The sequence below is a fragment of the Streptomyces sp. NPDC007088 genome, from assembly GCF_042869355.1.
Classification (GTDB): domain Bacteria; phylum Actinomycetota; class Actinomycetes; order Streptomycetales; family Streptomycetaceae; genus Streptomyces.
In genome coordinates this window covers 168,981-226,651 of the sequence record NZ_JBIAFO010000008.1, presented here as the reverse complement: position 1 = coordinate 226,651, position 57,671 = coordinate 168,981, and the positions used below count along the sequence as shown (strand labels likewise).

Sequence of the window (57,671 nt, the reverse complement as noted above, 5' to 3'; positions counted from 1 at the left end):
ACGGGAGAACCGCCCGCAATGCTTGAACCGACCGAACCCACGACCGCCACATCCGCGAACGGCGAGGACTCCTCGCCCAGCGACACACTGCCGCCGCGCCGCAGGCGCCGCGCCGCCTCCCGCCCCGCGGGCCCGCCCGTGACGGGCGCCGCCGAGCAGGCCGAGCCCGCCCCCACGGCCGGGGCGAAGGACGACACCGCCGCCCCCGCCGCCGAGGAGGCCGCTGTGGCCCGCCCGCGCCGCCGTGCGACCCGTAAGGCCACGGCACCGGCTGGCTCCCCGCAGCCCGCCGAGCCGGCCGCCGCCGTCGAGACGGCGCCCGAGGCCGCCGCCCCGCAGGCCGAGGCGCCCGCCGCCGAGGAGGCCGCCCCGGCCCGCCCGCGCCGCCGTGCGACCCGTAAGGCCACGGCACCGGCAGGCTCCCCGCAGCCCGCCGAGCCGGCCGCCGCCGAGAGCACCGCCCCGGCCGCCCAGGAGACGCCCGCCGAGTCCGGCGCGGCCGACACCGAGCCGGCCCCCGCGCCGCGCGCCCGGCGCCGCGCCACGCGCAGGGCCACCGCCCCCACCGGCAGCCCCGAGCCCGCCGAGGTGACCGAGGCCGTGGAGAGCGCCGAAGAGGTGGCCGCACCCGAGGCCCCCGCCGCGCCCGCCGCCGAGGAGCCCGCCGCCCCGCGCGCCGCCCGCCGCGGCGCGCGCCGCAAGGCGGAGCCCGTCACGACGGAGACCGTCGAGGAGAGCGCCGCGGCCGAGCGGCCCGAGCCGGCCGCCTCGGGTACCTCCGGTGCCACAGCCGCCTCCGGTGCCTCCGGTACGGAGGAGGGCGGGCAGCGCCGCGCCCGCCGCCGCCCCGCGCGCAAGGTCACCTTCTCCGAGCCGCAGCCCGGCAGCCGGCGCGCCGCCGCCGAGGACGCCGAGGCCGACCGCAAGACCGCCCGCCCCGCCGTGCCGGTCTTCCGCGCCCCCGTCTTCACCGAGCCCATGTTCCAGACGCCGGAGCGCGCCGCCATCGCGGCCGCCGCCGGGTACGCCGAGGCCGACGAGGAGCTCCAGGACGAGCCGGCGCAGCCGCAGGAGACCGCCGAGTCCGGTTCGCGCGGCCGCAAGCGCCGCCGTGGCGGGGAACCGCAGCAGGCCCCCGCCGCCGAGTCCCGCCAGGAGCGCAGGAAGCGCGGTACGGCCCAGGAGGCCCCGGCCCGTACCGAGGACGAGGACACGCGGCCCGCGCCCGAGGCCCCGCGCCCCGCCGCCCCGGCCCCCGAGACCACGGACGAGACCACCGACTCCGCCGTCACCGACTCGGCCGACCACGGGGACGGCGAGCACGAGGACGCGGGCGAGCGCCCGAGCAGGCGCCGTCGCCGGGGCGGCCGTCGCCGTCGCCGGGGCGAGTCCGCCGAGCAGGACCAGTACGGCGAGCGGTACGAGGGCGACGCCGAGCAGGGCGACACCGAGGACACGGACGAGTCCGCCCAGGACTCCGAGGACACCCAGGACACCCAGGGCTCCGCCACCCCCGCCCCCGCGCCCTCCGGGTCCGGTGAGCGCCGCCGCGAGCGCGAGGCGGACACCGCGCGGGCCGGGGAGGACGAGGAGCCCGCCGGACAGGAGGCGGACGACCACTCCGCCGAGCGCGCCGAGGACGACTACTCCGGCTCCTCCAGCAGCCGCAGGCGGCGCCGTCGCAGGCGCCGCGCGGGCGACGCGAGCGCCGACCACGACTCCCGCCCCGGGGCCGACGACCCCGAGCGCACCGTGGTCAAGGTCCGCGAGCCCAAGGAACGCCGCAGGGAGACCGACCCCAGCGACGAGGTGCAGTCCATCAAGGGCTCCACCCGCCTGGAGGCCAAGAAGCAGCGCCGCCGCGAGGGCCGCGAGCAGGGCCGGCGCCGCGTGCCGATCATCAGCGAGGCGGAGTTCCTCGCGCGCCGCGAGGCCGTCGAGCGCGTCATGGTGGTCCGCGAGAACGGCGAGCGCACCCAGATCGGCGTGCTGGAGGACGACGTCCTCGTCGAGCACTACGTCAACAAGGAGCAGTCGACCTCGTACGTCGGCAACGTCTACCTCGGCAAGGTGCAGAACGTCCTGCCCTCGATGGAGGCCGCCTTCATCGACATCGGCAAGGGCCGCAACGCCGTGCTCTACGCCGGTGAGGTCAACTTCGAGGCGCTCGGCCTCTCGGGCGGCCCGCGCCGCATCGAGACCGCCCTCAAGTCCGGCCAGCCGGTCCTGGTCCAGGTCACCAAGGACCCCATCGGCCACAAGGGCGCCCGCCTCACCAGCCAGGTCTCCCTCCCGGGCCGCTACCTCGTGTACGTGCCCGAGGGCTCGATGACCGGGATCAGCCGCAAGCTGCCCGACACCGAGCGGGCCCGTCTCAAGACCATCCTCAAGAAGATCGTCCCCGAGGACGCGGGCGTCATCGTGCGCACCGCCGCCGAGGGCGCGAGCGAGGAGGAGCTGCGCCGCGACGTCGAACGTCTCCAGGGGCAGTGGGAGGAGATCCAGAAGAAGGCCAAGGGCGGCAACGCGCCGACGCTGCTCTACGGCGAGCCCGACATGACCGTCCGGGTCGTGCGGGACATCTTCAACGAGGACTTCTCCAAGGTCGTCGTCAGCGGCGACACCGCGTGGCAGACCATCCACGGCTACGTCTCGCACGTCGCCCCCGACCTCGTCGACCGGCTCTCGAAGTGGACCTCCGAGGTCGACGTCTTCGCGACGTACCGCATCGACGAGCAGCTCGCCAAGGCCCTCGACCGCAAGGTGTGGCTGCCCTCCGGCGGCTCCCTCGTGATCGACAAGACCGAGGCCATGATCGTGGTCGACGTCAACACCGGCAAGTTCACCGGCCAGGGCGGCAACCTGGAGGAGACCGTCACCAGGAACAACCTGGAGGCGGCCGAGGAGATCGTGCGCCAGCTGCGGCTGCGCGACCTCGGTGGCATCGTCGTCATCGACTTCATCGACATGGTCCTGGAGTCCAACCGCGACCTCGTGCTGCGCCGCCTCCTGGAGTGCCTGGGCCGCGACCGCACCAAGCATCAGGTCGCCGAGGTCACCTCGCTCGGCCTCGTGCAGATGACCCGTAAGCGGGTCGGCCAGGGGCTCCTGGAGTCCTTCTCCGAGACCTGCGTGCACTGCAACGGGCGCGGCGTCATCGTCCACCTCGACCAGCCCACCGCGGCCGGTGGCGGCGGGAACGGCAAGCGCGCCAAGAAGAAGGGCAAGGGCGACGCGGGCCACGAGCACGAGCACGCCGTGACCGCCGAGCCGGCCCACGAGCACCAGCACGAGCCGCAGGCCGAGACGGAGGCCGAGGTGGCCGCCGAGGCCGCCGAGCCCACCGCGCTCCCCTCCCCGCAGTTCACGCCCGACGAGGAGCTGTACAGCAGCGCCGCCGAGGCCGAGGCCGCCGCGGGACGCGGTGGCCGACGCGACCGCTCCCGGCGCCGCGCCTCCCGCAGGGCCTCCGCGCCCGCCGGGGCGCCGCGCGGCGGCGAGGAGCAGGCCGCGCAGGACGCGGTCGGCACCTACGACCCCGAGGCGCTGAAGGACGGGGCCGACGGCGGGGCGGAGGCGAAGGCCGCGACGGTCGTCGAGCCCACCCCCGCGCCGCTCGCCGAACCGGTCGTCGAACCTGAGGTCGAGGCGGCGCCCGAGGCCGGGGAGGCGCCCGTCGCCGAGTCCGCCGCCCCGCAGGGCCGTACCCGGCGCCGCGCCACCCGGAAGGCCACGGCCCCGGCCGGTGCGCCCAAGGAGTCCGCGGAGCCGGTCGAGGTGGTCGTCGCCGTCCAGGAGACCGAGCCCGCCCCGGCCCCCGAGCCGGAGCCCGCCGCCGCGTCCAGGCCCGAGCCCGCCCCGGCCCGTGCCCGGCGCCGCGTCGTGCGCGAGGTGGCCGCCCCGGTGTCCACCGCCGCCGACGAGGCCGCCGTCGTGGTCGTCGCCGCCCCCAGGGCGCAGAGCGAGGCGGAGCCCGCCGAGAGCCCCGCGGAGGAGAGCGCCGAGCCCGCGAAGAAGACCGCCCGCAAGACGGCGGCCAAGAAGGCGACGACGGCGAAGAAGGCGGCCACCGCCAAGAAGGCCCCGGCCAAGAAGGCGCCCGCGAAGAAGGCGGGTGCCAAGAAGGCGACGGCCAAGAAGACCGCCGCCGAGGAGCCCGCCGCGGCGCCGGAAGCCGAGGCCCCCGCCGCGCAGGAGCCGGCCGCTGAGGAGGCGCCCGCCAAGAAGGCCCCGGCCCGCAAGGCGGCGGCGAAGAAGACCGCCGCCAAGAAGGCCGCCCCCGCGAAGACCGCCGCCAAGAAGACGACGGCCAAGCGGACCACGAAGCGGACGGCGGCGGCGGAGCAGTCCGCCACCGGCGTCTCCGCGCAGGCCCCGGAGACCTCCGGAGCCGAGGACTCCCCGGAGTCCTGACGGCCCCGGGGGCAGACGCCCCCGGCCGTCGTGTTCCCCGATCACCGGGGTGACGGGGCCCGGTTTGACCCTTCGGACCGGGCCCCGTAGCCTTGACCCTCGGCGTCTGTACGCCACCTTCTGAGCACCCCACCTCCTGGTGGGAGGCGCATCGCCGCCTCATCACCCGGGGAGGCCGCTCACCGTCCTTCCGGTTGACCGGGGGCCTTTCACGGCCTTCGACGGAGCGGCTGGCATCAGAAGTCCCGTTCGAGCACAGAGAGTGAGATCCGCGTGTACGCCATCGTGCGCAGCGGTGGTCGCCAGCACAAGGTTGCTGTCGACGACATCGTTGAGGTTGACAAGATTTCCACTGCCAAGGTAGGCGACACGGTCGAGCTCTCGACCCTGCTGCTCGTCGACGGCGACGCCGTCACCAGCGACCCGTGGGTGCTGGCCGGCCTGAAGGTCACGGCCGAGGTCGTGGACCACCACAAGGGCGCGAAGATCGACATCCTGCGCTACAAGAACAAGACCGGCTACCGCCGTCGTCAGGGCCACCGCCAGCAGTACACGGCGGTCAAGGTCACGGCGATCCCCACGGCTGCGAAGTAAGGGACTGAGGAGACATGGCACACAAGAAGGGCGCATCGTCCACTCGGAACGGTCGCGACTCCAACGCTCAGCGGCTCGGCGTGAAGCGCTTCGGCGGTCAGGTCGTCAACGCCGGTGAGATCATCGTCCGCCAGCGCGGCACCCACTTCCACCCGGGCTCCGGCGTCGGCCGCGGCGGCGACGACACCCTGTTCGCGCTGAACGCGGGCGCCGTGCAGTTCGGCACCCACCGTGGGCGCAACGTCGTGAACATCGTCCCGGTCGCCTGATCCAGGCACCGCACACGGTTTTCCCGCGAGGGCGGACTCCTTTCCCCTACGGCACAGCCCGTACGGGAAGCGGGTCCGCCCTTCGTGTGTTGGGACCTGTGAGAGCGCGCGCGTGCGCGCAGCGGTGGAACGGGCCGTGCACCGGCCCCCGCCGCACCCTGTCGTGAGAAAGCCGTACGGGACGTTCCGTACGCGAGAACCGCAGTAACTGGAGGCACCCACCATGACCACCTTCGTGGACCGCGTCGAACTGCACGTCGCCGCGGGTAACGGAGGCCACGGCTGTGCCTCCGTCCACCGGGAGAAGTTCAAGCCGCTCGGCGGCCCGGACGGCGGCAACGGCGGGAGGGGCGGCGACGTCGTCCTCGTCGTCGAGCAGTCCGTGACCACGCTCCTGGACTATCACCACAGCCCGCACCGCAAGGCCACCAACGGCAAGCCCGGTGAGGGCGGCAACCGCTCCGGCAAGGACGGCTCGGACCTCGTCCTGCCCGTCCCCGACGGCACCGTCGTCCTCGACCGGGCCGGGAACGTCCTCGCCGACCTCGTCGGCCAGGGCACGACCTACGTCGCGGCGCAGGGCGGTCGCGGGGGCCTGGGCAACGCGGCGCTGGCCTCGGCCCGCCGCAAGGCGCCCGGTTTCGCGCTGCTCGGTGAGCCCGGGGACCTCGGCGAGATCGTCCTGGAGCTCAAGACGGTCGCCGACGTGGCGCTCGTCGGGTTCCCGAGCGCGGGGAAGTCCTCCCTCATCTCCGTCATGTCGGCCGCCAAGCCGAAGATCGCGGACTACCCCTTCACGACCCTCGTCCCCAACCTGGGCGTGGTCACCGCCGGTTCGACCGTCTACACCGTCGCCGACGTCCCCGGCCTCATCCCCGGCGCGAGCCAGGGCAAGGGCCTGGGCCTGGAGTTCCTGCGGCACGTCGAGCGCTGCTCGGTGCTCGTGCACGTCCTGGACACCGCGACCCTGGAGTCGGACCGCGACCCGCTCTCCGACCTCGACATGATCGAGGAGGAGCTGAAGCAGTACGGCGGCCTCAACCGGCGTCCGCGCGTCGTCGTCCTCAACAAGGTCGACATCCCGGACGGCAAGGAGCTGGCCGAGATGGTCCGCCCCGACCTGGAGGCCCGCGGTTTCCGGGTCTTCGAGGTGTCGGCCGTCGCCCACACGGGCCTGCGGGAGCTGTCCTTCGCGCTCGCCGAGGTCATCGCGAAGGCCCGCGCCGCCAAGCCCGACCAGGAGGCGACCCGCGTCGTCATCCGCCCCAAGGCGGTCGACGACAGCGGCTTCACCGTCACCTACGACGAGGCCGAGGAGGTCTACCGGGTGCGCGGCGAGAAGCCGGAGCGCTGGGTGCACCAGACCGACTTCAACAACGACGAGGCCGTCGGCTACCTCGCCGACCGGCTCAGCCGCCTCGGTGTCGAGGAGGCGCTGATGAAGGCCGGCGCCCGAGCCGGGGACGGCGTGGCCATCGGCCCCGAGGAGAACGCCGTGGTCTTCGACTGGGAGCCCACCATGCTGGCCGGCGCCGAGATGCTCGGCCGCCGAGGTGAGGACCACCGCCTGGAGGCCCCCCGCCCGGCCGCCTCCCGCCGCCGCGACCGCGAGGCCGAACGCGACGAGGCCCAGCGGGAGTACGACGGCTTCAAGCCGTTCTGAGCCCGGCGCGCCGGCGCCGCCCCGCGCGGGGCGGCGCCCACCGGCGGCGAAGGGGCGCCCCCGGTCCGTTTCCCACGGACCGGGGGCGCCCCTTCTTCCTGTCCCGTCTTCCTGTCCCGGTCAGGCCATCAGGGTCACGGGGGCCGGGGGCAGCTCCGAGGGGGCGGGCGCCGGCAGGCGCTCCTCGAAGGGCACGAAGGGCAGCAGCTCCTCCTCGCCGAGGAAGACGCGGCGCACCACGCGCTCGGCGGCCCGCCCGTCGTCGTACTCGCAGAAACGGCGCCGGAAGACGTCCCGCTTCGCGGCTGCCGCGGCGCCCTTCCACTCGCCCGAGGTGAAGGCGCGCACCAGTTGCTCCTCCGTGACCGCGACGCTGCCGGGCGCCTCCTCCAGCAGGTTGAAGTAGGTGCCGCGCACCGTCGAGTAGATCTCCCAGTCGTCCGCGAAGATGACGATGGGGCGGTCCAGGTTCGCGTAGTCGAACATCGCCGAGGAGTAGTCGGTGATCAGCGCGTCCGAGGCCAGGTACAGCGTCTCCACCGTCGGGTACGCGGACACGTCCACGATCCTGCCGGAGGAGCGCAGTGCGGCGAGGCCGGGGGAGCGGTCGTAGAAGTAGTGCCCGCGCATGAGGAGCACGGTGTCCTCGCCGAGCTGCTCGCTGACGCGCGCCAGGTCGAGCCGCGGCGCGAACCCCGGGGCGTACTCGCGGTGGGTGGGCATGTAGAGCAGGGCCCGGGTGCCCTCGGCGAGACCGAGCGCGGCGCGGGCCGCGCGCACCTCCTCCGCACCCGCGTTGACCAGTACGTCGTTGCGCGGGTAACCCGTCTCCAGGGAGACGTAGTTGCAGGGGTAGACCCGCTCCCAGATCGCCGTGGAGAAGGAGTTGGCGGAGAGGCTGTAGTCCCAGCGGTCCGAGCGCGCGAGCATCTTCTTGAAGCTCATCGTGGTGGAGGCGGGGTACTTGCGCTGGTCCAGGCCCATGCTCTTGAGCGGGGTGCCGTGGTGCGTCTGGAGGTGGATCTGTCCCTCGCGCTTGATCACCGCGTCGCTGAAGTTGACGTTGTTGACGAAGTACTTGGCGCGCACGGTCGTGTTCCAGAACTCGCGCGAACCGATCGCCACCGCCTCGGTGCCCGGCGGGAGCTGCTCCATGCGGTCGGCGTGGACGGCCCAGACCTGCTGTATCTCCGGCGCCAGGCGGGCCAGTTCGGCGGCTATCGCGGCCGGGTTGCAGGAGACGCCACGGCTCCAGTACGCCGAGAACAGGGCGAGGTTCTCGTCGACCTTCGCGCGGCGCACCTGGGAGCGGTAGATCAGGTTCTGCGCCTTGCGCTTGGACTTGTTGACGGTCTTGCGGGTGCGGCTGCGCAGCGCGCGCTTGGTGCGGGAGGCGGCGCCGCTGCTCGTCATCAGGGCGTAGGCGTCTCGCTCGATCAGCGCGTACTTGTGGCCCCTGTTCCCCTCGGGGCGCAGGAAGTTGTCCGGGACATAGGCTCGGTAGTGGGCCGAGGCGCGGTGGAAGAACTCGGCGCGCGCCTCGACCGGCAGCCGCTCGGGCTTCTCCAGGATCGTCAGGTAGTGGTCGACCATCTTGCGGAACAGCGGGCCGCGCCAGGTCTGCAGCTCGGGTCGGTTGTCGAGGAAGTCGAAGATGCGGCCGTACTGGTCGAAGGCGTCGAAGTGCTTACGGCTACGGGTCGCGAGGATGTTGCCGCCCTCGCGGCGCTGGCGGTACTGGACACAGACCCGGTCGAGCACGGCGATCGACTCGGCCGCGATCATGGAGCAGTAGGTCCAGGGAGCGTCCTCGTAGTACCCGGGCGGGAAGAGGAAGCCCTCGCTCTCGACGAAGTCCCTGCGGTACGCCTTGTTCCACACGATCTGCAGGAGGTTCAGCAGCTCGGGGCGCTCGTTCAGCGCGAAGGAGGCGGGCCCCTCCTCGTCCAGCAGGTGCGCGACGGTGTTGCGCAGCACCTTGCCCCACCAGTAGGTGCGCTCGTAGTCGTAGATCAGCACCTGGGGGTTGTCCGCGGCCTTGATCCGGGCGGCGATGGCGCTGAGCGAGCCGGGCGTGAGGGTGTCGTCGCTGTCGAGGAAGAGGAGGTACTCGCCGGTGGCCTGCGCGAGCGCGGCGTTGCGGGCACGGCCCAGGCCGACGTTCTCCGGCAGGTGCAGTACCCGCACCCGGGAGTCCTGCTCGGCGTAACTGTCGAGGATGCGCCCGCAGTTGTCGGGTGAGCAGTCGTCGACCGCTATCAGTTCGAAGTCATCGAAGTCCTGCGCGAGGACCGAATCCAGGCACTCCGCCAGATAGCTCTGGACCTTGAAGACGGGGACTACCAGGGTGAAGTACGGCAATGTTCCAACCTGTTCGATCACAGAGGGCGAAAATGCGAACTGATGACTGCTCGTTTACGGTCAGTTGCCGAGGGCAAACGCAATCGTTCAGTTGAGGTTCATCAGAAAGATTAGCGCTGTCTCGCTGGGAGAGTCAGTGGCGGTTTTGGGTGAGTGGGAGACAAAAGCAGCGCTTAGTGATCGAAAAGGGCAATAGGGCAAGCAGTTGTGACACGTGTTTCGTCTCACGTCCGTGCCGCGCAACCGCCGGGCTCCGCTGCTCGTCTGTCGCCTGGTCCGCGCGGGGACCCGCACAGCAAGGCCCTGCCCCACGACGAGGCCCTGCCCCCCCCGGTCCGGGGGGGGCAGGGCCTCGTCGTGCCGGAGGCTCCGGAAGCGTCCTCAGTCGCCGGTGCGCTCCATCATGTCGCCGGCGTCCGCCGTCTCCCTGCCGTCGACCGTCTCCATGCCGTCCATCGCCTCGACCTCCTCGGCGTGCGCCGAGGAGGGGGGCTGGGACGGGATGAGGGTCGAGGACCGGTCGGCGCCGCGGGCGAGGGCGCGGGCCTCGCGGGCCTCGGCCACCGCGGCGAGGGCGTCGACGGCGCGGCCGAAACGGACCTGGGAGCTGGGCTCGTCCGGGCCGAGCAGCCGCTCCTTGAGCGCGGCACGGGCCGGGGCCAGCCGGTCGGGCTCCGGGGCGCGCACGGCCGCGAGCAGCGCGGGCAGCTCCCGCGCCTGCGGGGTCAGCACGGTGGCCGCCGAGACGGTCGGGAACTCGCGGAGGAACTCCTCCTCCGTCAGTCCCGAGGTGTTCGCCACCGCGTACGGCTTCCCGCTGGCCAGGTAGTCGGACACGACGCTGGACACGTCGCTGATCAGCAGGTCCGCCTGGTTGAAGCAGGAGTACAGCGAGGGCCGCGGGCCCGTGACGATCTGGTGGCGGCCCTCGGGCAGCGAGGCCCAGTACGCGGCCTCCCACTCCTCCGTGGCCCGGCTGACGGCCAGGCTGCGCCCCTCGCGCGGGGTGCCCTGGACGAGCATCCGCTCCAGTTCGTCCGCGCCCCGGCGGTAGTCCGCCGCGGTCAGCCGGTCCAGCTCGGCGCTGAGCCGGTCCAGCTCGGCCGAGGCCGTCCCCGACGGGCCCTGCGCGGCTCCCGCCCGCTCGATCATGGTCTGGATGCGCTGGTCGGCGGCGCCCGCGCGCGGGTCCACCGAGCCGGTCATCGGGTGCGGCTTGTAGAGGAGCCGGACCCCGGGGTCGGCGAGCAGTTCGCGGACGATGTTCTCGCCCGCCTCGATGACCGAGGTGTTGCCCGGGTTGCCGTCCCAGCCCTCCCAGGTGGGGGCGTACAGCACCGTCGTGACGGCGCCGGGGGCGCCCTTCGCCCGGTCGATGCCCCGGAGCTGCGGCCGGCCGATCTCCACGATGTCCCGGTCGTCGACGCCGACGTCGGCGAGGGCGTACCGCTCGCGGGCCGCGGGACCGGCGACCCACACCTCGTCGTACGCCTTCGCGTACGGGTTGCAGCTCGACAGCTTGTCGCTCTCGCCGTGGTTGACGAAGGCGTGCTTGATGGACGGGATGCGCAGGACCTGGGAGGTCTTGCCCGAGTTCGCCGGGTGCAGCAGCGTGTTGAGCGTCGAGTGCTCCAGGCGCATGAGGTGGGCGACCTTCGGCAGGCACAGGATCGGCAGGTCCGTCGCGCCGATCTTCTGCACCATGAACCGCTCGCGCAGCACGATCAGCGGACGGCCCTCCAGACCGGCCAGCGGTTCGAGCCACATGTTCGCCTGGTACGCGGAGGAGGCGCCGCCCGAGAAGTACATGCCGGTGGTCGGCCGGTAGTCCGCGAGCCAGTTGTCGAGCCAGGCGAGGGCCTGCTCGTCGCCCAGCGCCCGACGCGAGGGCAGCAGGTGCACGAACAGGCGCGCGATGCCCGCCAGCGAGAGCAGCAGGGACACCGCGATGCCCGCGACCCCGGCGGCCGGCGCGTCCGCCCCGGCCATGACGGTCAGCCCGACCGTGGCCGGCAGGCCGAAGCCGAGCAGCCGGTGCCCGGGACGGCGCAGCAGCAGGGCCGGGGGGGCCGGCGTCAGCCGCAGGCCGCTCGTGTCGATGTTGCGGGTCGCGAAGGGCAGCGTCCTGGACCGGCGCACCAGGATCGCCCCGGCCTGCGAGACGGAGTGCAGCGCGTAGACGAGCAGGAGACCGCACACCACCGCCAGGTAGTAGCCGTCCTGGGCGATGTCGTCGATCCGCACCAGCCCCACGACCAGCAGCAGATCGCGCAGGACCTGGCGCAGGGTGACGTCGGCCCGCAGCCGGGTGAGCGTGGCCAGGGCGGGCTTCTGCCAGCGGTGCATGATCAGCTCGACGGCCAGCCCGGCCGCGGCCGACACGACCAGCAGGGTGGTCCGCGGCAGCAGCGCGCCCAACGCCAGAGCGACGAAGGACAGGGCCAGGACCCCGGTAGTCAGGAGTCGACCGGCCTGACTGCGGAGGTGGCGGTAGGTGGGGGGCACTACTCAGTCTCCAAGGACTCGGATCGGCAGGGATGTCAGAGGGGCAGGAGGGGAACACTCCGCGCGAGGGCGGCCGACAGGGACAACGGTAAGACCGCTTCCCAGGTACCGGCTGTGAGGGAGTCGACATCGCCGCTGTGGGGGAAGCTGCCGAAGGCGACCGGGGGCCTGTCTGCCCGCGGAGAGTGCCCGCATACCTGTGGACAAGGTCACTCCACCATTCCACGCGCTTCCCGTCACCTGGCTCGACGGCACGAGAATGGCATGAGTGGGAAAGGGTTACTGCTGACGGGGCATGAGTATCGCACGTAGTGTCCAGCCCCCTACAGCAGGTCGATCGCCTGTTCACGCCGCCCCCGGACCCTTGTCCAGCAGTCGAAATACCCCGGGGCCCCACGCCGCCGCTCCCGTAGATTGCGGGACACACGGCAGGAAAGACTGCGGGACGCACGGCAGGACAGTACGAGCGCGGAACGGCGCGACAGCGCGGCGGCGCGACGGACGAGCGGAACAGGGGAAGAGCGCGTGTCAGCGGGAAGGCGAGGAGCGGCGGCAGGTCAGGGGACACCGGGGCCGGAAGGCACGGGGGACGAACGGGGAGAGGGCGCCGCGGCGGACCGGGCGCCGACAGCCTCCTCCTCGTCCCTCCCCCCGGGCACGGTCGCGTCTCCCTCTTCCTCTGCTTCCTCTGCTTCCTCCGCGCGCACGGTCGCGCGGCAGCGCGTGGCCGAGGCCCGCAGGATCGTCGTCAAGGTCGGCTCCTCCTCCCTCACCACCGCCTCCGGCGGACTCGACGCCGACCGGGTGGACGCCCTCGTGGACGCGCTCGCCGCCGCCCGCGCCCCCGGCACCCGCGAGGTGGTCCTCGTCTCCTCCGGAGCCATCGCGGCCGGCCTCGCCCCCCTCGGACTGCGCGCCCGCCCGCGCGACCTCGCCCGCCAGCAGGCCGCCGCGAGCGTCGGACAGGGGCTGCTGGTCGCCCGGTACACCGCCTCCTTCGCCCGCTACGGCGTGCGGGTCGGGCAGGTGCTGCTCACCACCGCCGACACGAGCCGCCGCTCCCACTACCGCAACGCCTACCGCACCCTCGACCAGCTCCTGACCATGGGCGCCCTGCCGGTCGTCAACGAGAACGACACGGTCGCCACCGACGAGATCCGCTTCGGGGACAACGACCGGCTCGCCGCCCTCGTCGCCCACCTCGTCCACGCCGACCTCCTCGTCCTGCTCTCCGACGTCGACGGCCTCTACGACGGCGACCCCGCGCGGCCCGGCAGCAACCGGGTCGAGCAGGTGCGCACCCGCGCCGACCTGGCCGGGATCGAGATCGGCAGCACCGGCAAGGCCGGGGTCGGCACCGGGGGCATGGTCACCAAGGTCGAGGCCGCGCGGATCGCCGCGGCGGCCGGCATCCCCGTCGTCCTGACCTCGGCCGTCCGCGCCGCCGAGGCCCTCGCGGGCCGGGACACCGGCACCTACTTCCACCCCACCGGACGCCGCTTCGCCGACCGGCTGCTGTGGTTGCAGCACGCCTCCACCCCGCAGGGGGCGCTCAGCCTCGACGAGGGCGCGGTACGGGCCGTCGAGTACCGCAGCGCCTCGCTGCTGCCCGCCGGCATCGTCGGCGTCGAGGGCCGGTTCAGCGCGGGGGACCCCGTCGAACTGCGCGACCCCAGCGGCCGCCCCGTCGCCCGGGGGCTCGTCAACTACGACGCCGAGGAACTGCCCCGGCTGCTCGGCCGCTCCACCCGGGAACTCGCGAAGGAACTCGGCCCCGAGTACGAACGCGAGGTCGTCCACCGCGACGACCTCGTCCTGCTGCACCGGCCCTGAGCCCCGGCCGGACCGAGTGCCGGGAGGACCGCGCACCCCGGGGCGCGACGCGTACAGATGCGGGCGGGGGCTCGCACCGGGGGAGTGAAGGGGGCGCGGGACCGTACCGAACGGCCGAAAGCGCGCACCCCGCGCGAGGGACCTTCCGGGAAACGACCCCACGGCGCCGCCCGGCCTGTTCCACTGTGTTACGGCGGCCCTTCGTGTCCCGGTACCCGGAGGCCCCGCCGAGGTCCGGCGCAGGGACCGGGCCGAGGACGCCGGTACGAGGGAGGCCGTGGTGGCACGAGCGCACCCCGGGGCGCGGCCCCGGGCACTCACGAGTGTCAGGAGCACCGACATCCGCCGGCGTGAACGCGCCACGACCGAGACGGACGGGGACCACGCCGTCCGCCCCCAGCCCGAACGGCTCCCGCGGCTGTGGCACGTGACGCTCAGCGTCTCCGGCGAGAAGGCGCCGCTCGCCGACCTGCGGCGCGCCCTGGAACAACTCGCCCACGATCATCCCTTCCTCCTCACCAGCAGGTACGCCGCCGACCACGCCGAGATCCGGTACTGGGAGGAGGCCCGCGACCTGCACGACGCCGCCGCCGTCGCCCTGCGGCTGTGGGGAGAGCACCGGCTGACCGCCAGGCTGCCGCCCTGGGAGATCGTCGGCCTGGAGGTCGTCGACCGCGAGACCTACCACCACCGGGTCGCCGAGAACGCCGGGCCGCTGCCGGCCGCGCCGGTGGGCGTCCACCCGTTCTGAGCGGCGCGCGGGCGCGGGGACCGCGTGCCCGGGGCACGGGCGTGCCCGCACCCTTCGAAGGCCGACGCGCCGGGCCGTCCCCCACGCGCGGGCGGCCCGGCCCCGGGCCGTCCCCCGTGCGTGTCTCGGCCCCCGGAACATCGGCCGGGGGCCGGGCGCGCGCCGCTACGCTTCCCCCATGACCTCCCTCTCCCCGTACGACACGATGTCTCCCGTCGCCCAGGCCGCCTACCGCGCGCGGGCCGCGGCCACCGAGATCGCCGCGCTGCCGCGGTCGGTGAAGGACGACGTACTGCTCGCCATGGCGGACGCCCTGGAGGTTCGGGCCGCCGAGATCGTCGAGGCCAACGCGCTGGACGTCGCCCTCGCCCGGGAGAAGGGCACCGCCGAGTCCGTCGTCGACCGGCTGAGCCTGACCCCGGAGCGGGTCCGCGCCATCGCCTCCGACGTACGGGAGGTCATCGCACTGCCCGACCCGGTCGGCGAGGTCGTGCGCGGGTCGACGCTGCCCAACGGGATCGACCTGCGCCAGGTCCGCGTCCCGCTCGGTGTCGTCGGCATCATCTACGAGGCCCGCCCCAACGTCACCGTCGACGCCGCGGCGCTGTGCCTGAAGTCGGGCAACGCCGTCCTGCTGCGCGGTTCCTCCTCGGCCCGCGAGTCGAACGCGGCCCTCGTCCGGGTGCTGCGGGACGCGATCGGCGGCGCCGGACTGCCCGCGGACGCCGTCCAGCTCGTCCCCGGCGACAGCCACGAGTCGGTGACCGAACTCATGCGCGCCCGGGGCCAGGTGGACGTGCTGATCCCGCGCGGCGGCGCCGCGCTGATCCGCAACGTCGTGGAGAACTCCACCGTGCCCGTCATCGAGACCGGCACCGGGAACTGCCACGTGTACGTCGACGCGGACGCCGATGTCGACATGGCCGTCGAGATCCTCGTCAACTCCAAGGCGAGCCGCCCCAGCGTGTGCAACGCGGCCGAAACCCTCCTGGTGCACCAGGACATCGCGCCCGCCTTCCTGCCGAAGGCCCTCGCCGCCCTCGCCGAGGCAGGGGTCACGGTGCACGGGGACGAACGGGTCCTCGCCCACGCCGAGGGCTCCGGCGCCGCCGTCCTCCCCGCGACCCCCGAGGACTGGGAGACCGAGTACCTGTCGTACGACATCGCCGCGGGCGTCGTGGACAGCCTGGACCGGGCCGTCGCGCACATCCGGCTGTGGTCCTCCGGGCACACCGAGGCCATCGTCACGGACTCGCAGGCCGCCGCGCGCCGCTTCACCCAGTTGGTCGACTCGACCACGGTCGCGGTCAACGCCTCGACCCGCTTCACCGACGGCGGGCAGTTCGGTTTCGGCGCCGAGATCGGCATCTCCACCCAGAAACTGCACGCGCGCGGACCGATGGGCCTGCCGGAGCTGACCTCGACCAAGTACATCGTCACCGGCGACGGCCACGTGCGCTGACCGGCGCGTACCGGGGCCGGGGCGGGCCGCGGGCGGGCGGGCCCCGCGGCGCTGGCCGTGGTGGGCGGCGCGCACCGGCCGGCCCCGTACCGTCCCCCCGGCCGTCCTCCCGGCGCTCCTCCCGGCCGTTCCCCGGAAGGAGCGGGCTCCCCTCTTCTGGCCCAGGCACCCGCTGTCGGGGGAATTTCCCGACCGTCTGCCCAAACCGCCCGCCCGGGTCTACTCTGGACGCGTGCCGGAGGACGTGGGGGGCATGCCGTTTCCGGACGGCAGAGAGCCCGACGACGACCGCGACCACGGACGAGCGGACGAGGAGTTCGCCGCCGTGGTCTTCGACGAGGACTTCGTACGGGGCGCCCGTATCCACGAGCCCTCCGCCGTGGAGCGCCTGCTCGCCGCAGCCGAGGCCCGCGCCGAGGCGGAGGCCAAGGCCCGCGCCCGGGGCCGCGCGGCAGACGGGGAGTACGAGGGGGAGGGGCCCGGATTCGGCCCGTCCGGTGAGGGCCGCGACCACGACCCGTACGCCGCCTACGACGTGGGCGAGGAGTACGACGAGTACCGCGACGGAGCCCACCGGCGCTTCGGCGGGCACAACGGCCGCATCCGCTGGCACCGGCCGGTCGCCTGGATGCTCGCCCTGCTGCTCGGGGTGGGCATGGTCGCCCTCGCCGTCTCCGCCCTCTACCGGGGAGCCTCGGACCCGAAGAACCCCGGTGTGCGGCCCTCCGCCCCGACCGGCGTCGAGCAGGGGGCCGAACAGAGCGCCCTCTCCTCCGCGGAGACCCCCTCCGCCTCACCCGGCCTCTCCCGCCCCGTGGTCTCCGCCGCGCCCCGCACGCCCTGAGCCCGCCCGGAGCGTCCGGCCGGAACCGGACCCCCACCGCCGCGTTTACCGCCACCCGCGGGGACCTACTCTGAAGGTATGGCAGGGGCAGCGGAACCCCCCGAGGGCATACCCCCCGAGGGCTTCGGGAGCGAGGAAGAGTACCGGTCCGTCGTCTTCGACGAATCGTTCGTCAACGCTGCCCGGCTCCAGGAGTTCTCCGCCAACGAGCGCCTGCGCGAGCACGCCCCCGCCGTACGCCGCCGCGCCGGCCGGGGACTCAACCGCCAGCTGGTCGTGCTCGTCGTCCTCATCGCCCTCGCCTTCGGCACCGCCGTGTTCATGGGCGTGCGCACGGGCGAGGTCACCGCGAACTCCCCCTCCGCCCGGCGCGCGGAACCGCTGCGCATGACCGTCATCCCCCTCGTCCCGCAGGACACCGTCCCGGGCGTGGCCGACGTGAAGAGCCTCTACGCCCACAGCCCCGCCGCCTCCTTCGGGGTGGGGGCGGCCGGTATCGCGCTGCCGACCCCGCGCGCCACCGAGCACTACACCCAGGTCCAGGTCCAGTCGGCGCTGACCATCGCCAAGGACTACCTGATCCGCTCCTCGCTCGACCCGCGGGTCCTGTCCGGCGGCAGCGGCCGCGAGGTGCGCACGCTGCTGGACTCCCGTCAGCTCGACCAGTTCGACCACAGCCTCGAACGCCCCCGCGCGGACGGCCGGCACGCGGCGACCGGCTGGCTGACCCGGCTCGACCCCGGCCAGGCGGTCCTCGCCGACCCGCACGTCCCGGCCCGCGTCCAGGGCACCGTGCGCTTCGAGGAACGGGGCGGGATGCTCGAAGTCACCTCGGACCACACCTTCGCCTACGCCGTCCGGCCCGCCGGGGCCGAGGGGCGGAAGGCCGGTGCGGGGAAAACCGGCGCAGAAGAAGCCAGTGCGGGGAAAACCGGCGCGAGGGAGAAGCGTTCGGCGGCCGATGACGGCCTGGCCTCCCTGCTCACCGTGCGGCGGGAGATGCACTTCCGCTTCGACCCGACCGACCTGCGCGCTCACCGCACCGAGCTGCTGGTCTCCTCGGTCCAGGCCGGACCACTGGACTGCGCCGCCGACTCCGCGAGCCGGCTCCGCCCGGTCCTGGCCGGGCACAAGGCCACGAGCGGCGGCCCCTCGGAGGGCACCAACCCCTACGCCCCGGACGGCTCCACCGCCCTGTGCGGGACGCTCTCCGACAGTGCGCAGCCGGTCCTGTCGGGAGCCCACCGGGCAGGGTGACCGCGGCGGGCCACCGGAGGCCGGAAAGCCCTCGGAGGCCGGCGGGTCACCGTAGGCCAGAGAACCACCGGAGGCCGGCGGGTCCGGGCGGGCCGCTCGGACCTCTTCCGCCTCAGCCGTCCGTCGCGTCGCCCCAGGAACCGTCGCGACCGTCCTCGCCGCGTCCGCCCGGGGCCTCGCCGCCCTCCGAGGAGGCGCGGCGGCCGCCGAACCCGCCGAAGCGGTCCCGGACCTTCCCGCCCAGATCGCCCGCCCCGCCCGCGAGGTCGGAGACCAGCTTCATGAGCGGGTCCTTGCTCGTGCGGACGTCCTCCGCGTAACTGCTCGCCGACTGCCGGAAGGACTCACCGACCGAGGCCGTGCGGTCCTCGTCCCGGCGCGGGTAGTGCCCGTCCATGATCCGCTGGTAGTCGCGGGTCGCGGACCAGCGCTTCAGCTCCGCGGCCCGCACCGTCGTGAAGGGGTGCGAGCGCGGCAGCACGTTGAGGATCTTCAGCACCGAGTCCCGCAGGTCACCGCCCGCCTCGTACTCCTCGGCCTGCTTGAGGAACGCCTCGGTGTTCATCTCGTGCAGGTGGTTGCCGCCGGCGATCTTCATGAGCCCGCGCATCGAGGCGTCGAGGTCCTGACCCGCCAACAGGCCGGCCCGGTCCGCCGACAGCTCGGACTTGCGGAACCACTCGCGCAGCGCGGTGACGAGCGCCATGATCGCGATGTTGCCGAGCGGAATCCACGCGACCTTGAGCGCCATCGTGGTCAGGAACAGCAGGATCGTGCGGTAGACGGAGTGGCCCGACAGCGCGTGCCCCACCTCGTGCCCCACGACGGCCCGCATCTCCTCCTCGTCCAGCAGCTCGACGAGGCCCGTGGTCACCACGATGACCGGCTCGTCCATCCCCACGCACATCGCGTTCGGCCGCGGGTCCTGGCTCACGTACATCGGCGGGACCTTCTCCAGGTCCAGGACGCGGCAGGCGTCCGTGAGCATCAGGTGCAGATGCGCGAACTGCTCCTCGCTCACCCGCACCGAGTCCGACAGGAACAGCAACCGCAGACTGCGCTCCGGCAGCAGACCGCTCAGCGCCTTGAAGACGGTGTCGAAACCGGTCAGCCGCCGCAGCGCCACCAGGGCCGAACGGTCCGCCGGATGTTCGTAGGCCCGGGGCGAGATCCCCGGGAAGGCGCGGCGTTCGCGCGCGGGTACTCGGGTGTGCTGGCTGTCCGTCATCGCGGTCCCCCTGGTCGCGTCGTACCGGCCGCCCCCGAAAGCGCCGCACGCCCCGGGAGTCCCCCCACCCTAGACGGCGCCGCCGACAGCCGAGAGGCATCGAACAGGACAGCCCGTTCCCGGGTACCGGACGCGGGGCGCGAGGGCGGGGGAACCGGGTCATGGAAAGGGAAAGTGGGGCGGGGCGAACGGAGTGATCCATCCGCCGCGGTCTACCGTGGGTGCGCAGCACACCGAAGGAGTCACCCCCATGGCGTACACAGGGCACAGCGACACCGCGTTCCTGGCGGCGGTCTCGGACCAACCGGGGCCCGGCAACTTCCTGCGCATCCTGCTCGTGGTCATGATCCTGGGCGCCGTGTTCATGGCCTGGCTCCTGCTCCACGGCTACCGCAGGCCGCCCGGCGGCACCCAAGCACCCACACCCGACGAGGCGCCCCGCACCGGCACCGACGCCCCGGGCGGCGAGGACGGCTCCGTCCCCGGACAGGCGGCCGCGCGCTCCGCCGCCGCCCGGACGGACCCCGGGACGACGGCCGGGCCGGGCGACTGAGCCCGCGGCCGGACCGGCCGGGGCGCGTACGCCCGCCGCTCCCGCGCCCGGCCGGTCATCCGTCCGCGGCCGCCGGGCACAGCGGTCCCCACGCGCCCGACCCGTGACGGGACGTCGGCATTCGGCCGACGCGCGCGGCAGGACACCTGAGTCGGCGTGAGCAGCCGTGAGGCCCCCGCTTACGATGGGCCCACACGTTACTGCCCGCCCCCACCACCGGATAGGTCCTGCCGACGATGAGCCTCCACAGCACCGCTGCCCAGCTGGTCACCCTCGCCGCCGAGGGGGGCGAACACGGCGGCAACCACGAAAGCCTCAGCCCGTACGTCACCGGCGGCGGCGCGTTCATCGCGCTGCTCCTGCTGCTGTGGATCACCACCCGCTTCAACCGCGACCGCTGAACCGCGTGGCGGGGGCCGCCGGACCGGGACAGTAGGCTCTGCACGCATGGGAGAGCAGGACATGCCCACTGGCCCGGTCAGCAGTCCGGCAGGCGGCACGATCAGCACCGTGAAACGCCGGCTCGGCGTCATGGGCGGCACCTTCGACCCGATCCACCACGGCCACTTGGTGGCCGCGAGCGAGGTCGCGTCGCAGTTCGGCCTGGACGAGGTCGTCTTCGTCCCCACCGGCCAGCCCTGGCAGAAGAGCCACAAGAAGGTCACCCCCGCCGAGGACCGCTACCTCATGACGGTCATCGCGACGGCGGAGAACCCGCAGTTCTCGGTCAGCCGGATCGACATCGACCGCGGCGGACCGACGTACACCAACGACACCCTGCGTGACCTGCGCAAGCTCAACCCCGGTACGGAACTGTTCTTCATCACCGGGGCCGACGCCCTGGGACAGATCCTGACCTGGCGGGACGCCGAGGAGTTGTTCTCCCTCGCCCACTTCATCGGCGTGACCCGGCCCGGCCACCAGCTCACCGACGCGGGGCTCCCGGAGGGCGGCGTCTCCCTCGTGGAGGTCCCGGCGCTGGCCATTTCCTCCACGGACTGCCGGGCGCGAGTCGCCAGGGGCGCTCCGGTCTGGTATCTGGTGCCGGACGGCGTGGTGCGTTACATCGACAAGCGAGAGCTGTACCGCGGCGAGTAGCCGAGAGGGGCACCGGTGAACGACCGAGACAACCCGTACCCGCCGTACGACGGCGGGGACCACGGGGCCGACAGCTACGAGATCGTCGGCTACGACGAGTACGGCCGCCCGGTCTACCAGCAGGTCCCGCCCCCCGCACAGTCCCAGACGGGCCTGCGGGACCGGCCCCCGCAGTACGGCGGACACGAGGGGTACCAGGGGTACGAAGGACAGGGCGGCTACGAGCCCTACGCCACCGGGCAGCAGCCCCAGGTACCCCGCCAGCAGGACTCCTCCTACGGCTCCGCGTACGACCCGTACGAGGCGGGGCAGGGCGGCGCGCACAGCCCGCAGGGGCCGGGCGGCGGCTACGACACCGGCTACGACGCGTACGGCAACCCCTACGGGACGCCGTACGGACAGCAGGTCCCGGCACAGGGCGCACCGCCCTACGGGGACACCTCGCGCGAGACGCCCTACGCGGACGGTTCCCGCGAGGCCCCCTACGGGAGCGGTCCCGAGGCCCCGTACGGCCGGGGGGACGACGCCGGCGCGGCCGGGGCCCGGCACGGGGACCCGATCGCGCCACTTTCCGCAGTGTCCACCGGGGGCGCGTCAGGGACACGTGAACCGGAAACCGGGACGGCCGGGGGCGCCGCGGCGTCCGCCTCCGCCCCGGCACGACGGGGGCGGAGCGGTTCCGCCGCGGACACCGGCGAGGAGGCGCCCGACTACCGCACCGAGATGTTCTCCTTCATCGAGGAGCCCACGGAGCAGTCCGAGGACGTCATCGACTGGCTCAAGTTCACCGAGAGCCGCACCGAACGCCGCGAGGAGGCCAGGCGCAGGGGCCGCAGCCGGGTCATAGCCCTGGTCGTCGCGCTCGCGCTCGTCGTGGTGGGGGGCGTGGGCTACCTCTGGTACGCCGGGAAGCTTCCCGGCACGTCGAGCCGGTCCGGGGGCGCCGCCGACGCGAGGGGCCCGCAGAAGCGCGACGTGATCGTCGTCCACCTGCACAACACGAAGAAGAGCGGTACCTCGACCATGCTGCTGGTCGACAACACCACGACGAAGCACGGAACGGCCGTCCTGCTGCCCAACGACCTCGCGCTCAGCGACGAGGACGGCAGTCCGACGACGCTCGGCAAGTCCGTGGCCGACGACGGCTCCAGCGGCACCGGCGAGGCGCTCGACGGACTCCTCGGCACGGACATCCAGGGCACCTGGCGGCTGGACACCCCGTACCTCAACAACCTCGTGGAACTCGTCGGATCGATCGAGGTCGACACCGACACCGACGTCCCGGACACCAAGAAGGGCGCCGAGCCGCTCGTCCACAAGGGGCGGGCGCAGAGCCTGAGCGGGTCGATGGCCGTCGCGTACGCCACCTACCGGGCGCCGGGCGAACCGGAGAGCGCCCAGCTCAAGCGCTTCGGGGACGTCATGCGCGGCGTGCTGCGCAAGCTGTCCAGCGACCCCAAGTCGGCCACGGTCACGGTCCAGTCGCTGGCCCAGATCCTCGACCCCTCCCTCACCGACAAGGACCTCGGCACCTTCCTCGCCAAGCTCTCCGAACTCGCCAAGGGCGGTGACTACAGCTCCAAGGTGCTGCCGGTGCGTGACGACGGCTCCCTCAGCGAGTCCACGACCGAGGACATCGTCAAGGACGTGCTCGGCGGCACCGTGAAGCCCGCCCCCGACGGAGCCTCGGACAGCATCCGGGTCGGCGTGAAGAACGCGACCGGCGACAAGTCGGCCGCCCAGAAGGCCCGGGTCGCCCTGCTCAACGGCGGCTACACCTTCCTCGACGGCAGCACGAGCGACACGGTCGCCGCCTCACGGGTGGTCTACGCCGACGCCAAGAGCAAGGAACAGGCCGTGGAGGTCGCACGGACCCTGGGCCTGCCGGACTCCGCCGTAAGCCAGGGGAAGGTCACCAACGGCGACGTGTCCGTGGTCCTCGGCTCCGACTACAAGCCCAAGGAGGGCTGAGCCGGGCCCGAGCCGGGGAGCGAGAGCGGACGGAGCGCGAGCGGGCGAGCGGGCGAGCGCGGCCGGAGTGCGGAGCGGGCGCGGGCGGAGTGTGGAGCGGGCGGGGCGCGGAGCGGGTCGGGGACTCGGGGGACACCTGCCGGGTCGGCAGAGTCGGCAGAGGGGACTCGGCGACTCGGGGACACCTGCTGGGTCGCACGGGGCCGTACGTGACGGGGGCCGTACGTGACGGGGGCGGGGCCTCACCGGATGTCTCCGGTGAGGCCCCGCTGAATCCGGTGGGCCCGCCCCTTCGCCCCGCCCGGCGACCGGGAAAGGGACCGGTGCCGCCGGGGTGACCTGCCCCCCCGGCCCACCGTCCGGCCCGCCCGCCGCGACCCCGCGCCGAAACGGGCGGGAAGCGCACGTCCGGAGCGTGAGACCCTGGGAGGGACTGTCCTCCTACCCGAAAGCTGTGCAGTGACCGCCACGGACCGCTCCACCGAGCTGATCAAGGCCGCCGCCCAGGCCGCCGCCGACAAGCTCGCCCACGACATCATCGCTTACGACGTCAGCGACGTGCTGTCGATCACGGACGCCTTTCTGCTGGCCTCCGCCCCCAACGACCGCCAGGTCAAGTCGATCGTCGACGCCATCGAGGAGCGTCTCTCCAAGGAGCTCGGCGCCAAGCCGGTCCGCCGCGAGGGCGACCGCGACGCCCGCTGGATTCTGCTCGACTACGTCGACATCGTCGTGCACGTGCAGCACGCCGAGGAGCGGGTCTTCTACGCGCTCGAACGGCTCTGGAAGGACTGCCCCGAGATCGACCTGCCCGCCGAGGCGAAGGCCACGCGCGGCAAGGCCGCCGAGTACGCCGCCCAGCGCTCCGCCGCCGAAGAGGCGTCCGAGGACTACCCCGAGTACCAGAACTTCGACGGAGTGGAGCTGGACGGAGGGGTGCGGTGACCGCAGCCACCGAGTCGAGGGGCCGCCGGATCATCCTCTGGCGGCACGGCCAGACCGCCTGGAACCTGGAGCGCCGCTTCCAGGGCGACACCGACGTCCCCCTCACCGTGACCGGCGTCTCTCAGGCGCGCCGCGCGGCCCGGCTGCTCGCCTCGCTCAACCCGGACGCGATCGTCGCCTCCGACCTGGGCCGGGCCGTCGCCACCGCCGAGGAACTGGCCGCCGTGACCGGCCTGACCGTCACCCACGACAAAGGGCTTCGCGAGACCTACGCGGGTGACTGGCAGGGGCTGACCCACGACGAGATCATCGCCCGCCACGGCGACCAGTACGCGGCGTGGAAGCGCGGCGAACCGGTCCGCAGGGGCGGTGGCGAACTGGAGACCGAGGTCGCCGACCGGGCCGCCCCCGTCGTCCTTCGGCACGCCGAGAAGCTTCCGCAGGACGGCACCCTCGTGGTCGTCAGCCACGGCGGCACCATCCGCACCACGATCGGCCGGCTCATCGGTCTCGACCCCTTCCACTGGGAGGGCCTCGGCGGCCTCTCGAACTGCTGCTGGTCGATCCTGGGCGAGGGCGCCCGCGGCTGGCGCCTGCTGGAACACAACGCCGGCACCCTGCCCGAGCCCGTCCTCGGCGACGACACCTGACCTTGGCCGACGCCTGACCTCGGTCACGAGCCGGTCGGTGCCCCCGGTCCGGGTCCGGTCCCGCAGTGGTCGGTGCCGGTGACGGACGCCGCGGCACCGGATTTCACTTTCCGGCAGGTCACAGGCTAAAGTTCTTCTTGTTCGGCCCGCAGGACGGGAAGAACACGCGGGGCTATAGCTCAGTTGGTAGAGCGCCTGCATGGCATGCAGGAGGTCAGGAGTTCAATTCTCCTTAGCTCCACAGTGATTGACGATCCAGCCTCATCCGACAGTGTCGGGTGGGGCTGTTTCGTTTTCCCGCAGGATGCAGCCTGCGCCGTTGGCCGTCGCTCGTTGCCCGTCGGTTCTCCTCCGTCCTCCGCTCGCTGTCGGTGGGTGCGGCGTCCGGTCGGTGTGTCGCGTCAAGATCCTTCTCCTTGGGCAAGTCGGGGGATGTATCCCTCCTCTCATGGGTAGTGTCCGGAGGCCGGAGGGGCCCGACACTCCCATACCGTGTCCTGACTGGTATTTCATCGTCGCTGCCCCGGCCGTGGTGGCCGTGGCAGAATCGGACGGCCGGGTAGGGGGACGGGCCTGACGGGAGGAGCGCGGAATGCCTGTGCACGTCTACGGGAAGCCGCGAGGTATTCCCGACGCCGGGGCGCGCACGCTCGACCCGACCCTCCTTCGTTCCACCCGCACCGCCGGCCGCGTCTCTGGCCGGTGTTGAGGGATGGGCGCTCATCGCAGGACCTGTGACTGGTGCGGCAGCGGCACCCCCATCGTCCGTGACATGGAACCCGTCAGCAGTCGCTACCAGTACTGGTGCGAGGACTGCGCCCGCGCCCTGATCATCACCGGCGATCCGATCGAGACCTACCGTGAGCTCGAGGGTGAGCCGATCTACGGCCGGCTGCTCGACGAGCACTGCACGCTCAAGCGTTTCTACTCCTTCGCTTCGGCTTGAGGCCGCTGTCCGGTCGGCTTGAGGCCGCTGTCCGGTCGGCTTGAGGCCGCCGTCCGGCGTCCGCTGCCCGGCCTCCCCTTCCGCTGCCCGCGCCTCGTGTCCGTGCCCGGGGCGGTCGGACTCCCACCGCTCAAACAGGACAAAGGACCCGTCGGGGGAATCGATTTGGAGGACGGCGGGAGGACCCGCTAATGTTCTCGATGTCGCCACGGGAAACGGCACAAACCGGAACCCCGAGGCAGTGCACGAAGTCCGTGGAGCAAGTGCGCGGTACAGGTGCGCGGGGCTATAGCTCAGTTGGTAGAGCGCCTGCATGGCATGCAGGAGGTCAGGAGTTCAATTCTCCTTAGCTCCACACAATCCCTTCTTCGAGGGAATCAAGCGGGCCACCCGGTAGGGGGCCCGCTTTTTCGTCGCGGTCGACCCGCGTTGTCGCGGTCGCGGGGGCCGACCCGCTTCGGACGTGCGGGGCCGTGGCTCCCCGGGCCCGTGGGCCCCGGGTCCCCCGCCCCCTCCCGGAGTCGCTTGGGCCCGGCCCGGCCGCCGAGGGACATCCGGGGGGAGTGTGCGGGGCTGCCCCGCCGCCAAGGGGCCTCCCTGGTTCGTCCGGGTCACCGTGAGCGACCAGCACCCCGCCACGCCCTGTCCGGGAGCCGGTACTCCCGTGCGGCGGCTGCATTCCCTGCGGTACCCTGACGCCATGCGTGCCGTACGCCTTCTGCTTAGCGAGCCGCGCTGAACACTGCCGGTCACCGGAGTCTCCCGAGAACTCCACGACAGAGACCGGTATCGGCGCGGCGTCCCCTCCTGTGCGAGGGGATTTTTCATTTCCCGGGGCAGATGCGATCGATGGAGTTTTGAGAACCCATGAGTCAGACCATTTCCTCCGCAGCCGCCGGGGCGGCCGGCTCCGCCGCCGAGACGACCGCCCCGCACCGCTACACGGCTGCCCTGGCCGCGGACATCGAGGCACGCTGGCAGGACTTCTGGGACGCGAACGGCACCTACGAGGCCCCGAACCCCTCCGGTGACCTGGCGGGCGACGCCGAGCTGGCGGCCCGCCCCAAGAAGTACGTGATGGACATGTTCCCGTACCCCTCCGGGGCGGGGCTGCACGTCGGCCACCCGCTGGGATACATCGCCACCGACGTCCACGCGCGCTACCAGCGCATGACGGGGCACAACGTCCTGCACACCCTCGGGTTCGACGCCTTCGGGCTGCCGGCCGAGCAGTACGCCGTGCAGACCGGCACGCACCCCAGGACCTCCACCGAGGCCAACATGGCCAACATGCGCAAGCAGCTGCGCCGACTGGGCCTCGGACACGACCAGCGCAGGTCGGTCGCCACGATCGACCCGGAGTTCTACCGCTGGACCCAATGGATCTTCGTGCAGATCTTCAACTCCTGGTACGACCCGGAGGCGGACCGCGCCCGGCCGATCGACGAACTCGTCGCACAGTTCGCCTCCGGCGAGCGCCCCACCCCCGACGGTCGCGCCTGGGCCGAGCTGGACGCGACCGAGCGCGCCGACCTGCTGAGCGAGTACCGGCTGGCCTACGCCTCCGACGCCCCCGTCAACTGGGCTCCGGGGCTCGGCACCGTCCTGGCCAACGAGGAGGTGACCGCGGACGGCCGCTCCGAGCGCGGCAACTTCCCCGTCTTCAAGGCCAAGCTGCGGCAGTGGAACATGCGGATCACCGCCTACGCGGACCGCCTGCTGAACGACCTGGACGGGCTGGACTGGCCCGAGGCGATCAAGCTGCAGCAGCGGAACTGGATCGGCCGTTCCGAGGGTGCCCGCGTCGACTTCCCCGTGCACTCCGCTGCGGGCACCGGCGGCGAGTCCGCGGGGGCCGAGCACATCACGGTGTTCACCACCCGCCAGGACACCCTGTTCGGCGCCACCTACATGGTGCTGGCGCCCGAGCACGAACTGGTCGCCTCGATCGTGCCGGCCGCCTGGCCGGAAGGAACCCGGGACGCGTGGACGGGCGGACACGCCACCCCCGCCGAGGCCGTCGCCGCCTACCGGGCCCAGGCCGCCGCCAAGTCCGACGTCGAGCGGCAGGCCGAGGCGAAGGACAAGACCGGTGTCTTCACCGGCGCCTTCGCGACCAACCCGGTGTCCGGCGAGCCCGTGCCCGTGTTCATCGCCGACTACGTCCTGATGGGCTACGGCACCGGGGCGATCATGGCCGTGCCCGCGCACGACAGCCGTGACTTCGCCTTCGCCCGCGCCTTCGAGCTGCCGATGCGCTGCGTCGTCGAGCCCACCGACGGACGCGGCACCGACCCGGCGGAATGGGACGAGGCGTTCAGCTCGTACGAAGCGAAGCTGGTCAACTCCGCCAACGAGCTGATCTCCCTGGACGGCCTGGGCGTGGCCGAGGCCAAGGCGCGGATCACGCCCTGGCTGACCGAACGCGGTATCGGCCGCGGGACCGTCAACTACCGGCTGCGTGACTGGCTGTTCAGCCGGCAGCGCTACTGGGGCGAGCCCTTCCCGATCGTCTACGACGAGGACGGCGTCGCCCACTCCCTGCCCGAGTCGATGCTGCCGCTGGAGCTGCCGGAGGTCGAGGACTACTCCCCGCGCACCTTCGACCCGGACGACGCCGACACCGAGCCCGAGACGCCGCTCTCCCGCAACGAGGACTGGGTCAACGTGACCCTGGACCTGGGCGACGGACCGCGCGCGTACCGCCGCGAGACCAACACGATGCCCAACTGGGCCGGCTCCTGCTGGTACGAGCTGCGCTACCTCGACCCGCGCAACGACCAGAAGCTGGTCGACCCCGACGTGGAGCGCTACTGGATGGGTCCCCGCGAGGGCGTCCCGACGGGGGGCGTCGACCTCTACGTCGGTGGCGCCGAGCACGCGGTGCTGCACCTGCTGTACGCCCGTTTCTGGTCGAAGGTGCTCTTCGACCTGGGGTACATCTCCTCCGCCGAGCCCTTCCACAAACTGTTCAACCAGGGCATGATCCAGGCCTTCGTCTACCGGGACAGCCGTGGCATCGCGGTGCCGGCCGCCGAGGTGGAGGAGCGCGACGGCGCGTTCTACTACCAGGGAGAGAAGGTCTCGCGCGTCCTCGGCAAGATGGGCAAGTCGCTGAAGAACGCCGTCACCCCGGACGAGATCTGTGCCGAGTACGGGGCGGACACCCTGCGGCTCTACGAGATGGCGATGGGCCCGCTGGACGTCTCGCGCCCCTGGGACACCCGTGCCGTGGTCGGTCAGTTCCGGCTGATCCAGCGGCTGTGGCGCAATGTCGTCGACGAGGCCACGGGGCAGGTCACCGTGGTGGACGCCGAGCCGGACGAGGACACGCTGCGCGCGCTGCACAAGGCGATCGACGGGGTGCGGCACGACCTGGACGGCCTGCGCTTCAACACGGCCATCGCCAAGATCACCGAGCTGAACAACCACCTGACCAAGTCCGGTGGGGCGGTCCCGCGTTCCGTCGCCGAGGCCCTGGTGCTGATGATCGCTCCGCTGGCTCCGCACGTGGCGGAGGAGCTGTGGCACCTGCTGGGGCACACCGAGTCCGTCGTGCACCGCGACTTCCCGGTCGCGGACCCGGCGTACGTCGTCGACGAGACGGTGACCTGCGTCGTGCAGATCAAGGGCAAGGTGAAGGCGCGACTGGAGGTGTCTCCCTCGATCACGCAGGAGGAGCTGGAGAAGGCCGCGCTGGGCGACGAACGGGTGGTCGCGGCCCTCGCGGGCGCGGGGGTACGGAAGGTGATCGTGCGCGCGCCGAAGCTGGTCAACATCGTCCCGGCCTGAGCCGGGAAGGCGCCGTCGACTCCGGCGATGGTCACTCTGTGTAGTCATGAAGGAATCGTTACACAGAGTCACCGAACATGTCCAGAGGGAATTTCCCGCAGGCGTGTGGTCCGGGTTCCGGGGGAACCCGGACCACACGCCGGGCGTTTACGGTGGAGGGGCGGCTGGTGAAGCCGTCCGACTGGAGGAGCAACGATGGAAGCCGTGCTCGTCGTCGTCGCGTTGGTCTTCGTGCTGTGCGTGGTGGCCGGTCTCTACGCGGCCGTGCGCGTCGCGCGCACGGCGAAGAGGAGTGTGGACCGCACGGTCTCCCAGGCCAGGCGGACCGTCGAGGACACCACGCTCAAGGCCAGGTCCTTCGCCCAGCCGGGCGCCGTCGGGGAACTCGCCGCGCTGCGTCTTTCCCTGCGCTCCTCGATGCGCTCGACGCAGGAGGCGCTCGCGGCCGAGGCCGCGCGGGACGGCGGCCTCGCGGAAGCCCAGTCCCTCTTCGAGCGGTTGAGCACGCACGGCCGTCAGCTGGACGACGAACTCAGGCGGCTGGAACGGGACCCCGACAAGGCGGGGCTCGCGATGAAGCTGGCCCCACTGCGGGAGCGCACGGAGCAGATCGTCCACTCGGCCGAAGCCCTGCGCTGGGCGGCCCGGGACCGGGCCCACCGGTTCTCCGCGGACGACCTGGACGATCTGCGGCAACAGATCGACCTGGAGGCCGGTGCCCTGCGGCACTGGACCTCCGCCGGCGATCCGGGCGGGCCGGTCACCGCGCCCCCGCCCGGAGCGGGCCCGTCGGGCGCGAGCCCCGACGCGGTCCCCTCGCCCGCCCTCGACACGAGCGTGCCGAGGAGTCACGGCGCCTGGGACCGGCTCCTCAAAGATCCCCAGCGCGAGAAGCGGCGGAGGAGCTGACCGCCGCACCGCGTCCGGACCCCTCCCGGCACCTCCCGACCGGCGAGTGCGGGCGGATGGGGCCGACCCACCGACCGACCGCCCGGACAGGTAATCTCCAGCCCATGTCACGCCATGTCGCGATCGTCACCGATTCCACGGCCTATCTGCCGCAGCGGACGGTGGAGCGACACGGAATCACCTCCGTCCCCCTCACCGTCGTCCTCGACGGCCGGGCCTGGGAGGAGGGCACCGAGATCTCCGCGCGCTCCCTGGCGCAGGCGCTCCGCAAGCACCAGCCCGTGACCACCTCCCGGCCCAGCCCCGCCGCGTTCGCGCAGACGTACGCCCGGCTCGCCGAGGCCGGGGCGAGCGCGATCGTCTCCCTGCATCTGACCTCGGAGTTCTCCGGGACCTACGACGCGGCCGTACAGGCGGCACAGGACGCGCCGGTGCCGGTGCGGGTGGTGGACACCGGCATGGTCGCGATGGCCCTCGGCTTCTGCGCCGTCGCCGCCGCCGAAGTGGTGGAGGGGGGCGGGACGGCGGAGGAGGCCGTGGCCGCCGCCGAGAAGCGCGCGGCCGACACCTCCGCCTACTTCTACGTGGACACGCTGGACTATCTGCGCCGGGGCGGCAGGATCGGCGCCGCCCAAGCGCTTCTCGGCTCGGCGTTCGCCGTGAAACCCCTGCTGCAACTGGTGGACGGGCGCATCGAGCTGAGGGAGAAGGTGCGGACCGCCTCGCGTGCGGTGGCCCGGCTCGAAGAGATCGTCGCCGAACGGGCCGGTTCGGGACCCGTCGACATCGCCGTCCACCACCTCGACGCCGCCGACCGTGCGCGGACCCTCGCCGACAACCTGAGAAGGCGCGTGTCCGGGCTCGCGGAACTCCAGGTCAGCGAGGTGGGAGCGGTGATCGGGGCGCACACCGGGCCGGGGCTGCTGGGCGCGGTCGTCTCGCCGCGCTGAGGCCGCACGGCGTGGATGGTCGCCAGTTCTCTCACTCCTGAGAGTGACGGAGTTATGCACAACTGGCGAGTAATCCACAGGAACAGCCGCTTCTCAGCGAGAAATCCGGAGAGTCCTTACCGTCCGTGACATGGGACGTGACACGGGACGGGTAACGCTTGAAGAGACGAGGCCGGCGCGTGACTCCACGCGAGCCGCCGCCGGCACCGTGCGCCTGGGGGCCGCGCGGGCAGACACGCGGACCAGGCGTCGGCGGTTACGCGAGCAGGACGGGGAGGCGTTGCGGCTCCGGCTCGAAGGACTCCTGCCCGGCAGGAGCATGAGTCATGGCTGCGCGCCTTCTGACGAGGCGGTCGGTCCGGTCGCCCATGCTCTGGGGTACACGGAGCGTCCGGAGCACGCGGAGCACACAGCGCGTCCGGAGCACGCGGAGCACGCGGGGCGTCCGGAGTACACGGAGCGTCCAGCGAGCGCGGGGGAGAGCCTTCGTACCTATACGGAGGGGGAGAGGGCGCGGTCCCCGGTGGCCGCACCGGCCGTGCTGTCCCTACGCTCGCGGTGGGCCGGGGCTGTGCGGGACCGTCTGCCGCTGTGGGTGAGGACCCGGTGCGCGGTGGAGCGCAGGAGCGTGCTCGCTCTGTCGGCCGTTCTCCTCGTGGCTGCGGGACTGGCGGGCCTGCACCTCTGGTCGAGCAGACCAGGGGTGGTCGACGTACCACGGGATGTGGCCGATACCGCCGGGGAAGGGCGGGGGCGCACGGTGCTGCTCCCCTCGGAGGAGACCGGCGGGGCGGCGAAGCCGCCGCGGGCGGCGACGGAGCCCGGGGCGGGTTCCCCGGGACCGGTGCCGGTGCCCGGACAGGGCGGGCAGGTCCTGGTGGTCGACGTCGGCGGCGAGGTGCTCCGTCCCGGGGTGCGGCGGCTCCCGTCCGGTTCGCGTGTCCAGGACGCCCTGGAGGCGGCGGGCGGCGTCGAGAAGGGAGCCGATCTGGCGGGGCTGAACAGGGCGCGGCCTCTCGTGGACGGCGAACTGGTGTGGGTGGGTACTCCGCCGCCGGGTGCGGTCTCGGCGGGCGCGGGGACGCCGGGGGCCGGGGTAGGGAGCGTGGGCGGCGGTGCGGCCGGGCCGGGCGGCGCGGCCCCGGCGGGCGCCGGTCCCGTTTCGCTCAACGCCGCCTCGGTGGAACAGCTCGACGCCCTGCCGGGAGTGGGGCCGGTGCTGGCGCGGCGCATCCTCGACTACCGCACGGAGCACGGCGCGTTCCGCGCGGTGGACGAACTGCGGGAGGTGAGCGGAATCGGCGAGCGCCGGTTCGAGGACCTCAGGGATCAGGTGCGGCTGTGACGGCCACGCGAGAGGCGGTACGCCGGGCGACGTCTGCGGCCGGCCACGACCGGCCGCAGGTGCACGCGCGCTCCGGGCATCGGCTCGGTGCGGCCCACCCGCGTCAGGAGGGCCCGGTCGATCTGCGGCTGGTGATCCCGGCTCTGGTGACCTGGGCGACGGCGGCCCTCGGCCTCGGCCTGCCGGCCGGTTGGACGGTGACCGGCGCGGCGGTGTGCGCGGGGACCGGGATTCTTCTCCTGTGGCGCTCCGGGCGCCGCACGTGCGCCGCGCCACCGGGAGTCCGGGCCGACCAGGCGGAACGGGAGCGCCGCCGACGGGTGTCCGGAGGGGCGGTTCTGATCGCGGCGGTGCTGTTGTGTGCCGCGGCTGCCGCGGCCTCTGCGGCGGCCCGCCGGGCGCAGGTGGAGAACGGGCCCGTGCCACGCATGGCACAGGAGCGCGTGGTGGCGGAGGCCGAGTTGGAAATCGACGGGGATCCGCGGCTGATCCGGGCCTCGGTGCGCGGGGGCCGGACCGTACCCGAACAGATCCTGGTCGACGTGCACGTGGTGCGCACCGCCGGTCACGACGGCCGGGAGGTGACGCTGCGGACACCGGCGCTGCTCGTGCTCCGCCTTCCGGAGGAGGGCACGGGTGAGGAGGGCGGGGACAGGAGCGGAAGGAACCGGGACGTCGGGAAAGGCGGGGAGAGCGGGCGAAGGAGCGGGGACACCGCCCACGAGGCGGATGCCGCGTCGGCGCGGGCGGCCTGGCTGGGGCTGCTTCCCTCGACGCGGGTGAGCGCGCGGGTCCGGTGGGAGCCGCCGTGGGCGCGGGACGGACCCGCCGCGGCGGTGGCGAGGGCCGAGGCGGGTGAGGGACCACGAGTGGTCGCCGGGCCGAGCCGCGTACAGCGGCTCGCCGGTAACCTGCGCCGGGGACTGCGGGAGGCCACGGACGGACTGAGCCCGGACGCCGGAGCGCTGCTCCCCGGGCTGGTCGTCGGGGACACCTCCCGAGTGACCCCCGAACTCCAGGAGGCGTTCCGGGACACGGATCTGACCCACCTCATGGCGGTCAGCGGGTCGAACTTCACCCTGCTGCTCGCGGTGCTGCTCGGTCCGCCGGGTCTCGCACGCCGGGCCGAGCGGGGCGGGCTGGCACCCCGGCTGGGACTGTCCCTGCGGGCGACAGCCGTGGCCGGCGGGGCGCTGACCATCTGTTTCGTGACCGTGTGCCGGCCGGAGCCGAGCGTGGTGCGCGCCGCGGCGTGCGGGGCGGTGGCCCTGGTGGCGCTCGGGACGGGGCGGCGCCGTTCGATGCTGCCCGCGCTGGCGGCGACTGTCCTGCTGCTGGTGCTGTGGGACCCATGGCTGGCCAGGAGCTACGGCTTCCTGCTGTCGGTCCTCGCCACGGGGGCGCTGCTGACGGTGGCGCCGGGATGGAGTGCGGCGCTGCGGCGGCGCGGGCTTCCGGCACGGCTGGCCGAGGGAATCGCCGCGGCGGCCGCCGCCCAGGCGGTGTGCGCCCCGGTCGTGGCCGTACTCGCCGCGCGCGTGAGCCTGGTGGCGGTGCCGTGCAACCTGCTGGCCGAGGTGGCGGTGGGACCGGCCACGGTACTCGGGTTCGCCACACTCGCCGCCGCACCGGTCGCCCTGCCGGTGGCGCGGACCCTCGCATGGTGCGCGGGGCTGCCGGCGGAGTGGATCGCCCGGGTGGCGCGGACGGGGGCGGGGCTGCCGGGCTCCGGGATCGAGTGGCCGGGAGGCTGGGCGGGGGGAGGGCTGCTCGCCCTGGTCACGGTCCTCGCGATCCTGGTGGGCCGACGCAGAGCGTTCCAACGGCCGTGGGTGGTCTGCGCCTGTGTACTCGTACTCGTCCTCGCGGTGTGGCGGCCGGTGCCGTTGACGCGGGCGGTGGTGGGCTGGCCGCCCGCAGGATGGCGGTTCGCGATGTGCGACGTGGGGCAGGGCGACGCGACCGTGCTCGCGACCGGCCCCGGCACGGGCGTCGTGGTGGACGCGGGGCCGGACGCGCGCCGGGTGGACCGTTGCCTGCGGTCCCTCGGGGTCACAGGGGTGCCGCTCGTGCTGCTCACCCATTTCCACGCCGACCACGTGGCCGGGCTCGCCGGTGTGCTGCGCGGCAGAGCGGTGGGCGCGGTGCAGACGACGGGACTGCGGGAGCCCCGGCACCAGGCGGAGTTCGTCGAGCGGACGGCGGCGAGGGCCGGGGTGCGCGTCATCGGCGTGCGACAGGGCGAACTGCGCAGGTCAGGGCCGGTGAGCTGGCAGGTGCTGTGGCCGCCGGCCGAGGGGACGGGCGCGGCGGGGGAGGGCCCCAACGACGCCAGTGTCGTACTGCTCGTGCGTACGGCGGGGTTGAGCCTGTTGCTCGCGGGGGACTTGGAGCCGGCGGCGCAGCGGGCGCTGGTCCGGGGGCCCGGCGGGGTACCACGGGTCGACGTGCTCAAGGTCGCGCATCACGGGTCCGCCTACCAGGAACCGGAGTTGCTGCGGAGGACCGCTCCCCGGCTGGCCCTGATCTCGGTCGGCTCCGACAACAGCTACGGGCATCCCGCGCCACGCACTGTGCGGACGCTGAGCCGCGCCGGGGCGCTCGTGCTCCGCACCGACCGGCACGGCTCGATCGCCGTCACGGGTGGGATACGACCGCCGGGAGCCGGTCTCCGGCGGGAGGCCGCGCTGGGAGTGGTCACGGAGCGGGGCGTGGCCGGGCGTTGAGCGGGCGGGAGGTCCGGTGTGCTCCGGGTCCCGCGTCCGGCGGTCTCCCGGACGCGGGACCTTTCGAGGGCCGTCGGGAGCGGGAGCGCGGTGGTCGCGGACGCAAAGGGGGGCCAGCGGACACGACCGTGGCCCGTGCGGGACGGCGTGACCGCCGGTAACGGGTTTGAGCTGCGGAAACGCCAAGCGGAATGGAAAATTCAGGCAACTTCGCCCAGGCCGGAAGGTTCCGCTGATTCCGCTGGTGGGGGCTCTGTTTGCTCGAAAGCCGCAAGGGTGGTCGAATGCCTAATCGTCAAGGAGTCGGCGGCGAAGTGCAGGGGTGTCCAGGGGATGTTCGGCCTAGGGACGAAGAATCGTACGAACAGCGCGCGGCGCAACGGGCCGCTCGCGGGACTCGAACCCCCGGCCGGGGCCGGGATCATCAGTTGCCGGGCTGTGGACCCGGTGAGCGGCCCCCTGACGTCGGCGGAGTTCACCGTCACTGACGCGCGGGGACGCGTCGTGGTCAAGTCCGGTGCCGACCCGTTCGGTTCCTTCCTGGTGACCGTGCCGCCGGGCGAGTACCGGCTCGCGGTCTCGGCCGACGGCTACACGCCGTACCGTACGGACGCCGTAGTGGACGCGGAGTCGAGCGCGGTGCTCGGCGAGGTCACGCTCCAGGTCGCCGCCCCGCCGCCGCTGCCGTCCCCCGGCGACTGGGACGTCGAGCCCACCCACTCCTCGATCGCCTTCACGGCGCGCCACATCGGGCTCGCCCGGGTGCACGGCCGGTTCAACACCTTCGCCGGGGCCGTACGGATCGCCGAGCGCATGGAGGACACGGCGATGCACGTCGTGATCGACGCCGCGTCCATCGACACGAACGTGCGGATGCGGGACGACCACCTGCGCTCGGCGGACTTCCTGGACGTGGCGCAGTATCCGACGCTGGAGTTCTACAGCGACCGTTTCGCGCATCGCGGAGGCGGGCGGTGGGCGGTCACCGGGGCGCTCTCGCTGCACGGGGTGACGCGGACCGTGACGCTGGACGTCGACTACTTCGGGGTCGGCAACGGTCTGGAGGGCGAGACGCGGGCCGCGTGCCGGGCCACCACCGAACTCCACCGCGACGACTACACCATCAGCTGGCAGACGATGCTCGCGCGGGGGATCGCGGTGGTGGGGCCGAGCATCAGCATCGACCTCGACATACAGATCGTTCCCAAGGGCTGAGGGCGCGCGTCGTTCCGTTCGAACCCCTCGTCCGCGCCCGCACCTGTTCTCCGCGTCCGGTCCTGCCGTCTCCTGCCATCTCCTGCCGTCTCCTGTCGTCGTGCCGGGTTCCGAGGCCCGTGTCCGGTCCCGTTGTCGCGCCGGGTTCCGTGGTCCGGTCGCGGTGCGCCGTGCCTCTTCGGGGTGGAGAGGACCGGGAGGCGGTGGATGCGGGAGAATCAAGGTGTGAGTGACGTGAGACATGTCCTGGTGTTCCCCGATCGCGACGCGGCGGAGGAGGCGCTGGAGGAGCTGGGCGGGCGGTTCGCCGGAACGCGGGAGCCGGAGCTGGTCCGGGACGCGCTCGCCGGGGAGGACGACGCCGAGGACGCGCAGTGGCTGCTCGTGCTCGCCGACCCGGAGGAGCGGCTGGACGCCGGGGAACTGGACGGGTTCGCCGCCCAGTGGGACGGGTGGCGCGAGGAGCCCTGAGCGAGGCGGGACGCGTTCCCCCTCCTGCCTCCCCCTTCTGCCGCCCTCCCCCTCCCGCCCGCCTTCCCCTCCCGACGTCCGCCCGTTCCGCGTGCCGCTCTCGCACGCGCTCATAGGCCGGGCCTGCCTTCATGACCTCTGCGCGGAACTCGCCGCAGACCTCTGCGCAGAGACCTCTGCGCAGGGCTCCTCGCGCGGCTTCGGTGAGACCGCTCGCCCAGGGGTGTCGGAGGGGCGTGGGATGCTGGACGGCGATGCCCAGGAAACCCGCACTCGACGATCCGCTCGCCCCGCTCACGCTCGCCGTCGGCCAGGAGGAGTTGCTGCTCGACCGTGTCGTGCAGCAGGTGGTGGCCGCCGCTCGGGCGGCCGACGCCGACACGGACGTACGTGATCTCGCCTCCGACCAGTTGCAGCCCGGCTCCCTGGCCGAGCTGACGAGTCCTTCGCTCTTCGCCGAACGCAAGGTGCTGGTGGTCCGCGACGCGCAGGACCTCGCGGCCGATTCGGTCAAGGACGTCAAGGCGTACATCGCCGCGCCCGTGGAGGAGATCTCGCTCGTCCTGCTGCACGCGGGAGGCGCCAAGGGCAAGGGGCTGCTGGACGCCGCGCGCAAGGCGGGGGCGCGCGAGGTGGCCTGCCCCAAGATGACGAAGGCGGCTGACCGGCTCTCCTTCGTGCGGGCCGAGTTCCGGGCCACGGGCCGCTCCGCGACGCCCGAGGCGTGCCAGGCGCTCGTGGACGCCATCGGCAGCGACCTGCGGGAGCTGGCGAGCGCGGTCACCCAGCTGGCCGCCGACGTCGAGGGCACCATCGACGAGGCGGTGGTCGGGCGGTACTACACGGGGCGGGCCGAGGCGTCGAGCTTCACCGTCGCGGACCGCGCGGTGGAGGGCCGGGCCGCGGAGGCACTGGAGGCGCTGCGCTGGTCGCTCTCCACCGGGGTCGCGCCCGTCATGATCACGAGTGCGCTCGCGCAGGGCGTCAGGGCGATCGGCAAGCTCTCCTCGGCGCGCGGCGGACGCCCCGCCGACCTCGCGCGGGAGCTGGGGATGCCGCCCTGGAAGATCGACCGCGTACGGCAGCAGATGCGCGGCTGGGGTCCGGACGGCGTGGCGCTCGCGCTCCGGGCGGTCGCCGAGGCCGACGCCGGGGTGAAGGGCGGGGGCGACGACCCGGAGTACGCCCTGGAGAAGGCGGTCGTCACCATCGCCCGCGCGGCCCGGACGGGCTCGGCGCGGCGGTAGCCCCGGTCTTCCCGGCGGCCACTTCCGACCAGTGTTACGGCAGCCACTTCCGCTCAGCGTTACGGCGGCCACTTCCGCTCAGCGTTACGGCGGCCACTTCCGCTCAGCGTTACGGGAGCCCCTTCTCCCGGCGTTACAGGAGTCCCTTCCGCCCGGCGTTCCCGGTGGTCCGGGCAGCTCCCTTCTGCCGGCGCGGTCCCGACGGCTCCCTTCCGTCAGTGTCCTCGGCAGCCCCCTTCTGCCGGTGTCCCCTGTATGTCCGGTGCCCTCTGTCTGCCCGGTGCCCCCTCCGGGCAGACCCTCCCGACGACAGGGCGCCCCCGCCCCCGGCCCGGACAAGCTCAGGACGGCCCCGAACAAACCCACGCCCCCGGAAACCCACGCCCCAGGACAAGGCCGAGGCCCCCGGAAAAGCCGAGGCCCCCGGAAACCCACGCCCCAGGACAAAGCCGAGGCCCCCGGAAACCTACGCCCCAAGACAACGCCGAGGCCCCCGGAAAATCCGAGGCCCCGGAAATGCCGAAGGCCGCCGCCTCCCAACGGGAGGACGACGGCCCTGGACAGATGCTGCTCCGGGTACTGCGGGTGGCTCCACGCCCGCGTGGCGAACGCAGGTCGTGCGTGGCGCCGGGGTGCCGGGTCAGGAGCGGTAGAGAGGGCCCGCTGAGTCCTGAGCGCCGGCGGTTGTGTCAGTCAGGTCGTAGTCAGGTCATCGAGGAACAAGACGAGACCTCCCGGTCACGCGGTCCGGGGGACCGTGGCCGGGCGAGGGGCTCAGCCCTGGAGGCCGGCGACCTTCGCCGCGAGCGCCGACTTCTTGTTGGCGGCCTGGTTCTTGTGGATGACACCGGCGGAGGCGGCCTTGTCGAGCTTGCGCGTGGCGACACGCGTCAGCTCGTTCGCCTTCTCGACGTCACCCGCGGCAGCGGCCTCGCGGGCCTTGCGGACCGCGGTCTTGAGCGAGGACTTGACGGACTTGTTGCGAAGGCGGGCCTTCTCGTTCGTCTTGTTCCGCTTGATCTGGGACTTGATGTTCGCCACGAAGAACCTTTTCAGCTACAGGTACAGATGAATGGTGCGGAGAGTGGTGCCCGGCGAGGGCGGCCGACCGTCGAAGGAGCGGAGGGAGAGCCTCGCCGTCGTGGGTCCCGAAGCCGAGAGGGGCTGCGAGACACACAGTGGACCAGGCTAGCAGCCCCTCCATGAGCGGCCCAAACCCGTCGCTGTCCGTCGCTCGTGGGACGATGGAGCCTGCGTATCGATCCGACCGACCCAGCCCGAGCCAGAGCCGGCCGCCGACTTCCCGCCGGCCGTTCTCAAGAATCAGGACCCTGCGTGCCCGCGACCCCCATCAATGTGCCGGAGCCGAGCCGTACCGACCCGGCGCTGATCCGCAACTTCTGCATCATCGCGCACATCGACCACGGCAAGTCCACGCTCGCCGACCGGATGCTCCAGCTGACCGGGGTGGTGGAGCAGCGGCAGATGCGCGCCCAGTACCTCGACCGCATGGACATCGAGCGTGAGCGCGGGATCACGATCAAATCGCAGGCCGTGCGTCTGCCCTGGGCCCCGCGCACGGGCCCCGAGCTGGGCAGCACGCACATCCTCAACATGATCGACACCCCGGGCCACGTGGACTTCACCTACGAGGTCTCGCGCTCCCTCGCGGCCTGCGAGGGCACGGTCCTGCTGGTCGACGCGGCCCAGGGCATCGAGGCGCAGACCCTCGCCAACCTGTACCTGGCGATGGAGAACGACCTCACGATCATCCCGGTGCTCAACAAGATCGACCTGCCGGCCGCGCAGCCCGAGAAGTTCTCCGAGGAGCTGGCCAACCTCATCGGCTGCGACCCCTCGGACGTGCTGCGGGTCTCCGCCAAGACGGGCGTGGGCGTCGAGGAGCTGCTCGACAAGGTCGTCGACTCGATCCCCGCCCCGGTCGGGGTGGCGGACGCGCCCGCGCGCGCGATGATCTTCGACTCGGTCTACGACTCGTACCGGGGCGTGGTCACCTACGTCCGGGTCATCGACGGCCAGCTCAACAAGCGCGAGCGCATCAGGATGATGTCGACCAACGCGACGCACGAGCTGCTGGAGATCGGCACGAACTCTCCGGAGATGCTGCCCGCCGACGGCCTCGGGGTCGGTGAGGTGGGCTACCTCATCACCGGCGTCAAGGACGTGCGCCAGTCCAAGGTCGGTGACACCATCACCACGCTGTCCAAGGGTGCCACCGAGGCCCTCGGCGGCTACAAGGACCCGAAGCCGATGGTGTTCTCGGGCCTCTACCCGCTCGACGGCTCCGACTACCCGGAGCTGCGCGACGCGCTGGACAAGCTGCAGCTCAACGACGCGGCGCTGGTCTACGAGCCGGAGACCTCGGCGGCCCTCGGCTTCGGCTTCCGCGTCGGCTTCCTCGGCCTGCTGCACCTCGACGTGATCCGCGAGCGGCTGGAGCGCGAGTTCGGCCTCGACCTGATCGCCACGGCGCCCAACGTCGTCTACCGCGTCGTGATGGAGGACCGCAGCGAGACCACGGTCACCAACCCGAGCGAGTTCCCCGAGGGGAAGATCGATCAGGTCTACGAGCCGGTCGTGCGCGCCACGATCCTCGCGCCCAGCGAGTTCATCGGCTCGATCATGGAGCTGTGCCAGAACCGGCGCGGCGTCATGCTCGGTATGGACTACCTGTCCGAGGACCGCGTCGAGATCCGGTACACGCTGCCGCTCGCCGAGATCGTCTTCGACTTCTTCGACCAGCTCAAGTCCAAGACGCGCGGTTACGCCTCGCTGGACTACGAGCCCACCGGCGAGCAGACCTCCAGCCTCGTCAAGGTCGACATCCTGCTGCACGGCGACAAGGTCGACGCCTTCTCCGCGATCACGCACAAGGACGCGGCGTACGCGTACGGGGTGCGGCTGGTGGCGAAGCTGCGCGAGCTGATTCCCCGGCAGGCGTTCGAGGTGCCCATCCAGGCCGCGATCGGCTCGCGGGTCATCGCCCGCGAGACCATCCGCGCCATCCGCAAGGACGTCCTCGCCAAGTGCTACGGCGGTGACATCTCCCGTAAGCGGAAGCTGCTGGAGAAGCAGAAGGAGGGCAAGAAGCGGATGAAGATGGTCGGCTCCGTCGAGGTGCCCCAGGAGGCGTTCATCGCGGTGCTCTCCAGCGACGACAGCGGCGGCAAGAAGAAGTAGGGGCCACCGGCCGGTCCCCAGCGGCCCCCGGGCCCGTCACGCTTCGGCGTGGCGGGCCCTTCGCCGTACCCGGGGCGCGTCACCGTGGACGGGAGGCTGGTGCGGCCGGTGGGGCGGGTGTGAGCAATTGTGCTCAGGTCACCCCCTTACATGCAGGCCACGCGGGCTCTACTCTGATCACCACCTGATAGTTACTCGCCAGTTAAACAACGATCGATCGTTACCAGTCGCACGCAGAGTCGCGGGCCCGGAGGTTGTCGTGAGCGACACACAGACCAAGATCGAGAACCGTCCGCCGTCCGTGGCGAACCTCTTCCTGGAGCGGGTCGCGGCGACCCCGGACGCGGAGGCGTACCGCTACCCGGTCCCCAGCTCCTCCGGGAGCGGTCCCGATGACTGGGCCTCGCTGAGCTGGGCGCAGGCGGCCGAACGGGTCGAGGCGATCGCGGCCGGGCTGATCGCGCTCGGGGTCCGGCCCGAGGAGCGGGTGGCCCTCGCCTCCGCCACCCGGGTCGAATGGATCCTGGCCGACCTCGGCATCATGTGCGCGGGGGCCGCGACGACCACCGTCTACCCCTCCACGAACACGAGCGAGTCGGCGTTCATCCTGTCCGACTCCGAGAGCCGGGTGCTGATCGCGGAGGACGCGGCCCAGCTCGCCAAGGCCCGTCACAGCCGCGCGGAGCTGCCCGGACTGCGGCACGTCGTCGTGCTCGACACGGAGGGCGTCGACGCGGACGAGTCGGACCCCGAGGGCTGGCTGCTCACCCTCGCCGACCTGGAGAAGAGCGGCACCGAACACCTCGCGCACCACCCCGAGGCGGTCAGGGACCGGGTCGGCGCCATCACCGCCGACCAGCTCGCGACCCTCATCTACACCTCCGGCACCACCGGCCGGCCCAAGGGCGTCCGGCTGCCGCACGACTGCTGGTCGTACATGGCGAAGGCGATCGCCGCGACCGGCCTGGTACGGCAGGACGACGTCCAGTACCTGTGGCTGCCGCTCGCCCACGTCTTCGGCAAGGTGCTCACCTCGGGGCACATCGAGGTCGGGCACGTCACGGCCGTCGACGGCCGTGTCGACAAGATCATCGAGAACCTGCCGGTCGTACGGCCCACCTACATGGCGGCCGTCCCGCGCATCTTCGAGAAGGTCTACAACGGGGTCGCCGCCAAGGCGCGGGCCGGCGGGAACGCCAAGTACCGGATCTTCCAGTGGGCCGCCGGGGTGGCCCGCGAGTACGCCCAGGTCTCGCAGGACAACTTCCGCCGCACCGGCACCGCGCACGTGCCCTACGGGCTGCGCTCCCGGCACAAGGTCGCCGACACCCTCGTCTACTCCAAGCTCCGCGAGGCGTTCGGCGGCCGGCTGCGCGCCGCCGTCTCGGGCTCCGCCGCGCTCGCCCCCGAGATCGGCTACTTCTTCGCCGGGGCCGGGGTGCACGTCCTGGAGGGCTACGGCCTCACGGAGACGAGCGCCGCCTCCTTCGTCAACCCGGGGGAGGCGTACCGCACGGGCACCGTCGGCAAGCCGCTGCCCGGCACCGAGGTCAGGATCGCCGAGGACGGCGAGATCCTGCTGCGCGGCCCCGGCATCATGTCCGGCTACCACGGGCTGCCGGAGAAGACCGCCGAGGTGCTGGAGAGCGACGGCTGGTTCCACACCGGGGACATCGGCGAACTCTCCGTCGACGGCTACCTGCGGATCACCGACCGCAAGAAGGACATCATCAAGACCTCCGGCGGCAAGTACATCGCGCCCGCCGAGGTCGAGGGCCGCTTCAAGGCCGTGTGCCCGTACGTCTCCAACATCCTGGTGCACGGGGGCGACCGGAACTTCTGCACCGCCCTCATCTCCCTCGACGAGCCCGCCATCACGGACTGGGCCGAGGAGAACGGGCTCGGCGGCAAGAGCTACGCCGAGATCGTCGCCGCCGAGGAGACCGTGACCCTGATCGACGGTTACGTACGGCAGCTCAACGCCGACCTCCAGCGCTGGGAGACCATCAAGAAGTTCCGGCTGCTGCCACGCGACCTGGACATCGAGCACGGCGAGCTGACCCCGAGCCTCAAGCTCAAGCGGCCCGTCGTGGAGCGCGAGTACAGCCACCTGCTGGACGAGATGTACGCGGGGGCCCGGGAGGCGTGAGGCGGCCGGCCCGGGATGCGGAAGGCGGGCGGGCACGCGATGCTCGGGGCATGGCCGCATCAGGACCGCGCGTGACCGTGGACCCGCCCGCCCCGGACGGCGGCAGGCGGGTCCGGGCCGACGGCGAGAACCTGGGCGTGGCGCACAGCACGCGCGACCTCGCCGAGTTCCTGCGGCGGGCCGGCCTGGAGGACGCCGACGAGTCCGTCGCCGAGTCGAGCGGGCTCATCGAGTGGCGGGGCGGGGGACCGGAGACCTGGGAGGCGTAGCCGGACGCGGCCGGGCGGGCCCGCCTCGCGCGCCCGGCCTCCCGCGCCCCAGCTCACTCACGGTGGTCCTCCCGTGCCTGGGACAATGGATTCCATGCCTTCCGCACTGCCTGACGGCGAGCCCGTGCCCGAGACCGGGGAACTGCCCCCGTACGCCCTCGAAGGCGCGGGGGAGCGCCCGCTCGGGTTCTACCTGCACGTCCCGTACTGCGCGAGCCGCTGCGGGTACTGCGACTTCAACACGTACACCGCCACCGAGCTGCGCGGCTCCGGCGGGGTGCTCGCCTCGCGCGACAACTACGCGGACACCCTCGTCGACGAGGTCCGCCTGGCCCGCAAGGTGCTCGGCGGGGACCCGCGCCCCGTGCGGACCGTGTTCGTCGGCGGCGGCACGCCCACGCTGCTCGCCGCCGCCGACCTCGTCCGGATGCTGAGCGCCGTACGCGAGGAGTTCGGGCTCGCCGAGGACGCCGAGGTGACCACCGAGGCCAACCCCGAGTCCGTCGATCCCGCGTACCTGGCCGAACTGCGCGAGGGCGGGTTCAACCGGGTCTCCTTCGGCATGCAGAGCGCGAAGCAGCACGTGCTGCGCGTCCTGGACCGCACCCACACGCCGGGGCGGCCCGAGGCCTGCGTGGCCGAGGCGCGCGCCGCCGGTTTCGAGCACGTCAACCTCGACCTGATCTACGGGACCCCGGGCGAGAGCGACGAGGACTGGCGGGCCTCGCTGGACGCGGCGATCGGCGCGGGTCCCGACCATGTGTCGGCGTACGCGCTCATCGTCGAGGAGGGCACCGGGCTCGCGCGGCGCATCCGGCGCGGCGAGGTCCCGATGACCGACGACGACGAGCACGCGGACCGCTACCTGATCGCCGAGGAGGCGCTCAGCCGCGCCGGGTTCTCCTGGTACGAGGTCTCCAACTGGGCGACGACCGAGGCCGGGCGCTGCCTGCACAACGAGCTGTACTGGCGCGGCGCCGACTGGTGGGGGGCCGGACCGGGGGCGCACAGCCACGTCGGCGGGGTGCGGTGGTGGAACGTCAAGCACCCGGGCGCCTACGCGGCGGCGCTGGGCGGGGGACGTTCGCCCGGGGCCGGGCGGGAGATCCTGAGCGAGGAGGACCGGCGGGTCGAACGCGTCCTGCTGGAGCTGCGGCTGAGCGAGGGCTGCCCGCTGGCGCTGCTGAGGCCGGACGGGCTCGCGGCGGCCTCGCGGGCCGTGGAAGCGGGGCTGCTCGACCCGGCGGCGCATCGCGGGGGACGGGCCGTGCTGACGCTGCGGGGGCGGTTGCTGGCGGACGCGGTGGTGCGGGATCTGGTGGACTGAGGCTCGCCAGCGGCCTCGCTCTGTCCTCAAGCGCCGGACGGGATGCCGGAGGGGGCTGGGGCGGTTGCGGTGCCCTCAAGCGCCGGACGGGTCCGAAAGGGCCCGTCCGGGGCGCGGGTCAGGCCCCCGGCCGAACGACCGGGGGCCTCACCGCGTGTTCGCCCGCCGGGGAGACGGTGCGGGGCCCAGGAGCCGTCCCCGGGCCGGAGCGGCTCGCTCCCCGCCGGGATCGGGCTACGGGGCTGTGACGAAGTCGATCAGTTCTTCCACTCTGCCGAGCAGGGCCGGTTCCAGGTCCTTGTAGGTGTGGACGTGGGACAGGATGTGCTGCCAGGCCGCTCCGGTGTTCTCCGGCCAGCCCAGGGCGCGGCACACGCCCCTCTTCCAGTCCTGGCCGCGCGGGACGCGGGGCCAGGACTCGATGCCCAGGGAGGAGGGTTTCACCGCCTCCCACACGTCGATGTAGGGGTGGCCCACGACCAGGGCGTGCGCGCTGGTGACCCCGGCGGCGATGCGTGACTCCTTCGAGCCGGGCACCAGATGGTCGACCAGGACGCCCAGGCGGGCGTCGGGGCCCGGGGCGAACTCGGCGACGATCGCGGGCAGGTCGTCGACGCCCTCCAGGTACTCCACGACGACGCCCTCGATCCGCAGGTCGTCGCCCCACACCCGTTCCACCAGCTCCGCGTCGTGCCGGCCCTCGACGTAGATGCGGCCCGCCCGCGCCACCCGGGCGCGGGCCCCGGGAACCGCGACCGAGCCCGAGGCCGTACGGGACGGGGCGGCCGGTGCCGTGGAGCGCGGGCGTACGAGTGTCACCGCGCGGCCCTCCAGCAGGAAGCCGCGCGGGGCGAGCGGGAAGACGCGGCGTTTGCCGAAGCGGTCCTCCAGCGTCACGACGAGGCCCTCCGCCGACTTCTCCCAGGACAGCACCGCCCCGCAGAAGCCGGTCGTCACCTCCTCCACCACGAGGTCCCGCTCCAGGGGGACCTCGGGAGCGGGCCGCTGCTTCTTCCACGGCGGGGTCAGGTCGGAGGAGTACGCGCGCATTCCTCAGACGATAGGAAGTGCCGCCGTTCGGGGGATCACGACACGCCGTGCGCCGCGTCGAGTTCGGCGCGCTGGGCGCGGACGAAGGCCGCGTCCACCACCGCTCCGTGGCCCGGGACGTACAGCGCGTCCTCGCCGCCCAGGTCCAGCAACCGGTCCAGGGCGTCCGGCCAGCGCGCCGGGACCGCGTCAGGACCGGCCTGCGGGGGACCCGACTCCTCGACCAGATCGCCGCAGAACACGACGGTGGGCGCGGACGGCCCGGCGCCCGGCACGACGACCACCAGATCGTGGCCGGTGTGCGCGGGGCCCACGTTGGCGAGCAGGACCCGGCGGCCGCCGTCCAGGCCGAGCGTGAACTCGCCCGACACCGTGTGCTCGGGGGCGCGCGCGAGGTCCGCCGCCTGCGCCGCCTCGCCCTCGTCGAGCCCGTGCCGCACCGCGTCCGCGTACAGCGACGTGCGGCCCTCCGGGGAACCGAGCAGCCCCTCCACGCCGACCGCCCCGTACGTCGTCACGCCCGCGAAGGCCCCGGCGCCCAGCACGTGGTCGAAGTGCGGGTGGGTCAGTGCGAGATGCGTCACGCGGCCGCCGTCGAGCAGGGACCGGGCCCCGGCGCGCACCGCGCTCCCCTCCCGTACGCTCGCGCCCGCGTCGACGAGCAGGGCCGTGCCGCCCGCCGTGACCAGGCCCACCGTGCAGTCCCACGCGGGCAGTCGCAGCCGGGCCACGCCCGGTGCGAGCCGCTCCCATCCGCCGTCGTCGGTCACCGCTCGCTCCCGTTCCCTGTGCGCCGCCACCCGTGCCCGTGCGCCGGGGGAGAGTCCGCCGGTGCGCCGGGCCCGTCCCTTCGCGAGGGCCGTGGCCGTCCGTTCGTGGTCTTCGGCCCTACCCTGCCCCGTCCTGTCCTTCTCAGCCGTGCCGGGGCGCACGACCTGCCGTGCCACCGCCCTTGCCGGGGGTGTACCTCACGGCCGTACACTGGCCGGGGAAGTGCTGGCACTCAGACAGGGCGAGTGCCAAGCCCGGACCGGTGATCGCCGGCCGGCGACCAGGGAGGTGTGCGCGGTGCTCAGTGAACGCAGACTCGAAGTACTGCGCGCCATCGTCCAGGACTACGTCGGGACCGAGGAGCCGGTGGGCTCCAAGGCGCTCACCGAGCGGCACCGGCTCGGGGTCTCCCCGGCCACGGTGCGCAACGACATGGCCGCGCTGGAGGAGGAGGGCTACATCGCCCAGCCGCACACCAGCGCCGGCCGCATCCCGACCGACAAGGGCTACCGGCTGTTCGTCGACCAGCTCGCCGACATCAAGCCGATGACCGCCCCCGAGCGGCGCGCCATCCAGAACTTCCTGGACGGCGCCGTCGACCTCGACGACGTCGTGGGGCGCACGGTGCGGCTGCTCGCGCAGCTCACCCGGCAGGTCGCCGTCGTGCAGTACCCCTCGCTGACGCGCTCGACGGTGCGTCACGTGGAGCTGCTGTCACTGGCCCCGGCACGGCTGATGCTCGTGCTCATCACCGACACCGGACGCGTCGAGCAGCGCATGGTCGACTGCCCGGCGCCGTTCGGTGACACCTCCGTGGCCGATCTGCGGGCCCGGCTCAACAGCCGGGTCGCCGGGCGCTGGTTCGCCGACGTCCCGCAGCTCGTGCAGGATCTCCCCGAGTCCTTCGAACAGGACGACCGGGGGACCGTCTCGATCGTGCTCTCCACCTTGCTGGAGACCCTCGTCGAGGAGACCGAGGAACGGCTGATGATCGGCGGCACGGCCAACCTGACCCGGTTCGGGCACGACTTCCCCCTCATGATCAGGCCGGTGCTCGAGGCGCTGGAGGAGCAAGTCGTGCTCCTGCGGCTGCTCGGCGAGGCCAAGGACCCGGGCATGACGGTCCGGATCGGTCATGAGAACGCCTACGAGGGGCTCAACTCCACCTCGGTGGTCTCGGTCGGCTACGGTTCGGGCGGCGAGGCAGTCGCCAAGCTCGGCGTGGTCGGACCGACCCGCATGGACTACCCCGGAACGATGGGAGCGGTACGCGCAGTGGCTCGTTACGTCGGACAGATCCTGGCGGAGTCGTAAGTGGCCACGGACTACTACGCCGTACTCGGCGTGCGCCGCGACGCTTCCCAGGACGAGATCAAGAAGGCGTTCCGGCGTCTGGCGCGGGAACTCCACCCCGACGTCAACCCGGACCCCAAGACGCAGGAGCGGTTCAAGGAGATCAACGCCGCCTACGAGGTGCTCTCCGACCCGCAGAAGAAGCAGGTCTACGACCTCGGCGGGGACCCGCTGTCCCAGTCGGGCGGTGGCGGGGCCGGCGGCTTCGGCCAGGGCGGCTTCGGGAACTTCTCCGACATCATGGACGCGTTCTTCGGCGCCTCCTCGCAGCGCGGACCGCGCTCGCGGACCCGGCGCGGCCAGGACGCCATGATCCGGCTGGAGATCGACCTCAACGAGGCGGCCTTCGGCACCACCAAGGACATCCAGGTCGACACGGCCGTCGTCTGCAACACGTGCAACGGCGAGGGCGCCGCCCCCGGCACCTCGGCGCAGACCTGCGACATGTGTCGCGGTCGCGGTGAGGTCTCGCAGGTCACCCGGTCCTTCCTGGGCCAGGTCATGACCTCCAGGCCCTGCCCCCAGTGCCAGGGCTTCGGCACCGTCGTGCCGACGCCCTGCCCCGAGTGCGCGGGCGACGGGCGGGTGCGCTCGCGGCGCACCCTGACCGTGAAGATCCCGGCCGGTGTCGACAACGGCACCCGCATCCAGCTCGCGGGGGAGGGCGAGGTCGGCCCCGGCGGCGGCCCCGCCGGTGACCTCTACGTCGAGATCCACGAGGTGGCCCACTCCGTCTTCCAGCGGCGCGGGGACGACCTGCACTGCACCGTCACCATCCCGATGACGGCGGCGGCGCTCGGCACGAAGGTGCCGCTGGACACGCTGGACGGGACCGAGGACGTCGACATCCGGCCCGGCACCCAGTCCGGGCAGTCCGTTCCGCTGCACGGCCGCGGCGTGACCCACCTGCGCGGCGGCGGGCGCGGGGACCTCATCGTGCACGTCGAGGTCCAGACGCCCGGGAAGCTCGACCCCGAGCAGGAGCGGCTGCTGCGCGAACTCGCCAAGCTGCGCGGCGAGGAGCGGCCCCTCGGGCAGTTCCAGCCCGGCCAGCAGGGCCTGTTCTCCCGGCTCAAGGACGCCTTCAACGGCCGTTCCTGAGCCCGTGCCACCACCGTGCGGCCCGCGTGCGTCCCTCGCGCGGGCCGCACGGCCGTGTCCGGCTCCCCGCCGCCCCCCTGCCCCGAGGGCTCGGGCGGCGGGCGGCGCCCGGCGGGCTCGTGGGACGATGCGGGCATGTCCTCAAGTCTGACCGAGCTTCTGCGGCACCCGATCGTGCAAGCTCCCCTCGCGGGCGGCGCCTCCTGCCCGGCGCTGGCCGCGGCGGTGTCCGGCGCCGGCGGCCTCGGGTTCCTCGCCGGCGGCTACCGCGGAGCCGACGACGTACGCGAGCAGGTCAAGGAGACGAAGGAACTCACCGCGCGCCCCTTCGGCGTGAACCTGTTCCTCCCGCAGCCCGCCGGGGACCCGGAGGCCGTGGCCGCCTACGCGGGGCACCTGGCCGGGGAGGCGGAACGGTACGCCGTGCCGGTCGGGCCCGTCCCCGAGGGCGCTCTCGACGACGCGTACGAGGAGAAGGTCGAGGTCCTGCTCGCCGACCCCGTGCCCGTCGTGTCCTTCACCTTCGGCTGCCCCACCCGCGACGTCCTCGACGCCTTCCAGCGGGTCGGCACCGTCACCGTCGTCACCGTCACGACGCCCGAGGAGGCGCAGGCCGCCCAGTGGGCGGGCGCCGACGCCGTGTGCGTCCAGGGCATCGAGGCGGGCGGCCACCAGGGCACACACCGCGACGACCCGGCCTGCGACGGAGCCGGGATCGGTCTGCTCGCGCTGGTCAGCCAGGTCAGGGAGACCGTGCCGCTGCCGTTGATCGCGGCCGGCGGGCTCATGCGCGGCACGCAGATCGCCGGGGTGCTGGCCGCCGGGGCGCAGGCCGCGCAGCTCGGCACCGCCTTCCTGCCCTGCCCGGAGTCGGGGGCCTCGCCGTTGCACAAGGCGGCGCTCACCAACCCGCTGTTCGTGCGCACCGAACTGACCCGGGCCTTCTCCGGGCGGCCCGCGCGCGGACTCGTCAACCGCTTCCTGCGGGAGCACGGACCGCAGGCCCCCGCCGCCTACCCCGAGGTGCACCACCTGACCTCGGGACTGCGGAAGGCGGCGGCCGCCGCCGGGGACGCGCAGGGCATGGCGCTGTGGGCGGGCCAGGGACACCGGATGGCCCGTACGCTGCCCGCCGCCCGGCTCGTCGAGACGCTGGCCGCCGAGACCCGGACGGCCGCCGCCGCCCTGGGAGGTGCCGCGTGACCGCGCCCGTCTTCGTCGCCGAGGACCTCGCCGGGCGCGCCCGCGAGGGCGCCGCCTACGTGCTCGACGGGCCCGAGGGCCGGCACGCCGTGTCCGTGAAGCGGCTGCGCCCGGGGGAGGACGTCGTCCTCACCGACGGCCGTGGGCACTGGGCGCCCTGCGTCGTCCTGTCCGCCGAGGGCAAGGACCGGCTGACCGTCGAACTCGGCGCGCTCGCCGAGGAACCCGTCGGCAGCCCGCGCGTCACCGTCGTCCAGGCGCTGCCCAAGGGCGACCGGGGCGAACTCGCCGTGGAAACGATGACCGAGACCGGCGTGGACGCCGTCGTCCCGTGGCAGGCGGCGCGCTGCGTGACCCAGTGGCGGGGCGAGCGCGGCGCCAAGTCCCTCGCCAAATGGCGGGCCACGGCCCGGGAGGCGGGCAAGCAGTCGCGCCGGCCCCGGTTCCCCGAGGTCGCCGAGGTGATGACCACGAAGCAGGCCGCCGCCCTCCTCGCCGGGGCCGACTTCGCGGCCGTCCTCCACGAGGACACCGCGACCCCGAGCGAGGCCCTGGCGAGCGTGGCGCTGCCCGGGAGCGGGGAGATCGTCCTCGTCGTCGGCCCCGAAGGCGGCGTCTCGCCCGAGGAGTTGGCGGTGTTCACCGCCGCCGGGGCGCACGTGTGCCGGCTGGGCCGCAGCGTCCTGCGCACCTCCACGGCGGGGACGGCGGCCCTGGCGCTGCTGATGGGGCGCACGGGCCGCTGGGGCTGACCACGCCCCGGCCCCGGGGCCGCTCAGGCGGGCTGCCCCCGCAGCAGCCACCGGCGCACCCGCACCTCCAGCAGCGCCCGCGGTTCACCCGGACGTTCCGGGATGGCCGGGTCCCAGCCGTACTTGGCGAGGAAGCCCTCCCGCACCAGGGCGGGGAAGCGGGTGGGGTGGACGCGGGCCTCGCCCTCCGCCACGAGCGGGTGGTCGCCGTCCTCCAGGGCCAGTGAGACCATCGGGAACCGCTCGGCCAGCCGCGCCTTGAGCGAGTGCGCGCCCGTACCGATCCACCACACGCCCTCCGGCCCGCTCGGGCCCTCCTCCCGCTCGGGCCGGAAGAGGAACCAGACGGGGGTCACGTGCGGGGGGCCCTGCGGGCGGGATACGCACAGCCACACATTGCGTGCCCGTTCCAGGCGTTCGGCGACGGTCTCCATGGGGCCATCCCACCCCCGCCGCCACCGTTCCGGGAAGCCCCCGGCCCCCCGTGGGCGGCGCGCGGAGGCAGAACCCCTGTCCTGAGCGGGGCCCCGCTGCTTAGGGTGGCCCTTGTGACACAGCCTGCCTATCTCCGCTACCCGCACATCCACGGCGAGTTGCTCGCCTTCACCGCTGAGGACGACGTCTGGCTCGCCCCGCTCGACGGGGGACGCGCCTGGCGCGTCAGCGCCGACAACGTGCCCGTGCACCACCCGCGGATATCTCCCGACGGCACCACGATCGCCTGGACCTCCGCGCGGGACGGCGTGCCCGAGGTGTTCGTCGCGCCGGTGGACGGCGGGCCCGCGCGCCGGCTCACGCACTGGGGCAGCCACAAGACCTCCGTACGCGGCTGGACCCCGCAGGGCGAGGTCCTCGCGGTCACCGCGCACGGGCGGGCCTCGCTGCGCCGCACCTGGGCCCACGCGATCCCTCTCGACGGCTCGCCCGCCCGGACCCTGCCCTACGGACCGGTCGGCTCGCTCGCGTACGAGGGCGAGGGGGAGCTGGTCCTGCTCGGCACCGTCACCATGGGCCGCGAGGCCGCCTGGTGGAAGCGCTACCGGGGCGGCACCGCAGGGAAGTTGTGGATCGGGCCGGACGAGGACGGGGCCTGGTCGCGGGTCCACGCGGGACTCGACGGCAATATCGAGGACCCCCTGTGGGCCGGTGGCCGGATCGCCTTCCTCTCCGACCACGAGGGCGTCGGCGCCCTCTACTCCTCGCTGCCCGACGGGAGCGACCTGCGCCGCCACACCCCCGTGGAGGCCGACGGGTTCTACGCCCGCCACGCCGCCGGCGACGGGCGCCGCGTCGTGTACTCCAGCGCCGGAGAACTGTGGCTGCTGGACGACCTCGACGGGGCCGGGCCCCGCCGGCTCGACGTGCGGCTGGGCGGGCAGCGCGCCGACCTGCGGCCCTATCCGGTCAACGCCGCCCGCTGGTTCGCGGGCGCCGCCCCCGACCACACGGGCCGGGGCAGCGCCGTGCTGGTGCGCGGCGCCGTGCACTGGGTCACCCACCGCGACGGGCCCGCCCGCGCCCTCGCCGTCGAACCCGGCGTACGGGCCCGGCTGCCGCGCACCTTCCGGGTGGACGGCGAGGAGTGGGTGGCCTGGGTCACCGACGCCGAGGGCGAGGACGCCCTGGAGTTCGCGCCCGCCACCGGCAAGGCGCCCGGCTCCGCGCCGCGCCGGATCGCCGCCGGACGCCTCGGGAGGGTCCTGTCCCTCGCGGTGTCCCCCGACGGCAGCCGGATCGCGGCCGCCGCGCACGACGGCCGGGTCCTGCTCGTCGAGCGGGAGTCGGGGGAGGTCCGCGAGGTGGACCGCAGCGAGGACGGCGACGTCTCGGGCCTCGTGTTCTCGCCGGACTCGGCGTGGCTCGCCTGGTCGCACCCCGGCCCCGACCCGCTGCGCCAGCTCAAGCTCGCGCACACCGCCGACCTCACGCCCGTCGAGGCGACGCCGCTGCGGTTCAGCGACTACAGCCCGGCGTTCACCCCGGACGGCAAGCACCTCGCGTTCCTGTCCGACCGGGCCTTCGACCCGATGTACGACGCGCACAACTTCGACCTGGCCTTCGTCGGCGCGACCCGCCCGTACCTGATCACGCTGGCCGCCACGACGCCCTCGCCGTTCGGCCCGCAGCGGCACGGCAAACCCTTCGAGGCCCCCGACAAGGACGGCACCCCCGAGGGCGAGACCGGGGGCAGCGCGCAGACCCGTATCGACCTCGAAGGGCTCGCCGACCGCATCGTGCCCTTCCCCGTGGAGGCGGGCGAGTACTCCTCGCTGCGCGCCGCGAAGGACGGCGTGCTGTGGCTCTCGCACCCGCTGCACGGGGTACTCGGCACCTCGGGCGCGACCCCCGAGTCGGAACCGCCCAAGTCCCGCCTGGAACGCTGGGACTTCGGCCAGCACCGGGTCGAGGAACTGGCCGGCGAGGCGAGCGGGTACACGGTGACCGGGGACGGCAGGCGGGTCCTGCTGTGGACCGGCGAAAAGCTGCGCGTCGTCCCCAGCGACCGCCGCGCCTCCGGCGACGAGGACAGCGACTCCAACATCACCGTCGACCTCGGGCGGGTACGGCAGAGCGTCGACCCGGCCGCCGAGTGGCGGCAGATGTTCGACGAGACCGGCCGCATCATGCGGGACAACTTCTGGCGCCCCGACATGGGCGGTGTCGACTGGGACGGCGTCCTGGACCGCTACCGGCCGGTGCTGGAGCGGATCGCCACCCACGACGACCTCGTGGACCTGCTGTGGGAGGTGCACGGCGAACTCGGCACCTCGCACGCCTACGTCACCCCGGTCGGCGGCGGGGGCCGCGCGGCGACCCGCGCCGGGCTGCTCGGCGCCGACATCTCCCGGCACGAGGACGGGGTGTGGCGCGTGGACCGCGTCCTGCCCTCGGAGACCTCCGACCCGCACGCGCGCTCCCCGCTCGCCGGGCCCGGAGTCGCCGTACGGGCCGGGGACGCGCTGCTCGCGGTCGGCGGCCGGCCCGTCGACCCGCTGCTCGGGCCCGGTCCGCTGCTGCTGGGCACCGCCGGGCACACCGTCGAACTGACCGTGGCCCCGGCGGGCGGCGGCGAGCCCCGGCACGTCGTGGTCGAACCGCTGCGCGACGAGGAGCCCCTGCGCTACCACGACTGGGTCGCCGGACGCCGCGCCTACGTGAAGGAGAAGTCCGGCGGCCGGCTCGGCTACCTGCACGTGCCCGACATGGTCGGCTCCGGCTGGGCGCAGATCCACCGCGACCTGCGCGTCGAGATCGGCAAGGACGGGCTGATCGTGGACGTCCGCGAGAACCGGGGCGGCCACACCTCGCAGCTCATCGTGGAGAAGCTGGCCCGCCGGATCGTCGGTTGGGACGTGCCGCGCGGCAAGCGGCCCTCCAGCTATCCGGAGGCGGCCCCGCGCGGGCCGGTCGTCGCGGTGGCCAACGAGTTCTCCGGCTCCGACGGCGACATCGTCAACGCCGCGATCAAGGCGCTCGGCATCGGCCCGGTGGTCGGTACCCGCACCTGGGGCGGGGTCGTCGGCATCGACAGCCGCTACCGCCTCGTGGACGGCACCTCGATCACCCAGCCGCGCTACGCCTTCTGGTTCGAGACGGTCGGCTGGGGCGTCGAGAACCACGGCGTCGACCCGGACGTCGAGGTCGTCACCGCCCCGCAGGACTACGTGGCCGACCGCGATCCGCAGCTCGACGAGGCGATCCGGATCGCCCTCGCCGCCCTGGCGGAGAACCCGCCGAAGACGCCCCCGCAGCGGCCGGGGGAGTAGGCGGAAGACGGACCGGGGCCCGCCCGCACATCTGGTGCGGGCGGGCCCCGGCCCGTCCGCGCGGGGCCGTCCCGGCTGGCCGCTCCCGGTCCGCTGGGCAAGGCTGGGCCCATGGAGAGCGAGACGTTCACGTACACCTCGTACCTGCGTACGAGCCCCGAGGCGCTGTGGCAGGCCCTGACCGACCCCGCCGAGACCTCCGTCTACTGGGGCGCCGAGCTGATCACCGAGGGGGAGGCGGGCGCCCCGGTCGTGTGGCAGGAGCGCGGGGTCCGTATCTCCCACCCCGAGCAGACCGTCCTCACCGCCGAACCGGGACGCGCGTTCGCCTACACCTGGCACACCTTCACCCCGGAATGGGCGGCGGCCGTCGGAGTGGACGAGGCCACGCGCGCCGCCCTCGCCGCCGAACCCCGCTCACGGGTGCGCTGGACGATCGAACCGCTGTACGGGCAGGTGCGCCTGCGCCTCGCACACGAGAACCTCGCTCCCGGCGGACTGCTGCGCCCCATGATCGCGGAGGGCTGGCCGGTGATCCTCTCCAGCCTCAAGACGCTGCTGGAGACCGGCGAACCGCTCCCGGAGCCGGGCTGAACCCGCGCACCCGGCTCGGCGCCCCGCGGGCGCGCGGCTACGATGCACCCAGTGCCCCGGCGGGCACCGAGTGACGTCCACGAGCGCGAGGAGGACACCGGACCATGGCGGGTGAACCGCAGGCCGACTGCCTGTTCTGCAAGATCGTCGCCGGGGAGGTGCCCGCGGACGTCGTGCTCGACACCGCGACCACCCTCGCCTTCCGTGACATAAACCCGCAGGCGCCCACGCACGTCCTGGTCGTCCCCAAGGCCCACTACCCGAACGCCGCCGCCCTCGCGGCCGAGCCGCCGCTGAGCGCCGACGTGCTGAGCACCGCCGGTCAGATCGCCCGGCTGGAGGGGATCGACGAGTCCGGCTACCGGATCGTCCTCAACACCGGCTCGGGCGCCGGGCAGACCGTCTTCCACGTCCACGCCCACGTCCTCGGGGGCCGCGGCCTCCGGTGGCCGCCCGGCTGAGCCGCCCGTGTCCTCGCGTGAACTGGTCGTGCTCGGCAGCGCGAGCCAGCTGCCCACCCGCCGCCGCAACCACAACGGCTACGTCCTGCGCTGGGACGGCGAGGGCATCCTCTTCGACCCGGGCGAGGGCAGCCAGCGGCAGATGACGCAGGCCGGGATCTCCGCGACCGACCTGCACCGGATCTGCGTCACCCACTTCCACGGCGACCACTCGCTGGGTCTGGCCGGAATCATCCAGCGCATCAACCTCGACCGGGTCCCGCACCCCGTCCGCGCCCACTACCCGGCGAGCGGGGAGCGGTTCTTCCAGCGGCTGCGGTACTCCACGGCGTACTACGAGAGCGTCGGCATCACGCCCGAACCCGTGCGCGAGGAAGGGGTGCTCGCCACCACACCCGCGTACACCCTGGAGGCCCGCGCGCTCAGCCACCCCGTGGACTCCTTCGGCTACCGGCTCACCGAACCAGACGGGCGCCGCATGCTGCCCGAGGCGCTCGCCGCGCACTCGATCCTCGGGCCCGACGTCGGCGTACTCCAGCGCGAGGGCGTCCTGCGCGGCGTCACCGTGGAACAGGTCAGCGAGGTGCGGCGCGGGCAGCGCTTCGCCTTCGTCATGGACACCCGGCTGTGCGAGGGCGCGGAAGCGCTGGCCGAGGGCTGCGACCTCCTGGTCATCGAGTCGACCTTCACCGACGAGGACGCCGCCCTCGCCGCCGAGCACGGGCACCTCACCGCCGGGCAGGCCGCCCGCCTCGCGCGCGACGCGGGCGTGCGCCACCTCGTGCTCACCCACTTCTCGCAGCGCTACCCGGACCCGGCCGTCTTCGAACGGCAGGCGAGGGCCGCCGGGTACGACGGAGCGCTCACCGTCGCCGAGGACCTGGACCGGGTACCGGTGCCGCCGCGCCGCTGATCCCGGCCGCGCGGGGCCCGGCCGGGGGCCCCGGCCGTTCCGCCTCGCATTCCCGTACGATTCTGGGATGCCCTCTTCCGTACCCGTCCCCAAGGCGGAGCTCCACCTTCACATCGAAGGCACCCTCGAACCCGAACTGGCCTTCGCCCTCGCCGCGCGCAACGGCGTGACGCTCAGCCACGACGACGAGCTGGCCCTGCGCCACGCCTACGCCTTCGAGGACCTCCAGTCCTTCCTCGACCTCTACTACGAGCTGATGGCGGTCCTGCGCACCGAGCGGGACTTCGAGGAGCTGGCGGCGGCCTACCTGGAGCGGGCCGCGGCCCAGGGCGTGCGGCACGCCGAGATCTTCTTCGACCCGCAGGCCCACACCGCGCGCGGCGTGCCCTTCGCCACCGTCGTCCACGGACTGCACCGCGCGCTGGAGAGCGCCCGCGAGCGGTACGGCATGTCGAGCCGGCTCATCATGTGCTTCCTGCGCGACCGGCCCGCCGAGTCGGCGCTCGCCACCCTCGCCGAGGCCGAGCCCTTCCTCGGCCTGATCACCGGGGTCGGCCTGGACTCCGCCGAGGTCGGCAACCCGCCGGCGAAGTTCCGCGAGGTCTACGAGAAGGCCGCAGCCCTCGGCCTGCGCCGCGTCGCGCACGCCGGGGAGGAAGGGCCCCCGCAGTACGTCACCGAGGCCCTCGACGTCCTGGGCGTCGAGCGGATCGACCACGGGCTGCGCGCCTTCGAGGACCCCGGGCTGACCGCCCGGCTCGT

General features: G+C 73.1%; 44 protein-coding genes and 2 tRNA genes (1 of these 46 only partly in view). 39 read left to right on the top strand and 7 right to left on the bottom strand.

Annotation, left to right across the window (positions count from 1 at the left end; translation table 11 throughout):
• The first annotated feature begins 18 nt into the window (after positions 1–18).
• From ACFYMP_RS15550 to obgE, 4 genes are all read left to right on the top strand, one after another.
• Positions 19–4,413: an Rne/Rng family ribonuclease gene (locus ACFYMP_RS15550; RefSeq protein ID WP_388856523.1), complete on the top strand. Its 4,395-nt coding sequence runs from the start codon at positions 19–21 to the stop codon at positions 4,411–4,413.
• A gap of 273 nt (positions 4,414–4,686) precedes the next feature.
• Positions 4,687–5,007: a 50S ribosomal protein L21 gene (gene rplU, locus ACFYMP_RS15545; RefSeq protein WP_363144977.1), complete on the top strand. Its 321-nt coding sequence runs from the start codon at positions 4,687–4,689 to the stop codon at positions 5,005–5,007.
• 14 nt (positions 5,008–5,021) lie between these two features.
• Positions 5,022–5,276 carry a 50S ribosomal protein L27 gene (rpmA, locus tag ACFYMP_RS15540; protein ID WP_363144978.1) on the top strand — a complete coding sequence of 85 codons (255 nt, stop codon included), beginning with the start codon at positions 5,022–5,024 and terminating at the stop codon, positions 5,274–5,276.
• A gap of 223 nt (positions 5,277–5,499) precedes the next feature.
• The gene (gene obgE, locus ACFYMP_RS15535) at positions 5,500–6,939 is read left to right on the top strand and encodes a GTPase ObgE (RefSeq protein WP_388856518.1); all 1,440 of its coding nucleotides are present in this window, start codon (positions 5,500–5,502) and stop codon (positions 6,937–6,939) included.
• A gap of 120 nt (positions 6,940–7,059) precedes the next feature.
• On the opposite strand, the gene ACFYMP_RS15530 is transcribed toward obgE, so the two are convergent.
• Both ACFYMP_RS15530 and ACFYMP_RS15525 read right to left on the bottom strand, forming a co-directional pair.
• Positions 7,060–9,300: a CDP-glycerol glycerophosphotransferase family protein gene (locus ACFYMP_RS15530; protein ID WP_388856515.1), complete on the bottom strand. Its 2,241-nt coding sequence runs from the start codon at positions 9,298–9,300 to the stop codon at positions 7,060–7,062.
• 381 nt (positions 9,301–9,681) lie between these two features.
• On the bottom strand, positions 9,682–11,805 hold the full coding sequence (locus tag ACFYMP_RS15525; protein ID WP_388856512.1) for a hypothetical protein: 2,124 nt from the start codon (positions 11,803–11,805) through the stop codon (positions 9,682–9,684).
• A gap of 723 nt (positions 11,806–12,528) precedes the next feature.
• Here ACFYMP_RS15525 and proB point away from each other — a divergent pair.
• The 5 genes from proB to ACFYMP_RS15500 all read left to right on the top strand — a co-directional run bounded on the left by proB (position 12,529) and on the right by ACFYMP_RS15500 (position 17,952).
• The gene (proB, locus tag ACFYMP_RS15520; RefSeq protein ID WP_388856509.1) at positions 12,529–13,638 is read left to right on the top strand and encodes a glutamate 5-kinase; all 1,110 of its coding nucleotides are present in this window, start codon (positions 12,529–12,531) and stop codon (positions 13,636–13,638) included.
• Between the two features lie 280 nt (positions 13,639–13,918).
• The gene (locus ACFYMP_RS15515; protein ID WP_388856506.1) at positions 13,919–14,389 is read left to right on the top strand and encodes a hypothetical protein; all 471 of its coding nucleotides are present in this window, start codon (positions 13,919–13,921) and stop codon (positions 14,387–14,389) included.
• 178 nt (positions 14,390–14,567) lie between these two features.
• Complete coding sequence (locus tag ACFYMP_RS15510; protein WP_388856503.1) at positions 14,568–15,851, top strand: glutamate-5-semialdehyde dehydrogenase; 1,284 nt, start codon at positions 14,568–14,570, stop codon at positions 15,849–15,851.
• Positions 15,852–16,104: 253 nt separating this feature from the next.
• Positions 16,105–16,695 carry a hypothetical protein gene (locus ACFYMP_RS15505; RefSeq protein WP_388856500.1) on the top strand — a complete coding sequence of 197 codons (591 nt, stop codon included), beginning with the start codon at positions 16,105–16,107 and terminating at the stop codon, positions 16,693–16,695.
• A gap of 78 nt (positions 16,696–16,773) precedes the next feature.
• Complete coding sequence (locus ACFYMP_RS15500; protein ID WP_388856497.1) at positions 16,774–17,952, top strand: hypothetical protein; 1,179 nt, start codon at positions 16,774–16,776, stop codon at positions 17,950–17,952.
• Positions 17,953–18,064: 112 nt separating this feature from the next.
• On the opposite strand, the gene ACFYMP_RS15495 is transcribed toward ACFYMP_RS15500, so the two are convergent.
• Positions 18,065–19,180 carry a M48 family metallopeptidase gene (locus tag ACFYMP_RS15495; protein ID WP_388856494.1) on the bottom strand — a complete coding sequence of 372 codons (1,116 nt, stop codon included), beginning with the start codon at positions 19,178–19,180 and terminating at the stop codon, positions 18,065–18,067.
• Between the two features lie 250 nt (positions 19,181–19,430).
• On the opposite strand from ACFYMP_RS15495, the gene ACFYMP_RS15490 reads away from it, so the two are divergent.
• The 17 genes from ACFYMP_RS15490 (at position 19,431) to holA (ending at position 37,998) form a co-directional block, all read left to right on the top strand.
• The gene (locus ACFYMP_RS15490) at positions 19,431–19,733 is read left to right on the top strand and encodes a hypothetical protein (RefSeq protein WP_388856491.1); all 303 of its coding nucleotides are present in this window, start codon (positions 19,431–19,433) and stop codon (positions 19,731–19,733) included.
• A gap of 236 nt (positions 19,734–19,969) precedes the next feature.
• Positions 19,970–20,134, top strand: coding sequence for a hypothetical protein (locus ACFYMP_RS15485; RefSeq protein ID WP_363144989.1), 165 nt, complete (start codon positions 19,970–19,972; stop codon positions 20,132–20,134).
• Positions 20,135–20,180: 46 nt separating this feature from the next.
• Complete coding sequence (nadD, locus tag ACFYMP_RS15480; RefSeq protein ID WP_388856488.1) at positions 20,181–20,831, top strand: nicotinate-nucleotide adenylyltransferase; 651 nt, start codon at positions 20,181–20,183, stop codon at positions 20,829–20,831.
• Positions 20,832–20,846: 15 nt separating this feature from the next.
• The gene (locus tag ACFYMP_RS15475; RefSeq protein ID WP_388856485.1) at positions 20,847–22,802 is read left to right on the top strand and encodes a LytR C-terminal domain-containing protein; all 1,956 of its coding nucleotides are present in this window, start codon (positions 20,847–20,849) and stop codon (positions 22,800–22,802) included.
• A 459-nt stretch (positions 22,803–23,261) separates the two neighbouring features.
• Positions 23,262–23,747, top strand: coding sequence for a ribosome silencing factor (gene rsfS, locus ACFYMP_RS15470; RefSeq protein WP_388856482.1), 486 nt, complete (start codon positions 23,262–23,264; stop codon positions 23,745–23,747).
• The gene (locus ACFYMP_RS15465) at positions 23,744–24,397 is read left to right on the top strand and encodes a histidine phosphatase family protein (protein ID WP_388856479.1); all 654 of its coding nucleotides are present in this window, start codon (positions 23,744–23,746) and stop codon (positions 24,395–24,397) included. The genes rsfS and ACFYMP_RS15465 overlap by 4 nt, the downstream gene beginning before the upstream one ends.
• Positions 24,398–24,565: 168 nt before the next feature.
• Positions 24,566–24,638, top strand: a tRNA-Ala gene (locus ACFYMP_RS15460).
• 471 nt (positions 24,639–25,109) lie between these two features.
• Positions 25,110–25,343: a hypothetical protein gene (locus ACFYMP_RS15455; RefSeq protein ID WP_363144994.1), complete on the top strand. Its 234-nt coding sequence runs from the start codon at positions 25,110–25,112 to the stop codon at positions 25,341–25,343.
• A 282-nt stretch (positions 25,344–25,625) separates the two neighbouring features.
• Positions 25,626–25,698 (top strand) — tRNA-Ala (locus ACFYMP_RS15450).
• 512 nt (positions 25,699–26,210) lie between these two features.
• A complete protein-coding gene (gene leuS / locus ACFYMP_RS15445) occupies positions 26,211–29,135 on the top strand; it encodes a leucine--tRNA ligase (protein ID WP_388856474.1) in 2,925 nt (974 codons plus the stop codon).
• 195 nt (positions 29,136–29,330) lie between these two features.
• The gene (locus ACFYMP_RS15440) at positions 29,331–30,044 is read left to right on the top strand and encodes a hypothetical protein (protein WP_388856471.1); all 714 of its coding nucleotides are present in this window, start codon (positions 29,331–29,333) and stop codon (positions 30,042–30,044) included.
• Between the two features lie 104 nt (positions 30,045–30,148).
• A complete protein-coding gene (locus ACFYMP_RS15435) occupies positions 30,149–30,994 on the top strand; it encodes a DegV family protein (protein ID WP_388856467.1) in 846 nt (281 codons plus the stop codon).
• Positions 30,995–31,622: 628 nt separating this feature from the next.
• The gene (locus tag ACFYMP_RS15430; RefSeq protein WP_388856464.1) at positions 31,623–32,339 is read left to right on the top strand and encodes a helix-hairpin-helix domain-containing protein; all 717 of its coding nucleotides are present in this window, start codon (positions 31,623–31,625) and stop codon (positions 32,337–32,339) included.
• A complete protein-coding gene (locus tag ACFYMP_RS15425) occupies positions 32,336–35,065 on the top strand; it encodes a ComEC/Rec2 family competence protein (protein ID WP_388856460.1) in 2,730 nt (909 codons plus the stop codon). The genes ACFYMP_RS15430 and ACFYMP_RS15425 overlap by 4 nt, the downstream gene beginning before the upstream one ends.
• A gap of 333 nt (positions 35,066–35,398) precedes the next feature.
• Complete coding sequence (locus ACFYMP_RS15420) at positions 35,399–36,280, top strand: YceI family protein (RefSeq protein ID WP_388856457.1); 882 nt, start codon at positions 35,399–35,401, stop codon at positions 36,278–36,280.
• A 225-nt stretch (positions 36,281–36,505) separates the two neighbouring features.
• The gene (locus ACFYMP_RS15415; RefSeq protein ID WP_388856454.1) at positions 36,506–36,751 is read left to right on the top strand and encodes a hypothetical protein; all 246 of its coding nucleotides are present in this window, start codon (positions 36,506–36,508) and stop codon (positions 36,749–36,751) included.
• A 254-nt stretch (positions 36,752–37,005) separates the two neighbouring features.
• Positions 37,006–37,998 carry a DNA polymerase III subunit delta gene (holA, locus tag ACFYMP_RS15410; RefSeq protein ID WP_388856451.1) on the top strand — a complete coding sequence of 331 codons (993 nt, stop codon included), beginning with the start codon at positions 37,006–37,008 and terminating at the stop codon, positions 37,996–37,998.
• 774 nt (positions 37,999–38,772) lie between these two features.
• On the opposite strand, the gene rpsT is transcribed toward holA, so the two are convergent.
• Positions 38,773–39,039, bottom strand: a complete 267-nt coding sequence (gene rpsT / locus ACFYMP_RS15405; protein WP_363145005.1) for a 30S ribosomal protein S20 — start codon at positions 39,037–39,039, stop codon at positions 38,773–38,775.
• A 294-nt stretch (positions 39,040–39,333) separates the two neighbouring features.
• Between rpsT and lepA the strand changes: the two genes are divergently transcribed.
• From lepA to hemW, 4 genes are all read left to right on the top strand, one after another.
• Positions 39,334–41,199, top strand: coding sequence for a translation elongation factor 4 (lepA, locus tag ACFYMP_RS15400; RefSeq protein WP_388856447.1), 1,866 nt, complete (start codon positions 39,334–39,336; stop codon positions 41,197–41,199).
• A gap of 259 nt (positions 41,200–41,458) precedes the next feature.
• A complete protein-coding gene (locus ACFYMP_RS15395; RefSeq protein ID WP_388856444.1) occupies positions 41,459–43,348 on the top strand; it encodes an AMP-dependent synthetase/ligase in 1,890 nt (629 codons plus the stop codon).
• Positions 43,349–43,398: 50 nt separating this feature from the next.
• Positions 43,399–43,617, top strand: a complete 219-nt coding sequence (locus ACFYMP_RS15390; protein ID WP_388856441.1) for a hypothetical protein — start codon at positions 43,399–43,401, stop codon at positions 43,615–43,617.
• Positions 43,618–43,711: 94 nt separating this feature from the next.
• Positions 43,712–44,944 (top strand): radical SAM family heme chaperone HemW, encoded by a 1,233-nt coding sequence (gene hemW, locus ACFYMP_RS15385; protein ID WP_388856438.1) that lies wholly within the window; start codon positions 43,712–43,714, stop codon positions 44,942–44,944.
• 234 nt (positions 44,945–45,178) lie between these two features.
• On the opposite strand, the gene ACFYMP_RS15380 is transcribed toward hemW, so the two are convergent.
• On the bottom strand, positions 45,179–45,994 hold the full coding sequence (locus ACFYMP_RS15380) for a DUF3097 domain-containing protein (protein ID WP_388856435.1): 816 nt from the start codon (positions 45,992–45,994) through the stop codon (positions 45,179–45,181).
• A gap of 35 nt (positions 45,995–46,029) precedes the next feature.
• The gene (locus ACFYMP_RS15375) at positions 46,030–46,764 is read right to left on the bottom strand and encodes an MBL fold metallo-hydrolase (protein WP_388856432.1); all 735 of its coding nucleotides are present in this window, start codon (positions 46,762–46,764) and stop codon (positions 46,030–46,032) included.
• A gap of 298 nt (positions 46,765–47,062) precedes the next feature.
• Between ACFYMP_RS15375 and hrcA the strand changes: the two genes are divergently transcribed.
• The 4 genes from hrcA to ACFYMP_RS15355 all read left to right on the top strand — a co-directional run bounded on the left by hrcA (position 47,063) and on the right by ACFYMP_RS15355 (position 51,174).
• Positions 47,063–48,079 carry a heat-inducible transcriptional repressor HrcA gene (gene hrcA / locus ACFYMP_RS15370; protein ID WP_388856429.1) on the top strand — a complete coding sequence of 339 codons (1,017 nt, stop codon included), beginning with the start codon at positions 47,063–47,065 and terminating at the stop codon, positions 48,077–48,079.
• Positions 48,080–49,219: a molecular chaperone DnaJ gene (gene dnaJ / locus ACFYMP_RS15365; RefSeq protein WP_388856426.1), complete on the top strand. Its 1,140-nt coding sequence runs from the start codon at positions 48,080–48,082 to the stop codon at positions 49,217–49,219.
• A 135-nt stretch (positions 49,220–49,354) separates the two neighbouring features.
• Positions 49,355–50,422 (top strand): nitronate monooxygenase, encoded by a 1,068-nt coding sequence (locus tag ACFYMP_RS15360; protein ID WP_388856423.1) that lies wholly within the window; start codon positions 49,355–49,357, stop codon positions 50,420–50,422.
• A complete protein-coding gene (locus tag ACFYMP_RS15355; RefSeq protein ID WP_388856420.1) occupies positions 50,419–51,174 on the top strand; it encodes a 16S rRNA (uracil(1498)-N(3))-methyltransferase in 756 nt (251 codons plus the stop codon). Before ACFYMP_RS15360 ends, ACFYMP_RS15355 begins: the two co-directional genes overlap by 4 nt.
• Before the next feature lie 23 nt (positions 51,175–51,197).
• Here ACFYMP_RS15355 and ACFYMP_RS15350 read toward each other — a convergent pair whose 3' ends face one another.
• Positions 51,198–51,608, bottom strand: a complete 411-nt coding sequence (locus ACFYMP_RS15350) for a pyridoxamine 5'-phosphate oxidase family protein (protein ID WP_388856417.1) — start codon at positions 51,606–51,608, stop codon at positions 51,198–51,200.
• Positions 51,609–51,722: 114 nt separating this feature from the next.
• Here ACFYMP_RS15350 and ACFYMP_RS15345 point away from each other — a divergent pair, with 114 nt between their 5' ends.
• From ACFYMP_RS15345 to ACFYMP_RS15325, 5 genes are all read left to right on the top strand, one after another.
• Positions 51,723–54,941, top strand: a complete 3,219-nt coding sequence (locus ACFYMP_RS15345) for a S41 family peptidase (protein ID WP_388856414.1) — start codon at positions 51,723–51,725, stop codon at positions 54,939–54,941.
• A gap of 111 nt (positions 54,942–55,052) precedes the next feature.
• Positions 55,053–55,535, top strand: a complete 483-nt coding sequence (locus ACFYMP_RS15340; RefSeq protein WP_388856411.1) for an SRPBCC family protein — start codon at positions 55,053–55,055, stop codon at positions 55,533–55,535.
• Between the two features lie 104 nt (positions 55,536–55,639).
• Positions 55,640–55,996, top strand: a complete 357-nt coding sequence (locus ACFYMP_RS15335; protein ID WP_388856408.1) for a histidine triad nucleotide-binding protein — start codon at positions 55,640–55,642, stop codon at positions 55,994–55,996.
• Positions 55,997–56,003: 7 nt separating this feature from the next.
• A complete protein-coding gene (locus tag ACFYMP_RS15330; protein WP_388856405.1) occupies positions 56,004–56,909 on the top strand; it encodes a ribonuclease Z in 906 nt (301 codons plus the stop codon).
• A gap of 67 nt (positions 56,910–56,976) precedes the next feature.
• Positions 56,977–57,671: the 5' portion of an adenosine deaminase gene (locus tag ACFYMP_RS15325; protein WP_388856402.1), read on the top strand. 310 nt of this gene lie beyond the right edge of the window; the window shows 695 of its 1,005 coding nt (coding positions 1–695); its start codon is at positions 56,977–56,979; the stop codon falls past the right edge of the window.

What these genes read in the sequence shown, in the direction of transcription:
- ACFYMP_RS15550 (WP_388856523.1), top strand. Translation starts at nt 19, where the DNA reads ATGCTTGAACCGACCGAACCCACGACCGCCACATCCGCGAACGGCGAG.
- rpmA (WP_363144978.1), top strand. Translation starts at nt 5,022, where the DNA reads ATGGCACACAAGAAGGGCGCATCGTCCACTCGGAACGGTCGCGACTCC.
- obgE (WP_388856518.1), top strand. Translation starts at nt 5,500, where the DNA reads ATGACCACCTTCGTGGACCGCGTCGAACTGCACGTCGCCGCGGGTAAC.
- ACFYMP_RS15510 (WP_388856503.1), top strand. Translation starts at nt 14,568, where the DNA reads ATGACCTCCCTCTCCCCGTACGACACGATGTCTCCCGTCGCCCAGGCC.
- ACFYMP_RS15505 (WP_388856500.1), top strand. Translation starts at nt 16,105, where the DNA reads ATGCCGTTTCCGGACGGCAGAGAGCCCGACGACGACCGCGACCACGGA.
- ACFYMP_RS15500 (WP_388856497.1), top strand. Translation starts at nt 16,774, where the DNA reads ATGGCAGGGGCAGCGGAACCCCCCGAGGGCATACCCCCCGAGGGCTTC.
- ACFYMP_RS15495 (WP_388856494.1), bottom strand. Translation starts at nt 19,180, where the DNA reads ATGACGGACAGCCAGCACACCCGAGTACCCGCGCGCGAACGCCGCGCC.
- ACFYMP_RS15490 (WP_388856491.1), top strand. Translation starts at nt 19,431, where the DNA reads ATGGCGTACACAGGGCACAGCGACACCGCGTTCCTGGCGGCGGTCTCG.
- ACFYMP_RS15485 (WP_363144989.1), top strand. Translation starts at nt 19,970, where the DNA reads ATGAGCCTCCACAGCACCGCTGCCCAGCTGGTCACCCTCGCCGCCGAG.
- nadD (WP_388856488.1), top strand. Translation starts at nt 20,181, where the DNA reads ATGGGAGAGCAGGACATGCCCACTGGCCCGGTCAGCAGTCCGGCAGGC.
- ACFYMP_RS15455 (WP_363144994.1), top strand. Translation starts at nt 25,110, where the DNA reads ATGGGCGCTCATCGCAGGACCTGTGACTGGTGCGGCAGCGGCACCCCC.
- leuS (WP_388856474.1), top strand. Translation starts at nt 26,211, where the DNA reads ATGAGTCAGACCATTTCCTCCGCAGCCGCCGGGGCGGCCGGCTCCGCC.
- ACFYMP_RS15440 (WP_388856471.1), top strand. Translation starts at nt 29,331, where the DNA reads ATGGAAGCCGTGCTCGTCGTCGTCGCGTTGGTCTTCGTGCTGTGCGTG.
- ACFYMP_RS15435 (WP_388856467.1), top strand. Translation starts at nt 30,149, where the DNA reads ATGTCACGCCATGTCGCGATCGTCACCGATTCCACGGCCTATCTGCCG.
- ACFYMP_RS15420 (WP_388856457.1), top strand. Translation starts at nt 35,399, where the DNA reads ATGTTCGGCCTAGGGACGAAGAATCGTACGAACAGCGCGCGGCGCAAC.
- holA (WP_388856451.1), top strand. Translation starts at nt 37,006, where the DNA reads ATGCCCAGGAAACCCGCACTCGACGATCCGCTCGCCCCGCTCACGCTC.
- ACFYMP_RS15390 (WP_388856441.1), top strand. Translation starts at nt 43,399, where the DNA reads ATGGCCGCATCAGGACCGCGCGTGACCGTGGACCCGCCCGCCCCGGAC.
- hemW (WP_388856438.1), top strand. Translation starts at nt 43,712, where the DNA reads ATGCCTTCCGCACTGCCTGACGGCGAGCCCGTGCCCGAGACCGGGGAA.
- ACFYMP_RS15380 (WP_388856435.1), bottom strand. Translation starts at nt 45,994, where the DNA reads ATGCGCGCGTACTCCTCCGACCTGACCCCGCCGTGGAAGAAGCAGCGG.
- ACFYMP_RS15360 (WP_388856423.1), top strand. Translation starts at nt 49,355, where the DNA reads ATGTCCTCAAGTCTGACCGAGCTTCTGCGGCACCCGATCGTGCAAGCT.
- ACFYMP_RS15350 (WP_388856417.1), bottom strand. Translation starts at nt 51,608, where the DNA reads ATGGAGACCGTCGCCGAACGCCTGGAACGGGCACGCAATGTGTGGCTG.
- ACFYMP_RS15340 (WP_388856411.1), top strand. Translation starts at nt 55,053, where the DNA reads ATGGAGAGCGAGACGTTCACGTACACCTCGTACCTGCGTACGAGCCCC.
- ACFYMP_RS15335 (WP_388856408.1), top strand. Translation starts at nt 55,640, where the DNA reads ATGGCGGGTGAACCGCAGGCCGACTGCCTGTTCTGCAAGATCGTCGCC.